This window comes from Pseudomonas sp. zfem004, from assembly GCF_032621715.1.
Classification (GTDB): domain Bacteria; phylum Pseudomonadota; class Gammaproteobacteria; order Pseudomonadales; family Pseudomonadaceae; genus Aquipseudomonas; species Aquipseudomonas sichuanensis.
This window is the reverse complement of the sequence record NZ_JAVYJF010000015.1, coordinates 112,876-168,104: the sequence shown is the minus strand read 5'-3', so window position 1 is coordinate 168,104 and position 55,229 is coordinate 112,876. Positions and strand designations below refer to the sequence as shown.

At 65.6% G+C, this 55,229-nt stretch carries 56 protein-coding genes and 2 tRNA genes (2 of these 58 only partly in view); 22 read left to right on the top strand and 36 right to left on the bottom strand.

What is annotated here, in order from left to right:
- The 20 genes from RTH46_RS17485 to RTH46_RS17390 form a co-directional block, all read right to left on the bottom strand.
- Positions 1 to 715: the start of a secretin N-terminal domain-containing protein gene (locus RTH46_RS17485; RefSeq protein WP_153788504.1), read on the bottom strand. The gene continues 1,154 nt to the left of window position 1, outside the view; the window shows 715 of its 1,869 coding nt (coding positions 1-715); it begins with the start codon at positions 713 to 715; its stop codon lies off the left edge, out of view.
- The gene (locus RTH46_RS17480) at positions 712 to 1,215 is read right to left on the bottom strand and encodes a hypothetical protein (RefSeq protein ID WP_316906220.1); all 504 of its coding nucleotides are present in this window, start codon (positions 1,213 to 1,215) and stop codon (positions 712 to 714) included. The genes RTH46_RS17485 and RTH46_RS17480 overlap by 4 nt, the downstream gene beginning before the upstream one ends.
- Positions 1,215 to 1,766 (bottom strand): type 4a pilus biogenesis protein PilO, encoded by a 552-nt coding sequence (gene pilO, locus RTH46_RS17475; protein WP_153788506.1) that lies wholly within the window; start codon positions 1,764 to 1,766, stop codon positions 1,215 to 1,217. Before pilO ends, RTH46_RS17480 begins: the two co-directional genes overlap by 1 nt.
- Positions 1,753 to 2,295, bottom strand: coding sequence for a PilN domain-containing protein (locus RTH46_RS17470; protein WP_316906219.1), 543 nt, complete (start codon positions 2,293 to 2,295; stop codon positions 1,753 to 1,755). The genes pilO and RTH46_RS17470 overlap by 14 nt, the downstream gene beginning before the upstream one ends.
- 1 nt (position 2,296) lies before the next feature.
- Positions 2,297 to 3,079, bottom strand: a complete 783-nt coding sequence (locus RTH46_RS17465; RefSeq protein WP_316906218.1) for a hypothetical protein — start codon at positions 3,077 to 3,079, stop codon at positions 2,297 to 2,299.
- Entirely contained in the window at positions 3,060 to 4,769 is a 1,710-nt protein-coding gene (locus RTH46_RS17460; protein WP_316906217.1) for a GspE/PulE family protein, read from the bottom strand. Before RTH46_RS17460 ends, RTH46_RS17465 begins: the two co-directional genes overlap by 20 nt.
- A gap of 54 nt (positions 4,770 to 4,823) precedes the next feature.
- Entirely contained in the window at positions 4,824 to 5,357 is a 534-nt protein-coding gene (locus tag RTH46_RS17455; protein ID WP_178125869.1) for a response regulator, read from the bottom strand.
- 238 nt (positions 5,358 to 5,595) lie between these two features.
- Complete coding sequence (locus RTH46_RS17450) at positions 5,596 to 6,237, bottom strand: SurA N-terminal domain-containing protein (RefSeq protein ID WP_316906216.1); 642 nt, start codon at positions 6,235 to 6,237, stop codon at positions 5,596 to 5,598.
- A gap of 12 nt (positions 6,238 to 6,249) precedes the next feature.
- Positions 6,250 to 7,731, bottom strand: coding sequence for an ABC transporter substrate-binding protein (locus RTH46_RS17445; protein ID WP_316906215.1), 1,482 nt, complete (start codon positions 7,729 to 7,731; stop codon positions 6,250 to 6,252).
- Positions 7,732 to 7,853: 122 nt separating this feature from the next.
- Positions 7,854 to 8,510: an SCO family protein gene (locus RTH46_RS17440; protein ID WP_316906214.1), complete on the bottom strand. Its 657-nt coding sequence runs from the start codon at positions 8,508 to 8,510 to the stop codon at positions 7,854 to 7,856.
- Positions 8,507 to 9,160: an SCO family protein gene (locus RTH46_RS17435; RefSeq protein WP_125464458.1), complete on the bottom strand. Its 654-nt coding sequence runs from the start codon at positions 9,158 to 9,160 to the stop codon at positions 8,507 to 8,509. Before RTH46_RS17435 ends, RTH46_RS17440 begins: the two co-directional genes overlap by 4 nt.
- Positions 9,157 to 11,136, bottom strand: coding sequence for a cytochrome D1 domain-containing protein (locus RTH46_RS17430; protein WP_316906213.1), 1,980 nt, complete (start codon positions 11,134 to 11,136; stop codon positions 9,157 to 9,159). Before RTH46_RS17430 ends, RTH46_RS17435 begins: the two co-directional genes overlap by 4 nt.
- A 236-nt stretch (positions 11,137 to 11,372) precedes the next feature.
- Positions 11,373 to 11,639 carry a DUF3077 domain-containing protein gene (locus RTH46_RS17425; RefSeq protein WP_316906212.1) on the bottom strand — a complete coding sequence of 89 codons (267 nt, stop codon included), beginning with the start codon at positions 11,637 to 11,639 and terminating at the stop codon, positions 11,373 to 11,375.
- Positions 11,640 to 11,668: 29 nt separating this feature from the next.
- Positions 11,669 to 11,911, bottom strand: a complete 243-nt coding sequence (locus RTH46_RS17420) for a hypothetical protein (RefSeq protein ID WP_153788515.1) — start codon at positions 11,909 to 11,911, stop codon at positions 11,669 to 11,671.
- Positions 11,912 to 12,471: 560 nt separating this feature from the next.
- The gene (gene mnxG / locus RTH46_RS17415; protein ID WP_316906211.1) at positions 12,472 to 18,321 is read right to left on the bottom strand and encodes a manganese-oxidizing multicopper oxidase MnxG; all 5,850 of its coding nucleotides are present in this window, start codon (positions 18,319 to 18,321) and stop codon (positions 12,472 to 12,474) included.
- Between the two features lie 147 nt (positions 18,322 to 18,468).
- The gene (locus RTH46_RS17410; protein WP_306109341.1) at positions 18,469 to 19,551 is read right to left on the bottom strand and encodes a DUF1615 domain-containing protein; all 1,083 of its coding nucleotides are present in this window, start codon (positions 19,549 to 19,551) and stop codon (positions 18,469 to 18,471) included.
- Positions 19,548 to 20,099, bottom strand: coding sequence for a hydrolase (locus RTH46_RS17405; protein ID WP_316906210.1), 552 nt, complete (start codon positions 20,097 to 20,099; stop codon positions 19,548 to 19,550). The genes RTH46_RS17410 and RTH46_RS17405 overlap by 4 nt, the downstream gene beginning before the upstream one ends.
- Before the next feature lie 79 nt (positions 20,100 to 20,178).
- Positions 20,179 to 20,898, bottom strand: a complete 720-nt coding sequence (locus RTH46_RS17400) for a thioesterase II family protein (protein ID WP_316906209.1) — start codon at positions 20,896 to 20,898, stop codon at positions 20,179 to 20,181.
- Positions 20,895 to 21,113: an MbtH family protein gene (locus tag RTH46_RS17395; protein WP_153788520.1), complete on the bottom strand. Its 219-nt coding sequence runs from the start codon at positions 21,111 to 21,113 to the stop codon at positions 20,895 to 20,897. Before RTH46_RS17395 ends, RTH46_RS17400 begins: the two co-directional genes overlap by 4 nt.
- Before the next feature lie 81 nt (positions 21,114 to 21,194).
- Positions 21,195 to 21,443, bottom strand: coding sequence for a helix-hairpin-helix domain-containing protein (locus RTH46_RS17390; RefSeq protein ID WP_153788521.1), 249 nt, complete (start codon positions 21,441 to 21,443; stop codon positions 21,195 to 21,197).
- 95 nt (positions 21,444 to 21,538) lie between these two features.
- On the opposite strand from RTH46_RS17390, the gene RTH46_RS17385 reads away from it, so the two are divergent.
- Positions 21,539 to 22,156, top strand: coding sequence for a LysE family transporter (locus tag RTH46_RS17385; protein ID WP_110994761.1), 618 nt, complete (start codon positions 21,539 to 21,541; stop codon positions 22,154 to 22,156).
- Here RTH46_RS17385 and RTH46_RS17380 read toward each other — a convergent pair.
- From RTH46_RS17380 to RTH46_RS17365, 4 genes are all read right to left on the bottom strand, one after another.
- Positions 22,153 to 22,554, bottom strand: a complete 402-nt coding sequence (locus RTH46_RS17380; protein ID WP_153788522.1) for a hypothetical protein — start codon at positions 22,552 to 22,554, stop codon at positions 22,153 to 22,155. The genes RTH46_RS17385 and RTH46_RS17380 overlap by 4 nt on opposite strands.
- A gap of 28 nt (positions 22,555 to 22,582) precedes the next feature.
- Entirely contained in the window at positions 22,583 to 24,238 is a 1,656-nt protein-coding gene (locus tag RTH46_RS17375) for a metallophosphoesterase family protein (RefSeq protein WP_316906208.1), read from the bottom strand.
- Between the two features lie 79 nt (positions 24,239 to 24,317).
- Positions 24,318 to 24,770 carry a bleomycin resistance protein gene (locus RTH46_RS17370; protein ID WP_153788524.1) on the bottom strand — a complete coding sequence of 151 codons (453 nt, stop codon included), beginning with the start codon at positions 24,768 to 24,770 and terminating at the stop codon, positions 24,318 to 24,320.
- A 36-nt stretch (positions 24,771 to 24,806) separates the two neighbouring features.
- Complete coding sequence (locus RTH46_RS17365) at positions 24,807 to 25,196, bottom strand: GFA family protein (protein ID WP_153788525.1); 390 nt, start codon at positions 25,194 to 25,196, stop codon at positions 24,807 to 24,809.
- 157 nt (positions 25,197 to 25,353) lie between these two features.
- Between RTH46_RS17365 and RTH46_RS17360 the strand changes: the two genes are divergently transcribed.
- Positions 25,354 to 25,509, top strand: a complete 156-nt coding sequence (locus RTH46_RS17360) for a hypothetical protein (protein WP_153788526.1) — start codon at positions 25,354 to 25,356, stop codon at positions 25,507 to 25,509.
- 11 nt (positions 25,510 to 25,520) lie between these two features.
- Complete coding sequence (locus tag RTH46_RS17355; protein WP_153788527.1) at positions 25,521 to 26,159, top strand: cupin domain-containing protein; 639 nt, start codon at positions 25,521 to 25,523, stop codon at positions 26,157 to 26,159.
- Here RTH46_RS17355 and RTH46_RS17350 read toward each other — a convergent pair.
- Positions 26,156 to 27,358, bottom strand: a complete 1,203-nt coding sequence (locus RTH46_RS17350) for a sugar transporter (RefSeq protein ID WP_316906207.1) — start codon at positions 27,356 to 27,358, stop codon at positions 26,156 to 26,158. The genes RTH46_RS17355 and RTH46_RS17350 overlap by 4 nt on opposite strands.
- Before the next feature lie 233 nt (positions 27,359 to 27,591).
- On the bottom strand, positions 27,592 to 28,644 hold the full coding sequence (locus RTH46_RS17345; protein ID WP_316906206.1) for an NAD(P)-dependent alcohol dehydrogenase: 1,053 nt from the start codon (positions 28,642 to 28,644) through the stop codon (positions 27,592 to 27,594).
- 177 nt (positions 28,645 to 28,821) lie between these two features.
- Here RTH46_RS17345 and RTH46_RS17340 point away from each other — a divergent pair, with 177 nt between their 5' ends.
- From RTH46_RS17340 to RTH46_RS17325, 4 genes are all read left to right on the top strand, one after another.
- Complete coding sequence (locus RTH46_RS17340; RefSeq protein ID WP_316906205.1) at positions 28,822 to 29,727, top strand: AraC family transcriptional regulator; 906 nt, start codon at positions 28,822 to 28,824, stop codon at positions 29,725 to 29,727.
- A 464-nt stretch (positions 29,728 to 30,191) separates the two neighbouring features.
- The gene (locus tag RTH46_RS17335; RefSeq protein WP_256671402.1) at positions 30,192 to 31,337 is read left to right on the top strand and encodes a HesA/MoeB/ThiF family protein; all 1,146 of its coding nucleotides are present in this window, start codon (positions 30,192 to 30,194) and stop codon (positions 31,335 to 31,337) included.
- On the top strand, positions 31,338 to 32,522 hold the full coding sequence (locus RTH46_RS17330; RefSeq protein ID WP_316906204.1) for an MFS transporter: 1,185 nt from the start codon (positions 31,338 to 31,340) through the stop codon (positions 32,520 to 32,522). It abuts the gene before it with no gap.
- A gap of 54 nt (positions 32,523 to 32,576) precedes the next feature.
- Entirely contained in the window at positions 32,577 to 33,341 is a 765-nt protein-coding gene (locus RTH46_RS17325) for a TenA family transcriptional regulator (protein WP_153788532.1), read from the top strand.
- 73 nt (positions 33,342 to 33,414) lie between these two features.
- Here RTH46_RS17325 and RTH46_RS17320 read toward each other — a convergent pair.
- Positions 33,415 to 33,491 (bottom strand) — tRNA-Val (locus RTH46_RS17320).
- Between the two features lie 216 nt (positions 33,492 to 33,707).
- Here RTH46_RS17320 and RTH46_RS17315 point away from each other — a divergent pair.
- The 3 genes from RTH46_RS17315 to RTH46_RS17305 are packed head-to-tail and all read left to right on the top strand — an operon-like array spanning position 33,708 to position 36,933.
- Positions 33,708 to 34,235 carry a winged helix-turn-helix transcriptional regulator gene (locus tag RTH46_RS17315; RefSeq protein WP_153789080.1) on the top strand — a complete coding sequence of 176 codons (528 nt, stop codon included), beginning with the start codon at positions 33,708 to 33,710 and terminating at the stop codon, positions 34,233 to 34,235.
- A gap of 5 nt (positions 34,236 to 34,240) precedes the next feature.
- Positions 34,241 to 35,371 carry an HlyD family secretion protein gene (locus tag RTH46_RS17310; protein WP_153789081.1) on the top strand — a complete coding sequence of 377 codons (1,131 nt, stop codon included), beginning with the start codon at positions 34,241 to 34,243 and terminating at the stop codon, positions 35,369 to 35,371.
- Between the two features lie 53 nt (positions 35,372 to 35,424).
- The gene (locus RTH46_RS17305) at positions 35,425 to 36,933 is read left to right on the top strand and encodes a DHA2 family efflux MFS transporter permease subunit (protein ID WP_316906225.1); all 1,509 of its coding nucleotides are present in this window, start codon (positions 35,425 to 35,427) and stop codon (positions 36,931 to 36,933) included.
- A 13-nt stretch (positions 36,934 to 36,946) separates the two neighbouring features.
- On the opposite strand, the gene RTH46_RS17300 is transcribed toward RTH46_RS17305, so the two are convergent.
- Positions 36,947 to 37,366, bottom strand: a complete 420-nt coding sequence (locus RTH46_RS17300; protein ID WP_153789083.1) for an organic hydroperoxide resistance protein — start codon at positions 37,364 to 37,366, stop codon at positions 36,947 to 36,949.
- Between the two features lie 79 nt (positions 37,367 to 37,445).
- Entirely contained in the window at positions 37,446 to 37,898 is a 453-nt protein-coding gene (locus RTH46_RS17295) for a hypothetical protein (RefSeq protein WP_153789084.1), read from the bottom strand.
- A 350-nt stretch (positions 37,899 to 38,248) separates the two neighbouring features.
- Between RTH46_RS17295 and RTH46_RS17290 the strand changes: the two genes are divergently transcribed.
- The 6 genes from RTH46_RS17290 (at position 38,249) to RTH46_RS17265 (ending at position 43,345) form a co-directional block, all read left to right on the top strand.
- Complete coding sequence (locus RTH46_RS17290) at positions 38,249 to 39,025, top strand: ABC transporter substrate-binding protein (protein WP_153789085.1); 777 nt, start codon at positions 38,249 to 38,251, stop codon at positions 39,023 to 39,025.
- Between the two features lie 24 nt (positions 39,026 to 39,049).
- On the top strand, positions 39,050 to 39,739 hold the full coding sequence (locus RTH46_RS17285) for an ABC transporter permease subunit (protein WP_316906203.1): 690 nt from the start codon (positions 39,050 to 39,052) through the stop codon (positions 39,737 to 39,739).
- A gap of 13 nt (positions 39,740 to 39,752) precedes the next feature.
- Positions 39,753 to 40,451, top strand: coding sequence for an ABC transporter permease (locus tag RTH46_RS17280; RefSeq protein WP_110994742.1), 699 nt, complete (start codon positions 39,753 to 39,755; stop codon positions 40,449 to 40,451).
- A gap of 9 nt (positions 40,452 to 40,460) precedes the next feature.
- On the top strand, positions 40,461 to 41,573 hold the full coding sequence (locus RTH46_RS17275) for a M14 family metallopeptidase (RefSeq protein ID WP_316906202.1): 1,113 nt from the start codon (positions 40,461 to 40,463) through the stop codon (positions 41,571 to 41,573).
- Positions 41,574 to 41,591: 18 nt separating this feature from the next.
- A complete protein-coding gene (locus RTH46_RS17270) occupies positions 41,592 to 42,356 on the top strand; it encodes an ABC transporter ATP-binding protein (RefSeq protein ID WP_316906201.1) in 765 nt (254 codons plus the stop codon).
- 83 nt (positions 42,357 to 42,439) lie between these two features.
- A complete protein-coding gene (locus RTH46_RS17265) occupies positions 42,440 to 43,345 on the top strand; it encodes a MurR/RpiR family transcriptional regulator (protein ID WP_153789089.1) in 906 nt (301 codons plus the stop codon).
- A 124-nt stretch (positions 43,346 to 43,469) separates the two neighbouring features.
- Here the strand turns inward: RTH46_RS17265 and RTH46_RS17260 are convergent.
- Positions 43,470 to 43,546: transfer RNA gene (locus tag RTH46_RS17260), tRNA-Val, on the bottom strand.
- A gap of 202 nt (positions 43,547 to 43,748) precedes the next feature.
- Between RTH46_RS17260 and RTH46_RS17255 the strand changes: the two genes are divergently transcribed.
- The gene (locus RTH46_RS17255; RefSeq protein WP_110994738.1) at positions 43,749 to 45,032 is read left to right on the top strand and encodes an NAD(P)/FAD-dependent oxidoreductase; all 1,284 of its coding nucleotides are present in this window, start codon (positions 43,749 to 43,751) and stop codon (positions 45,030 to 45,032) included.
- Between the two features lie 91 nt (positions 45,033 to 45,123).
- Here RTH46_RS17255 and RTH46_RS17250 read toward each other — a convergent pair whose 3' ends face one another.
- Complete coding sequence (locus RTH46_RS17250) at positions 45,124 to 45,867, bottom strand: peptidase C39 family protein (RefSeq protein WP_316906200.1); 744 nt, start codon at positions 45,865 to 45,867, stop codon at positions 45,124 to 45,126.
- Between the two features lie 154 nt (positions 45,868 to 46,021).
- Here RTH46_RS17250 and RTH46_RS17245 point away from each other — a divergent pair, with 154 nt between their 5' ends.
- Positions 46,022 to 46,201 carry a hypothetical protein gene (locus RTH46_RS17245; RefSeq protein WP_153788850.1) on the top strand — a complete coding sequence of 60 codons (180 nt, stop codon included), beginning with the start codon at positions 46,022 to 46,024 and terminating at the stop codon, positions 46,199 to 46,201.
- Between the two features lie 3 nt (positions 46,202 to 46,204).
- Here the strand turns inward: RTH46_RS17245 and RTH46_RS17240 are convergent, their stop codons facing one another.
- The 3 genes from RTH46_RS17240 to RTH46_RS17230 form a co-directional block, all read right to left on the bottom strand.
- Positions 46,205 to 47,296, bottom strand: coding sequence for an extracellular solute-binding protein (locus RTH46_RS17240; protein WP_153788851.1), 1,092 nt, complete (start codon positions 47,294 to 47,296; stop codon positions 46,205 to 46,207).
- The gene (aguA, locus tag RTH46_RS17235) at positions 47,296 to 48,405 is read right to left on the bottom strand and encodes an agmatine deiminase (RefSeq protein ID WP_316906199.1); all 1,110 of its coding nucleotides are present in this window, start codon (positions 48,403 to 48,405) and stop codon (positions 47,296 to 47,298) included. Before aguA ends, RTH46_RS17240 begins: the two co-directional genes overlap by 1 nt.
- A gap of 94 nt (positions 48,406 to 48,499) precedes the next feature.
- Positions 48,500 to 49,387, bottom strand: a complete 888-nt coding sequence (locus RTH46_RS17230) for a LysR substrate-binding domain-containing protein (RefSeq protein WP_153788853.1) — start codon at positions 49,385 to 49,387, stop codon at positions 48,500 to 48,502.
- Between the two features lie 186 nt (positions 49,388 to 49,573).
- Here RTH46_RS17230 and RTH46_RS17225 point away from each other — a divergent pair, with 186 nt between their 5' ends.
- The 4 genes from RTH46_RS17225 (at position 49,574) to RTH46_RS17210 (ending at position 53,727) form a co-directional block, all read left to right on the top strand.
- Entirely contained in the window at positions 49,574 to 50,863 is a 1,290-nt protein-coding gene (locus RTH46_RS17225) for an NAD(P)/FAD-dependent oxidoreductase (RefSeq protein ID WP_153788854.1), read from the top strand.
- Entirely contained in the window at positions 50,856 to 51,416 is a 561-nt protein-coding gene (locus tag RTH46_RS17220; protein WP_153788855.1) for a helix-turn-helix domain-containing protein, read from the top strand. Before RTH46_RS17225 ends, RTH46_RS17220 begins: the two co-directional genes overlap by 8 nt.
- Before the next feature lie 10 nt (positions 51,417 to 51,426).
- Positions 51,427 to 52,779, top strand: coding sequence for a glutamine synthetase family protein (locus RTH46_RS17215; protein ID WP_316906198.1), 1,353 nt, complete (start codon positions 51,427 to 51,429; stop codon positions 52,777 to 52,779).
- 168 nt (positions 52,780 to 52,947) lie between these two features.
- On the top strand, positions 52,948 to 53,727 hold the full coding sequence (locus RTH46_RS17210; RefSeq protein WP_110994729.1) for a TSUP family transporter: 780 nt from the start codon (positions 52,948 to 52,950) through the stop codon (positions 53,725 to 53,727).
- Here RTH46_RS17210 and nudC read toward each other — a convergent pair.
- Both nudC and RTH46_RS17200 read right to left on the bottom strand, forming a co-directional pair.
- On the bottom strand, positions 53,695 to 54,525 hold the full coding sequence (nudC, locus tag RTH46_RS17205; RefSeq protein ID WP_153788857.1) for an NAD(+) diphosphatase: 831 nt from the start codon (positions 54,523 to 54,525) through the stop codon (positions 53,695 to 53,697). The two genes, RTH46_RS17210 and nudC, sit on opposite strands and share 33 nt — an antisense overlap.
- A gap of 34 nt (positions 54,526 to 54,559) precedes the next feature.
- On the bottom strand, positions 54,560 to 55,229 hold the 3' portion of the coding sequence (locus RTH46_RS17200; protein WP_153788858.1) for a crotonase/enoyl-CoA hydratase family protein. It continues 143 nt past the right edge of the window; only the last 670 of its 813 coding nucleotides appear in the window; the start codon falls outside the window, past its right edge — the gene reads right to left on this strand; it ends in the stop codon at positions 54,560 to 54,562.

The following is a 55,229-nucleotide window of genomic DNA, read 5'->3' as shown; positions in this document are numbered from 1 at the left end:
GGGCCACGGCATCCTCGATGCGCACGTCGCGCACGAAGATGGTGGCCTTCATGCCCGGCGGCAGGTCCTTGTCGAAGATGAAGTTGATCCCGGCTACCTGGGCCAGCACCTCGAAGATGGTCTTCAGGTTGGCGTCGCGGAACTCCAGGGTGACCGGGCGCTCCAGCTTGCTGCGCAGCTGCGGGTAAGGCGTGGCGGTGCGCGCCTGGACGTTCTCGATGTCGCTGCGCAGGGTCATGCCCTTCTGGTTCTGCGGGTCCAGGCGCAGCACTTCGCGCATGTAGCGCTCGGCGCCGAACAGGTCGCCCTGGCGCAGCGCGGCCTGGCCCAGGGCCACGCGCTCGTCGAGGGTGCGGATCAGCTCCAGCTGGCGGATGCCTTCCTGGGCGCGGCGGTTGTTCGGCTCGATGGTCAGCACCCGGCCATAGCCCATGCGGGCACCGGCGAAGTCGTGGCGGATGCGGTCGCTGTCGGCCTGGGTCAGCAGTGCCTCGACCGCCGCCTGGCGGCCATGGGCCAGGGCGATGTTCAGCTCGGTGTCGCGCGGGTCATCGCGCAGGGCTTCTTCCAGGCGGGCGATGCCGGCCTCGTACTGGCCCTCTTTCATCAGCTCGGCGCTGTCCTTGCGTACACCGCTTGAGCCACATCCAGCGATGGCCACGCACAGGGCCAGCAACATGAACGGAGCAGGCTTGCACAACTTCGAAGGCTTCATGGTGCGCTCCCGACAGACAGGGTCTGTGACTGGTGCAGTGGCAGGTAGACAAGGCTCAGCTCGGTGGCCGAGACCCGGTCGAGGCGGTAGGTGTCTTCGATCACGTCGCCCTGGCGCACGACGTAGAGTTTCTCGCCGTTCTGCAGGAACACCTGCAGGTCGTCGCGGTCACCCAGCCGGCCGACGAACTCGAACGGCAGCTCCGGGGCGGTGGGGGCCACCACCACGGGGGCGGCGACCACGGGTTGTTCGGTGACGGTGGCCAGGGTTTGCGGGGCGGTCCATTGCTGGCTGGGGAACAGGTCGCGCGAGGGCTTGATGGCCTCATCGCGGGGCAAGCCCGCTCCCACGTCTACAACTGTGGGGGCTTCGTGGGAACGGGCTTGCCCCGCGATGGTCTGCACACCTTCTTCCTGGCCGAACCAATGCCCCGGCGCCCACGCCAGTGCCGCGCTCAAGCCCAGAAACCCAGCCCACATCAACGCACGCTGAATGTTCATCACGACCTCGACAGGTAAAGGGTCATGCGGACCCGGCCGTTGAGTTCACGGTCGCCGATACGCTTGCGTTGCAGCTCCAGGTCTTCCAGCACCACGGTCGGCAGCTGGGCCAGCAGCGCCTTGAGGAAGCCACGGATCTGCGGGTAGCTGCCGCGCACCGGCAGGACGATCTGGTAGCGCGCCAGCTGGGTTTTCGGGTCCACACCCAGGGCGTATTCACCGCGTGCCAGGCTGATGCGTTCGGCGCTGGCCAGGTGGTACAGGCGCTCGATCAGCTCACTGGCCTGGGGCTGGCCAGGCAGTTGCTGACGCAGGTCGTCGAGCACCTGTTGTTCGGGCTTGGCCTGCACTTTCAGCTCGCCACGCTCCAGGCGTTTGACCTGGACGCTGGCATCGGCCTCGCTGGCGCGCAGTTCACGCACCACCTGCCACTGTGGCAGCACACCCGCCAGGGCCACCGCCAACGCCAGCACGGCCACCAGTACCGCCGCGATGCCGACCCGGCCCAGGCGCAGCGCCGCTTCGTGAAGGATCAGGCTAGGGACGCGCATGGCCGGTCTCCCAGGTGGCAGTGAGGTTGAAACGCACCGGGTGCTCGGCCTGCCCCGCCACCACTTCGTGGTTGAGCAACGACACATCACTGAGCTCGGCGCTGCGCTCCAGGCGCTGGTGGTACTGCAGCATGGCTTCGAGGTTGCGGGCCTCGGCGCTGATGCGCACCTGGCCCTTGCGCGCGTCGGGGGTGAGAGTGAGCAGCGCCACGTCTTCCTGGGGCATGGCTTCGAGCATGGCGAACAGCTGCTGCCAGGGCCGTTGCAGTTGCTGCGAAACGCTGCGCATCTGCGCCAGGCGCTCGGCCTGTTCGCGGATCACCGCGCTGCTCTGCGGTGCGGCAGTGGCCGGGCGGCGGCCGAGCTTGAGCTCCAGCTGGTGCACGCGGGCCTCCAGGTCGGCCTGTTCGCCCACCAACTGCTGCTGGGCCAGTACCAGTACCGCCAGCACGGCGCCGGCCAGGGCCAGCAGCGACCAGGCCAGCGGGCCACTGTGGCGGGGTTGGAATTCCAGTTCGAGGCGGCGCATGTCAGGCCACCGCCCGCCACATGGCGCACAGCGGGTCGGCCTCGCCGGCCACCGTGCACAGCTGCACCGCGGCGAGGGTCGAGGCCACCTGGCGCCCCGGCGCATGCAGGTACACCCGCGGGGGTTGCGCGCCATACAGCTCGCAGGTGCGCTCGATCAGCGCCTGCAAGGCCTGGTCGGTGTCGGCGCAGCCTTGCGCCAGCACCTGTTGCCAGGCACCGTCGGCGGCCAGCAGCAGCACGCTGCGGCGCGGCTCGGCAAGGACGAACAGGAAGTCGCCCTGGGCCAGCTGCGCCGAGCAGCGGTTGTAGGCGGCCATCAGGTACGGCTGCACCGAGCGCAGGCTCAGGCGGTAGTCCCGGCCAAGGTCCTGCAGGCCTTGCAGCAGCGCCTCGGGCAGCGCCGTGGCAATCCGCGCGGCACCGGCAGGCTCCGGCGACAGCACGATGCGCCAGTCATCCAGCACCTGGCCGTAGAGGTTCTCGAAGCACGCCCGGGCGTAGGCGTCCAGCTCGCGCGGGCTGCCGATGGCGGCGCTCCAGGGCACCAGGCAGAAGCGGCTGAAACGGGCCGACAGCAACACCCGCAGCGGCGCACTGCGCACCTGGTGTTCGGCCAGCAGCTCGCCGAGCGCATGCAGCGCGGCGGCCCAGGCCGGCTGCGCGGCGTCACAGCTAAAACCACGGCTGCCCAGCCAGGGCTGTTGCTTACCGTGCCAGCAACCCAGGCCGACACCTTCAGCGCCGAGCACGGCGCAATACCGATCAGCTGATGAATGTGACACGGTTGATCTCCTCGAGGGTGGTGCGGCCGGTGCGGACCAGGTCCAGGGCCGAGGCGCGCAACAGGCGCAGGCCGCGCTGGCAGGCTAGCTGCTTGATCTGCGAGAGCGGGCGGCGTTCGACGATCAGCTGGCGCAGGTCGTCGTCCAGGTGCAGCAATTCAGCAATGGCGCTGCGCCCGCGGTAGCCACTGCCGCGGCACTGGCCACAGCCCTGGGCGCGCACGAACTGCCAGCCGGCCACGCCTTCACGGCTCAGCCCGGAGGCAGCGAGCAATTCGTCGTCGGCCTCGCAGGGCACCGCGCAGTGGGTGCAGGCCAGGCGCACCAGGCGCTGGGCCAGCACGGCGTTGAGCGCCGAGACGAAGCTGTAGGGGTCGACCTGCATCTGGCTGAAGCGGCCGATCACGTCGAACACGTTGTTGGCGTGGATGGTGGTGAACACCAGGTGGCCGGTGAGCGCCGACTGCACGGCGATCTGCGCGGTGTCCGGGTCGCGGATCTCGCCCACCAGGATCTTGTCCGGGTCGTGGCGCAGGATCGAGCGCAGGCCGCGGGCGAAGGTCAGGCCTTTCTTCTCGTTGACCGGGATCTGCAGCACCCCTGGCAGCTGGTACTCGACCGGGTCTTCGATGGTGATGATCTTGTCCACGCCATGGTTGATCTCGCTGAGCATGGCGTACAGCGTGGTGGTCTTGCCGCTGCCGGTGGGGCCGGTGACCAGGATCATCCCGTAGGGCTCGGCGGCCAGCCGGCGCAGGGCGCGCAGGGTGTGCTCCTCGAAGCCCAGGGCCTGCAACTGCACGCCGCTGACCTTGTCGGACAGGTCCTGTTTGTCGAGCACCCGCAGCACCGCGTCCTCACCGAAGATGCTCGGCATGATCGACACCCGGAAGTCGATCTGCCGCTCGCCGATGGCCACCTTGAAGCGGCCGTCCTGGGGCACGCGCTTCTCGCCGATGTCCAGCTCGGCCATCACCTTGATGCGCGAGATCACCTGCTCGGCGAAGGCATTGCCACTGGCCTTGCCGGCGCCGTTGAGCACGCCGTCGATGCGGTACTTGATGGTCAGCCCTTGGCCGGTCATGCCCAGGTGAATGTCGCTGGCATGCTGCTTGAGGGCATCGTAGAGGGTCGAGTTGACCAGCTTGACCACCCGGCTCTGGTCCTCGCTGATGCTGGTCAGCGACAGCCGCTGCAGGGTGTCGGCCTCGCTGCCGACCTCGACCTCGTGCTCGAGCGAATCGACGGCGTGGAAGCTCTCTTCGTGGCGGGCGAGGAAGGCGGCCAGGTCGGCGGCATGCACCAGGTACAGCGGCGCACCCTGCAGGCAGTCATCGATCCAGGCCAGGCGGGCACTGTCGAAGGGGTCGGCGAATACACCGATCGACTCGCCCTGGTGTTCGACCAGGGCGAATTCGCGTTTCAGGCACTGGGCCAGGCTGACCCGCTGGAAAGCCGGGGTGCAGGCGAACAGCGCCTGGGTGCCCAGCAGTGGGTAATGCAGGGTGGTGGCCAGGCGTTGGGTGAAGGTGGCGGGGGTATCGCCGGCCAGGCGCTCCAGGCAGGCCAGCAGGCGCTCTTCGCCGGACTGGGTGCGGGCCTGGGCCAGCAGCTCGCGTGGGTAAGCGCCCGTGGGAGCGGGCTTGCCCCGCGATTGCGCCAGCGAATCTGAATCGAATGCCTGGGACATGGCCTGCAACTCCGCTCAGGGGCGGCGCTGCAGGCGGGTGGGCCTTGGGCGCCGCTATTCCCCGGTCAGCAGTTGCTCGTCGTCAGGTTCAGGGGGCCTGACGCCATTACGTCGGCGATCGGCCAGCACCCAGCTGCCATCGTACAACTGCAGGGGGAACGCATCGTTCCTGTTCTGGCGTCGTTCGACGAACCCCTCGGCGGGAGAATCCGTGGCCCTGCGCTGGCGCTCGATGCCCATCAGGTCGAAGATCGCGCGGGCCAGTTCCATCAGTGGGAACGGCTTGAACAGCACATGGCTCACACCCAGTTCGGCGGCCCGCTCACGCACCTCGACGGTGGGGTGGGCGGTGATCAACACGAAGTGGCATTGCCTGTGGCTGCGCACGGTCTGCAGAACCTGAAACCCCTCCATGTCGGGCAAGCGGTAATCCAGCACAATCACATCCGGCGCCAGCTTCTCGGCCTGTTCGATACCACTGGTACCGTCATGGGCGAGGTGGACCTCCAGGCCTTGCGCCTGCAAATACGCCTGCAGGTTCTGCGCAAGGGTCTGTTCGTCATCGACTACCAATACTCTGTTCACCAAGGTCCACTCCCATGAACTGCCCGGTTTCCCGGTCTGCGAAGTGCGGCCTTGTAGAGGCTTGAGCAGGCTTCGTGCCAGGCATGAAGGGCTGTTGCGCGAATCTAGTAAAGCATTGATTTTGTTGAATATCTTTCACATCGTCCGGGCGTGCGTGCAGCCGCTTCCCCACAACCGGGGACGCTGATGGCACATTGCCTTGCGGGGTTCCCCCACTAGTGGGGAATTGCCCGTCACGGCCTCAGTCGGGGCGCTCCACTGTAGCGGATTCGCGCAAACGTTGGCGCACCGATTGCCGCGCCTGGGCCTGCAATTGCGCGACGAGCGCGTCCCTGGCCAGGCGTTGGCCCTGTTCGGGTAAGACAGACGTATTATCACTTTGGTTCTGCATTCCTTGCAGCATGTGCCGATTGGCCTGATGGAAGGCCGCGACTTCGGCTGCGGTGGGTTCCTCGACTGCGGTCAACTGGGCGAACGCCAGCTGCGCGGCCAGTTCATGTCGAGTGTAGTCAGCGAAGCCAGGGCGATCGAAGCCGGCCTCCTGCAGGCGCCGCTCGAACAGCGCCGGGCTGCCGAAGGCCGCCTCGAGCCCGGCAATGTGCGCGTCGACCTGCTGGTCGTCGATGACGATGCCCAGGCGCCCCGCTTCCTGCCACAGCAGTTCCTTGTCGATCAGCTCGTCCAGCGCCTGCTCGCGCAGGCGCTGGTACAGGTTGGGGTTGCGGATGCTGGCCACCGCCCGGCCCTGGGCAACCAGGTATTCGCTGAAGTAACGCTCCAGGCGCAGCACACCGATCTCCACGCCATTGACCCGCGCCGCCGGCGCATCGGCCTGGCTGGTCGAGGCCAGCAGCATGAGCAGCCACATCATCACAACGCGCATGGCAACCTCCGTTCAAGGGGTGTCTGGTACGGCGCGATACGCCGCCACTTCTTCGAAGCCTGGGCCCGGCAGGCTTACCGCCACCACATGGGCGCCGGCCAGGCCTTGGCGCCGCCCCGGGCCGAAGCCCAATGCCGGGGTCAGGCCGGTGGTCACGCCGTGCAGTTGCTCCAGGGCGTTCACCAGTTGCTCGCGGCTGGCATCGCGGCCCACCTGCCTGAGCGCTTCGACCAGCAGCCGCCAGGCGCACAGGGTGTTGACCTGCAGCGCGGTCTGGCGCGCATCCAGGCCCTGTCGTTGCTGCACGCCCGCCAAGGTCGCGCGGCCCTCGGCGGTCCAGTCGCCGGGGACGAAGGGATAGGCCAGCAACAGCCGTTGCGACCATTGCGCCGGCAGGCCCGGCAGGCTGCCGGCCACCTGGGCCGAGGCGGCCAGCAGATAGGGCTGGCGGCCTTGGGCCTGCAGCGCGGCGGCCAACTCGGTAAAGCCCTGGGCGCGACCGAGGTAGAGGATGCCCTCGCCCGCCACCGCCTGGCCGGCGAAGGCCTGTACCGGAGGTAGCTGCAAGCCCAGCTGGCTCAGGCGTTGCTGCAGGGCTGCAGCGGCAGCGGCCTGATCGTCGCCGGCATACACCACCTGCAGCGCATCGGGCGCCAGGCCCAGGGCCGCGTGGGCATGCAGCGCCACGCTGAGCAACTGCTCGGGCAGGCCGGGCAACGGGTCGAATACCTGCGCGCTGCCGCCATCGCGTGGCGTTGCGCCGATCAGCGGCACGCCGCCCTGCGCCAGCGCGCGGCTGTCGAGCCAGGGCGCCAGCGGTGCGATCAGGGCGAACACCCGCTCTTGTACCAGCAGTGTGTCCAGCGCCCTGGAAGTGCCGGCTGCGTCAAAGCCGGGATCGGCCGTGATCAATTGCAGGCGCCGGCCATGCAGGCCGCCCTGCTCGTTGAGCTGCGCGATGCCATCCTCCAGCACCGCCCGCACCACCCGCCCGGCCTCGGCCAGGGGCCCGCTCTGCGGCAGCAGGGTGCCCAGGCGCAGGACGCCCTCCTCCACGCCCGGGTCGCGTTCATCGCCCAGGCGCTTGAGGTAGGCGGTGAGGTTGCGCTGGTCGGCCAGGCTCAGTTCGAAGCGCGGCATGGCCGGGTCCAGGCGATTGCCGGCCGGGTCGATGCCGGTGCGGATCACCCGCGCCAGGCTGGCGTCGCTGTAGGCCGGGTAACGTCGGCTGTTGGTTTCGCGCTCGCCCTGCGCCAGGGCCAGGCGCTGCCAGTCCAGGCTGGGCGGGCGCACGCCGCCCTCGGCGCGGCCGCGACCATCGTTGCCGTGGCAACTGGCGCAGGGCAGCACGCTGGCCGGCACGCTGATGTCGCTGGCGCCGACTCGGGCCTGCAACTGGGCGTCGCTGCTGGAAATGCCTTCGCGGTACAGGCGTTTGCCGGCTTGTTCGTGTTCGCTGAGGTCCAGGGCCAGGGTTGGGGTGCACAGGGCCAAGGCAAGCCACAGGCAGGCGCTCGCCAGACGTCCCCCATCGCGGGGCAAGCCCGCTCCCACGCCCCACCTATCGTGGGAGCGGGCTTGCCCCGCGATGGGCGGCGTCTGGCGGCCCATGACGTTCACCGCCCCGCCAGCGGTTGCACCAGCAGCTGCATGCGCTGGGCGATGGCGGCGGGTGGTGCATCGGGGCGGATCTTGCTCCAGCGCTTGCCGGCCACGTCGCCGGCGATCAACTGCGTGGAGTGCTGCTCGGGGCTGGGCAGGAACTGCCCCAGGCGCCCCAGCACCAGGTCGACGCTGGCCTTGTCACCGGTGAGAAACAGCCAGTTCGGCCCGTCCACGCCCTGCTTCTCGGCAAAGGCCTTGAGCACTTGCGGGGTGTCGTTGAGCGGGTCGCTGCTGACCGAAACGAAGGTCACCTGCCCCGCCAGCTCAGGCCCCATGGCCTCGCGCACTTCGCGCAGCTTGCGGGTGATCAGCGGGCAGGCGTCGTTGCAGTGGGTGAAGATCACGTTGAGCATCACCACCTTGTCCTTCAATACATCGCTGTAGAAGCGCAGCTCGCGGCCGTTCTGGTCTTTGAGCAGGGTGTCGGTGAACCAGGTCTGCGCATCACGGGTGCCGCCACCGCTCGCCATGGCCTGCGGTGCCGGCTGCGGCGCCGGCGCATGGCCCTCGTGGGCGAACGCCACCGAGGCGAGGATCCACAGGCAGGCCCCCAGCACCACCCAGTCGAAGCCGCGCATGCTGGCGCGGCGCGTGCTCAGGCTGCTCATGGCTGCACCTCTTTGCCGGCGATTGCCGTGCTCTTGGCATGTACCCGCCGTGCGCTCAGGCGGTTGACCTCGGTGATCAGCACGTTGGGGTCGGTGAAGCCGTAGAAGCGCGTCCAGTGCCCGCTGCGCCCGTCACCCACCAGGATCAGTGGTGGGTGCTCACTGAGATTGGCGCTGAAACTGCCCAGCCCCTTGAGTGTCTCGGTGATGGCGTAGGGTGACCCGGTCAACCAGCTCCAGCCCGGGCCGCGCTGGAACGCCTTGGCGTAGTCGGCCAGGCGTTTGGCGTCGTCGCGCTGAGGGTCGACGCTGATCGACACCAGGCGGATCTCCTCGCCCACCCGCCCGCCCAGCTGCTGCTGGACCTTGCCCATGATCGACGAGACCACCGGGCATACCGTGGTGCAGCTGGTGTAGATGAAGCCCATCACCACCAGGTGGTCGCCCACCAGGTCCTTTTCCAGGCGCACCGGCATGCCGTTCTGGTCCAGCAGCGCGACATCGGCAAAGCGCACGCTGGCTTTTTCCTGGTGGGCGGCGGGCGGTGCCTGGGGTGCGCCGCCGTGATCATGGCCGGCGTGGGCCAGGGCCAGGTCGCTGGCCAGCAGCAGGCTCAGGGCAAAGAGTTTTCCGGCATCGACAGGGTTCATCGCAGACTCCTGGGTTCCCCTTGGGAAGCGGTAGGCGCCGTGGCGGCCGGCAGCACGCGCAGGCTGGTGTAGTTGTCTTCGGCAAACTTGCGCCCCAGGCTGGGCGACTGCACATGCAGGTACCAGGCGCCGGCTTCGGCCAGCTCCAGGGAGGCCTGGTAGACGCCCTCGCCCACTTCGGTCAGCGGCAGGCTGCGCGGCAGCGACGACGGCGCGAGGAAGTAGCGCAGGCTCAGGTCGCGCAGGCCCGGGCGTGGCTTGCCGTCCTCGCCGAGGATGCGCACCTGGGCCACGAACGGGCTGTTCTGCAGCAACGGCTGTTCGGTGCCTAGGAACTCGGCGTGCACCACCTTGCGCAAGCCGGCGTCCGGCAAGGCCGCCACCTCGGTGCTGAAGCAGTGGATGATCTGCGGCTGGTTGAGCAGGAAGGCCACATCGAAAGTGCCGGCCGCCGGCAACTTGACCGTGGAGCCGTATACCCCCGGCGCCACCTCGCGCAGGCTGCGGTCGATGACGATGGCCGCGCGGGCCTGGTGGCCGCGGTTGTTGTAGCCCGACATCGGCGCGTTCATGCCTTCGGCGTAGAAGTAGGTGGTGTTGTCCACCGGGTTGACCACGAACACCGAATTGTCGTCGCGCGACACGCTCACCCCCTGGGCCAGCGGCAGGTCGCCGGCCTGGCGCGGCGCGGCGGGGCCGGCCTCGAAGCCCTGGACGATCGGCGTGCGGCCCTGGCCGAGGCTGGCCAGGTTGATCATGCTGACTTTCGGCGAGGCCAGGCCGCGCACGTAGGCATAGCCCTTGGTGAAGGTCAGCTGGTAGGGCTCAGCGGCCACCGGGATGCGGTGGATCAACTGGTCGTTGCTGGCGTCGATCACCAGCGCCTGGTTCTCCAGGGTATTGAGCACCACGCCGAAACGCCCGTCGCTGCTGAAGCGCATCGGCCCCAGCCCCGGTTCGGCCTGGACCGTGTGGCGCACATGGTGGCTGCGTGCGTCGATCACCCGCACCGTGCCCTCCTGGCCATCGACCACGTACACCGCCTGGGACAGCGCCGAGTAGGCCACCGACAGCGGGTGCGGGCCCACCTTGAGGGTTTGCACCAGGCGCATGGCGGCGGTATCGATCACGCTCAGGGTGCCGCCGTCGCGGTTGCTGACGAAGGCGTAGCGCGAGTCGGCGCTGAAGGCGATCTCGTGGTGGCCGGAGCCGGTGATGAAGGTCTTGAGCATGGTGCGGCTGGGCACGTCGATCACCGTCACGCCGCCCTTGTCCGGATCGCTGCTGTTGTTGCCCACCCACAGCAGGCGCTGGTCGGGCTGCAGGGCCACGCGCAGGGGCTGTTCGCCGGCATCGAGGGTGGCCACGCGGCGGAAGGTTTCGGTGTCGATCAAGGCCACCTGGTTGCGTTCGGGCATGGACACGAACACCTGGCGGTCATCGCGGGTGGCGACCCAGTCCATGGGCCGGCCCGGCAGGTCGATGCGCGCCAGGGTGCTGGTCACCCCGCCCACCGACACCGTCGGGTCGATCACCGTGAGGCTGGCGTCCTTGTTCAGCACCAGCAGGAAGTAGCTGTTGAGGTCCAGCAATGGCCGGGCGCCGATGCTGCTCTTGAGGAACAACGCCACCCGCGCCTTGCAGCTGCTGTCGCGGTCGCCCACCGGCGCCGACTGCGCCGGGTCCAGCCAGGCCCCCGGGGCCATCCCCGACAGCGGTTGGCCGCTGGCCTGGTCACTGACCTTGAAGCGGATACTGGCGAAGTCGCCTTCGCGCAACTCGGCGCCGGCCAATGGCCGCGCCTCGAACTCCACTGTCACCCCGTCGCGGCTGAGGCGGTGCAGGGCTTGCGGGTCGGTGGGCTGCTGCAGCAGCTCGCGCGGGTCGCACCAGAGTTTTTCGTAGGCGACGCCCAGACCGATCAGTGCCCAGCCCAGCACAAGCCCCATGTAGGCGGGGCGCAGTTTGCGGTTCATGGGCAGGTACCCTTGTCGACCAAGAGGCAGGCGTGCACGCACGGGGCTATGACGGAAAGCGGGGTAACCATGCTGCACCTCCAGGTAAGACAAGGGTCTGCGGAGGCTTTAGCAAGCGCTATGCCAGGAATAATTTTGTTATTTATCAGCTAGTTGGGATGACAACCCGAGAGGATTGGGGAGGTTGCCCCAAGCTGATTCCCCGAAGCCGGGGCCGGGTGCCGGCCCCGGAGTGGTCAGTGGGCAAGGCCCAGTTCGGCGTCATCGAGCAGCGCCTTGGCCAGGGCGCTCAGGTAATGCGCCGCCCAGACCATACGCGGGTCTTGATCCATCACCCCGACCAGGGTCAGGTGGCGGACGCAGTCCAGCAGTTCGCTGGCTTGATCGCGGGCGTGTTGACAAGGGATGCCGGGCTCGATGCGGAACAGGGGTTGGCGGTTGCTGCCTTCGCCCTGGGTGAAGGTGGTTTTGGCGACGGTGGTATGGGAGGTGTCTGTAGGCATGGGGATCTCCTTGAAACGCGACACAACCGTCAGTGCAGGGTTTGCGGGTGCACCGTCAGCTGGATCTGGGCCAGTGCGGATTCCAGCTGGGTACGCACGGTTTCGATTTCGTGCAGTACTGCCAGTACCAGCATCGAGCCTGGGGATTTGAAGATCAGCGGGATGGCGTGTTGGACGATGGCCTGGGCGCAGAGCACGTGTTCGTGGGTCTGGACCAGGGTGTCTTCGAGGAAGGGATGGAAATGGGGTGGGTCGGGGACGATCTTTAACATTTTTAGATCCTTTCTTTCGGGTTGGACTGCCACAGACCTGCTGTCAAACAGAAAGGTGGCAGCTGTGCGTGGGTTGACAGACCGGATGAAAGAAAGGAAACACCGGCGCACGCGAGCGTGCCCACACGCACAGCCGCCATCGAGCGCGAAGCTAGTGCGCATTCTTTCAATTGCGGCCTGTCAAAGCCGAGTCGCTGATGTGCAGCGACCTGGCGAGACTAGAGGGCGGAAATTGCCGCCGCAATGGAAAAAAGGCGCGGGGAGTATGTTTGGGAAATGGACTACAGGGAAGCCGCTAAATCTGATTAAACAGGGTCAGCGGTTTGCCTTGGAGGCGCCTGTCTTGGGATCGCATGTGGGCCACCAGGTGAAGGGCGACAGCTCTGCAGCGTTCTCAAGATCGAGCGCCGCCCGCGCGGCGCTCGATCTCATAGGCGCTGCAAAAACACCGGCAGGCACTTGGTGGCCCTCACCCAATCTCCCGCCCTACACCTGGAGGCCCACCCCAAAACAAAAGGGCCGCCGCGATCCCCCGCGGCAGCCCTCCAACACCCCTCCCCCTACTGCGCCGGCGCCGTCGCCGGCGGCGGCTCATTGGTCACCCGCAAGATCCCCCACAACCCCGACATGTTCCCGTACGCCGCATAGTCGCGGAACAAGTAATCCCCCGGCACCGCATTCCCGCCCCCGGCGCTGGACAGCATGAAGCTGAAGTGCGCCGCCGGCAGCACGCTCTCCTGCGCGCCGATGTACATCGCCATGGGGTTGTAGCCAAAGCGCACCGAACCAATCCCCGGCAAGCCCATGGGGTATCCGTCGATATCGCTCTTCTCGGCCTGGTAGTTGTGCAGCGGCCACAGGTGCCCATCGAGCTGGTAGGTGATACCGCGGCTGCCACCGCTGGGCATCAGCACGTGCTTGCGCATCGGCTGCCCGGGCTTGGCGTACAGCACCGGGGTCTGCGGGTCGCCCCCAATCAGGGCATTGCTGTAGGCCATGTGCGCATTGGGCACGTCGGCGAAGCCCAGGCCGTCGGCATGGCCGAACGGCGCGTCCGGCGCCAGGCCGAAGCGCAACCACAGCGGCTCGGTCTTGTAGTTCATGGCCATGTTGCCGTTGTCCTTCGGATCGCCCGGCACGCCATTACCCTCGGTGGCGATGCCCTCCACCGGGCGGCCATCGGCCCAGCGCATGTTCAGCGAGCGCTGCCACACCGTGACGAAGTCGCGGTAGTCCGGCTGGCCGCTGACCTTGACCGTGGCCTGGGCGCGGCTGGCCGCGTCCTCGGTCCAGGTGGCGGTTTGCGGCAGGATGCTCATGGCACCGACCAGGCCCTTCTGCGGCTGCTTGATGAAGTCCGCCGGAGCCAGGTTGAGGCCGCCGAACTCGATGGCGGTGGTGTTGATGTTGTCCACCGTGCGCCCCAGTTGCAGGGTGGGTTTGCCTTCGCGCTCCAGGTGCCCGGCGTAGTACTGGTACACCCGGCTCGGGTAGGCACCACTGTTGCCGGCCCGGGGTGGTACGGTCTGCACCGGGTTGGCGCCGACGTTGGCACCGTCGGACTTGGTGATGTCGTAGGCCAGCAATTGCGCGTGCAGGCCCACGTGGCTGGAGGGGCGCATCAGGTTGTTGTTGAAGGCGGTGGAGCCTTCACCGTCGAAGCGGTCGCGCTTGACCACGTTCTGCATCACGGCGGTGCTCGGCAGGTCGGGCATCACCAGTGGCAGGCGGTTCTCCAGGGTGATGCTGATGCAGTCGCCGGCGTTGGCCCGCAGTACCAGCGGCTCCACCGGCACCCCGGCCTTGAGCTTGCCGGTGCTTGGGTCGAGGTCGGCTTTGCGCACGTACAGCACCGCGGTCGGGTCGTGCAGCGGCGCGCTGTGGCCGCCGATGGTGAAGGGTTCGCCATCCTCAGGGTCGACCCCACTGACCAGCGGGATGCTGGTACGGCGGCTGTTGAACACCAGGGTACCGCCGTTGGCCTTGAGCGCGCCGCCGACATGCTGGCCGATGCCGGCCGGATCGTTGATGCTCACGCCGTTGCGGTTCTCGAGGATGTCGTTGGCCAGGGCCGCGACGATCTCGTAGCTGCGCTTGACCGTCGGCCGGGTGCCCACGCCATTGGCGTTGGCCGTGGTTTTCGGGCAGATGCCGTCGAAGTTGACGGTGTTGCGCATGGCCACTGGCTGCGGGTTGTTGGGGAGCGCGAACAGGTCGGCGCGCTGGGCGGTGTAGTTGCGCATCACGCCCCAGATACCGTTCCAGTAGCCTTCCAGGGCGGCGTCCATGGAGTACAGGTAGTCGCCGTTGGTGGCGGCGGAACTGGAAATCATCGACACCGGCGCCAGGAAGCCCATCTGCTCGGAGATGCCGATCATCTGCGACGACTTCCACCCGGAGTTGGAGCTGTTACCGAAGCCCGAGCCGTTCTGCAGCCACTTCACGCCGTGCAGGGTGACGTTGTGCTCCTCTTCATGGCCACCGGCATGCAGGCGCAGGCGCACGTTGTCGCCGCTGTAGGTGCGCAGCATCGGCGTGAACGGGTCGCCCGGCTCGCTGCCGGCCTTGTTGATGTGCGGCGGGAACTGCGTGGTGCCGCCGGTAGGGCCGACCGCCTGGGTGATCGCCGAGGGCGCCAGGTTCATCGCCGGGATGGCGCGGTCGGTGCGCGACTGCAGGGCGTAGGCCAGGTCGCCGCCGAGGCCGTCGGCCTGCATGCCGCGCTTGCCGTCCGGGCCGACCTTGTTCGGGTCGTACACGCGCAGGGCCAGGGGCTCGTTGCGGTAGTTGACGACGAACATGCCGGGGTCATCCACCGAGATCGCCTGCGGGCATGGCCGGCTTGGGCAACCGGGGTTCAGCCCGCCACGGGACTCGACCACCGATTCCAGCAGGTTGGAAGCGGCCTGGCGCACCGGCGGGTTGATGGCGTAGCGGAAGCTGTCGGCGGTGGCCGGGTAGCTCTGGCCGTCGGGGATGCCGTTGGGGCCGGCGCCCACGTACACACCGGCTTCATAGGCGTGCTGGAAGTCGCTGTATTCGAGGAAGAACTCGCGGTAGCTGTCGTTCTTGCCGTCGCCGTCGTGGTCGCCGGTCTGGATCACCGCCTGCCACGAGGTCGGCCCGCCGTCCTGGCGGGTCGCCGGGTTGTACAACTGCTCACCGGTTTCGGCGTGGTACCAGGTGGACCCGGCAGGTTCGGCCAGCACGGTGGCGTACAGCCCAAGCTGCTGGTGGGTCGATGGGCCGAGGTGGTCGTGGGTGAAGATGGTGCCCAGGCCACGGTCGACGTTATGCACGTTGACCAGCGGGTCGGCGAACCAGCGTTGCATGGCGGTGCGCGCACCGAGCCAGTCGGCCCGGCCGAAGCGGCCGAAGTACGGATGCTGCTTGGCTTTCGGGCAGGCGGCGGTGCCTTCGCGGGCATCGCCCTCGGTGCAGTTGTTGAAGCTGCGGATGGCGTGCACGCGCTCGACCACGCTGCCGGGCGAGAGGATGCCGTCCTCGTAGTTCCAGCCGTTGGCCGAGCCGTCGGCGGCGGTCAGGTCCCACTTGGGCAGGTGGATGTGCTGGCCGATCACGTCGGTGGGGGTGCGCACCTGGTAGTCGTCCATCTCATAGAACGACGGGATCAGGTTGGTGTGCACGTACTGGGTGCAGTCGAAGGTGTTCATGCGCATCACCAGCGGCTCCGGCGGGCGCTGCTTGGTGATCACCGGCCAGGCGTCCTCCCACAGGGCGAGGATGCGCGCCTGCGGGAAGTGGTAGCCGACCTTGTTGTACACCGCGTCGAACTGGATGTTGGCGGCCTTGTAGATGCGCGGCCGGTCGGCGGTGAAGGCGGACGAGCCGCGGAAACTCATGCCGGTCAGTGTCTCGCCACTGTTGAACTCGCCCACCCCGGAGGACTGGGTCAGGCGCTTGCCACGGTCATCCATGCAAGGCTCGTAGAACGGCGCGCCGGCGGTGGGCAAGGCGCCGTTGGTGCGGAACGCCTTGGCCACCGGCGCGCCGCCAGGGACCAGGGCGAAACTTGGGTGTTCGGCCTTGGCATGGAACTGCATGGCCGCCTGTTCCACCTCGGTGCCCTCTTCGGGCAGGTAGATCGGCTTGGCCTTGTGCAGCACCTTGGAGAAGTCCAGCCGGGTGGTGGTGGTGACCGCCTCGCCACCGGCAGACACGCCGTCCAGGGCGTGGCGACCGAGGCCACCGTCCCAGCCATCGACCTGGTTGGCGTCGAGGTTGGCCCACAGTGCCTTGCCGCTGTCCTTGAGTTGGCGTGCCAGGGCCGGGTCGAGCATGTCCAGCGGCGGGGTTGGCGGGCGCTGGCCGACGCTGCTTTCCATGCCGCCGATCCAGAACGGATAGCCGGGGTTTTTCAGGCTGCCGTCGGCGTTGCGGTTGCTTTCGCTGCGATCGACCAGGGCCAGGGAGCCCACGGCGCGCGGGGTGGCAGGCTGGTCAGAATGATCGTCGTCGCCCTCCCCTTCGTCATCGTCGTCATGCTGGGCCACCAGCGCCTCGCCGAGCTTGGGCACCACGGTGACCTTGCCCGGCATCGGCGCCATGGCCTTGCCCGGCAGCGGCACGATGGCCGGGATCGGCGTGCCGGCGATGATCTCGCCGTCGGGCAAGGCCCGCGCGCCATTGGCCGGCTTGCCGCTGCGCAGGGCGAACGGTGTGCTGTGGAAACCGTTCTCGCCCTCGCCGCTGACCTCGAGCCGGGTGCCGGGCTCGAACACATCGTGCACCCGCCACATGGCCCACATGCCTTGGGCGAAGTGCGGGTAGAAGTGGCAGTGGTAGATGGCATCGCCCGCTACCCGGTTGCGGTTGCCCGAACCACCGTTGGCGATTTCGTAGGTGTAGCCCACGCCCGGGCCGATGCCCTGGGCGTCGATGTAGTCGGAGTTGTCGTCGTTGGGGTTGAACAACCACTGGTGGCCGTGCAGGTGGAAGATGTGCTGCTCGTGACCATTGTGGGTGTTGCGGAACTTGGTGAAGTCACCGATGTAGCTGTGGTGCACGTTGGCAGGCTCGGCCGGGTACAGGGCCATGGTGGCCTTGACCCCAGTGGCGCTGGCCGGCGGCACTTCGCCCGGGCGGATGCGCTCCAGGCCGACGTTGGCCGGGATATCCACCAGGGTGCCGATATCGCCGACCGTGTGGGCACTGAGGAAGAACTCCTCGTAGGCGCATGACAGGCAGTCGTGCATCGGCCCTACGCCGAGCCGGTTGGCCACCACCTCGGCGCCCATGCCGCCGGAGCCGTAGTTGATCATGAACGAGTCGCGGGTCGGCTCCAGCACATGGCCCATTACCGGGTCCGCCCAGTAGCCGGGGAAGGCCTGGGTGCCGGCCACTTCGTCGGCGAACTGCGCGGCGAAGTCGCGGAACGCTTCCAGGCGGTTGGGCAGCGCCGGGTTGCGCTTGCCGACGCTTTCCAGCGGGTAGGTGTTCTTGGGGAAGCTGCCGTCGGGGTTGGGGCCCATGACGATGGCGTCGGTCTCGCTGTTGAGGATTTCGTTGCCGTCGACCATGGCGATGATCGGCTTGCCGGCCTTGCCTTCGGCGATCCAGGGTTCCAGCTGCGGATAGCGCGCTTCGTAGTTGATCACCGGCTGGCCGGTGGCGGTACGGCTGATAGTCGCCAGGCGCATTTCTTCTTCGGTGAGGGTGTTGCGGTAGGTGCGCCCACCTTTGGGCACTACCGCCACTTGGCCAAACAAACCATTGGCGACGTTGCCCGCACCGCCCTGGCCGCCGAAGGTGGCGCCCTGGCTGGTCACGGCGAAGGCGCCTTCGCGCTCGGCGTACAGGGTGTAGCTGCGGGTGCCGCCGGGGGCGACCAGGAAGTTGCCGTTGCGCCCGGTGTTGGCGGCGATGTCGGCGATGCTGGTGACCGCCTGCATGCCGTTGACCTGGAAGCCGACGTGGCGGTCGGTGACCTGCTCGTCGGCGATGAAGTGCTCGCCGCCTTCGGCGTCCGGCAACTCGACCTCTTCGCCCTCCTCGCCTTCGGGCTCCTCGGGTTCGATGCCGTGCTTGTTGGGGTTGGCCTGGTACGCCAGCAGGTTGGTCAGGTTGACCGTCAGGCAGTCACCGGCGGCCACCCGCAGCACGATCGGCCGCGGGCGCTTGTCCGGGCGCAGGGTGACCTTGCCGGGGACGGCCGCGCCACCTTTGCTCAGCGGCACCAGGTGCTCGTCCACCACATCCTGGCGCAGGGCGAACAGCATGCCGTTGGCATTCTGCGCACCGAGGCGGTTGTACATCAGCGGCTGGTCGAGGGCCACCACGTTGGCGGTCAGGGTGCGCTGGCATTGCACGGCCGCTTCGCCGCTTTCCTGCCAGCCCAGCAGGGCCAGCACCAAGGTGGTCAGGGCGGGGCCTTTGCGAGGGGTCGTCATGGGTCACCTCCGAGGGGCGCAAGGACTCTGCGGGGAGGTGAGCAAGGCTCATGCCATTAAAATTTTCTTTTTATTTCAATAGCTTGGATCTAGCCGTAGTTACCAATCGGGGAAGATCACCCAATTGAGGCCCTTAATCGGGGGGCATCAGCGCTGCATGCAGCGCTGGTAGCGTTCGTCCACTCGTCCGGCGAACCAGGCCGTGGTCAGCTTGCGGGTGATCTTCGGGCTTTTCAGCTCGATCCCCGGCAGCACCGCGCGCGGCAGCGGCTTGCCTACTTTGCCTTCGGCCAGCCGGAACACGCCCTGGTACAGCTCGGTTTCTTCAAGGTCCAGGCTACCCTCCTGCTCCAGCTGCGAGCGAATCTGCGGGTTGCGCAACCCGAGCTTCGGCCCCAGCTTGCGCGCCGCCTGCTCGGTCTTGCCGGGCAGGATCGCACCGGGGGCAATCAGGTCGCCGTCCAGTGCCAGCGTGGTCACACTGGCGCGGCCCAACGCCGCCTGGAACGCCGCGTTGCGGCTGGCGTACCAGCCGGCGTTGAAGTCGGCGAAGCGGTACAGCGGGCGCTCGTAGTGGGTGGAGTAACCCAGCAGGTGGGCGATGCCGAAATACATGCCACCGCGCCTGCTGAATACTTCCTGGCGAATCGTGCCTTGATAGGCGTAGGGGTAGCCTTTGGCATGCTGCTCGGCAAAGTCGATGCTGACCTGCATCGGCCCACCGGTGTGCACCGGGTTGAGACCGTCGAGCAAAGTCCGGCCGAGGGGCAGGCGGCCGATCACTTCGTCATACAGAGCGCTGAGCTGTTTTTCGCTGCGCACCGCGAGCAGCCGCTGCTGGTAGGTCTTGCCGTTGCTGGAAGTTGTTTGCAGTGCGCCGTCGACCAGCAGCTTGGGGATATGCAGGCGCGCGGCGCGGCGGTCGATCTCCTCACGGGCGATACGGCCCAGGTTGGGCACCTGCGGGTCGGCGTTGAAGGTCGACTCCTGCTCGGTCACCGCCAGCACGGCGCACAGGTTGGCCTTGCTCGGCGCGATACCCTGGGCCTGGAACGCCACCTGGATGTCCTCGGCCCAGCCCTGGCGATCCTTGACCTGCGCCGGCAACAGACGCAGCAGCTGGGCGCGGACCTTGGCCGGGTCGGCCTCGGCGGCCTCCTCGCGGCGCCCGGCGCAGCCCTGCAGCAGCCCCAGGCACAGCAGGCCGACGGCCAGCAGGCGCCCGTTCAGGGCTGTTCACCCACCAGGTAGGTCTTGCTGATATGGCGGAACAGCGGGTGGCTGGCGCTGCCCATCAGTTCGAACAGCACCATCTCGCGGGTGACGATCTGTGCCCCGGCGGCGCGCATGCGTGCCAGGCCGGCGGCCTTGCTGGCGGCGGTGCGGCTGTCGCAGGCGTCCTCGACCACGAACACCTGCTTGCCCAAGGCGAGCAGGCCGAGCACGGTCTGCAGCACGCAGACGTGGGTTTCCATGCCGCACACGATCACCTGCTCGCGGTCCAGCAGGCTGGCCGGCAGGCAGTCGGCGGCGACGCAGGAAAAGTGGCTTTTCTCGACGAACTCAGCGCCCGGCGCAGCGGCCTTGAGGGATTCGAGGGTGTGGCCAAGGCCTTTGGGGTACTGCTCGGAAATCACCGTAGGCAGCTCCAGGTCGGCGGTCGCTGCCAGCAACCAGCGCGCCCGGGATTCCGTGCCTGCGGGGTCGCTCATGGCGCCGATGAGTTTTTCCTGGATGTCGACCACCAGCAGCGTGGCGCGTGTTGAATCGATCAGCATTGTCAGCCCCTTGCCTGGAAAACCGTGGCCGTGACGCCACACAGGCGACAAGCCTCGCCCAGGCAAGGGGTGACGTCAATCAGGCGGTGAGCCGCAACGGCTCGAGTGCCCCGGTCAGCGCGCCCAGCACACGGTCTTCATGTTCGTGGATGAAGAAGTGCCCGCCGGGGAACATCTGGAGGCTGAACTCGCCCTGGGACTCGCGGCGCCAGGCCTGCAGCTGCTCGGCGTTGGCACGGTCGGTGTCGCCGCCGAGCACATGCAGCGGGCAGTGCAACGGCGCCCGCTGGCGGTAGGCATAGCGGCCGCACAGCAGGAAGTCGGCGCGCACCACCGGCAGCGTCAGGCTCATCAGCTCTTGGTTGGCCAGCACTTCCTCGGGCGTGCCGCCCAGCTTGCGCAGTTCGGCCAGCAGCGCTTCGTCGCTCTTCGGCTCGCGCCAGTTCGCACCGTCATAGTCCTCGCGTCGGGTCGGCGCCGCGGTGCCGCAGGCGAACAGCGCCAACGGTGGCGCGCAGCCCAGTGCCTGCAGCTCGTGGGCCAGTTCGAAGGCCACCAGCGCCCCCAGGCTGTGCCCGAGCAAGGCGTAGGGGGCGTTGGCCGCCAGGCGCTGCTCGCTGGCCAGTTGCCGGGCCAGGGCCTGCATGTCGGTGTGCAACGCCTCGCCCAGCCGCGCGCCGCGGCCCGGCAGCTCCACCGGGCGCACCTGCAGCCAGGCTGGCAGCTTGCGCCGCCAGCGGCTGTAGACCATGGCGCTGGCCCCGGAGTACGGCAGGCACAGCAGGTTCACCGTGCTCACTGCGCGGCTGCGGCCATCTGTTGGCGCAGGCTCAGCGGGCGCATGTCGGTCCAGACTTCATCGATCCAGGCCAGGCAGTCCTGCTTCAGGCCGCTTTTGCCGGCCGCGCGCCAGCCATTGGGGATGGCCTTGTAGTCGGGCCAGATGGAATATTGCTCTTCGTGGTTGATCACTACCTGGAACACGATGTCGTCGCGATCGAAAACGGAAGTCATTGCCTGTCTCCTTGGATGATGAGGGCCGAATGCGCGGGGCGCAGCGTGGCTCTCAAGGAAACGAAAAACGGTTGGAGAAAATTAGCCGGTGGCACCGGTCGATGACCTGGCCTGGGCAATGGCGGCCTGAATCGCGCTGCGGGCCTGGGGGCTGTTCTTCCAGCAACTGGAGCCGACCAGGCTGGCGGCGGCTTCGACGATGTGCCGGGCGTCGGCCTGGGCCAACTGTGCCAGCGAGCTGTAGCCCAGCTGTTCCAGGCGCTGCAGCACGGTCGGGCCGACGCCCTTGACCGCCAGCAGTTGCTCACGTTCATCGGCTGAAAACGCCATCCTCACCTCCTTGTGATGTTGCGGCTTTGCAAGCGCTGCGGATGATGGCATATATCGTCTTCTGCCCGCCAACCCCGCACCTGGAGAACTCCCCCATGCTCGGCGTTACCGACTACGGCGCTTTCGTGATTGCGTTCCTTATCCTCCTGGCGATCCCCGGCCCCGGCAACTTCGCCCTGATCACCGCCACCGGCAAAGGCGGCATCAAGGGCGGGCTGGCCGCCACCTTCGGGGTGATCCTCGGTGATCAGGTGCTGATGTGGCTGGCGGTGGCGGGTGTGGCCACCTTGCTGGCCGCCTACCCGGCAGCCTTCCACGTGGTGCAGTGGGCCGGCGCCGCCTACCTGGCCTGGCTCGGTTTGCGCATGGTGCTGAGCAAGCCCGGCGCGGCGCCGCGCGACAGTGGCATGGCCGGCGGGCGCTACCTGCGCCAGACCATGATGATCACCCTGCTCAACCCCAAGGCGATCATGTTCTACATGGCGTTCTTCCCACTGTTCATCGACCCGGTGAAGCACCAGGGCATGTTGACCTTCGGCTTCATGGCGGTGACCGTGGCAGCGCTGACCCTGCTCTACGGCCTGGTGGCCGTGCTGCTCACCCACCACCTGGCCGAGCGCATGCGTGCCAGCCCACGGGTGAGCAACCTGCTGGAGCGATTGGCGGGGGCTTGCCTGGTTGGGTTCGGGATCAAGCTGGCGGCAATGCGCTAGGCGCCACCCAGCAAATCGTGGGCATCCAGCAGGCGATACGCCACCTGCGGATTGCGCTCCAGGCCACGGCGGATGGCGGCGGGGATCGCCTGGCGGGTCTTGCGGCACAGGCCGGGCAACGCCTCCAGTTCGATGACGATGCCGCGCATGGTGCGCACCTCGTTGTAGCCGGGGGCGATGTGCACGCGAATGCCGAGGTTCTGGTACAGGCGCCCTTGAAGATGATGGAGGTCGTCGAGGTCCCTGAGGTTTTCCAGGCGTTCGACCAGGCGCTTTTCTTCCTCGCGGGTAAGCAGCAGGATGCGCCGACCTTCGGCCGGGCCATCGAGCAGTTGCTCGCGGCCGCAGTCGCAGGCGCCCGGGGGGCATGGGTGGCGTAGTGGAGGTTGGTTGGTCATGGGGCAAGGATAGCCTGCCCCCAGGCCTCTAGTGGCAAACCATGATAGGCAGCAGATCCAGCGGGTACTTCCTGGGCGGTGCCGAATCAGAGGGGCTGCTCATGTTGAATGCCCTGACGCCAATCTGGTGACTCTTGCCGCGGTAGTCATGCCAGACGGAGGCAGCGATAAAGCCGTCCATGTCCGGTGTGAGGGCAAGCTGCTTCACGACTGCACCGTTCTCGCCATATACGTTCAGCTCGTACATCATCCTCAGGGCGCCCCAGTTTTCTCCACGCTCCCAGCTAGCCCTCCAGCCAGACTCGGTACCGTCGCCCGCGTAGGGATGCGCACACCAATCTTTTACCGGGTCCAGCCTGGGGGTCGTCTTGAACGGTTTGCTACCGGAAATGGACGTGCCCTTTTCGGAGTGGGCTGTGTACGACAGCGTGTACTCGGTGTTCGGGCTCAAGTTTTCAATTCGCCATTTGACCGTGCCATCTTCTTTGTCAGCCGGGAAATCGAGGGTCCTTGGCGGTTGGCCTGCTACTTGTAGCGTCACCGACGTCCACAGTAAATAAGGTATAGGGGGTTGTTTGACCGTGAGGTCGGCCATGTCTGGAATGATGTATATCTCTGTTGAAAGATCGCTTGCCGTTTGCGCATCCTTGACCTTGAACGTGCCATAGGGATTCGTTTGAACCACGTTATCAGTGGCTTGCTTGACGGTCACTTCGCCATGGCGAATATTGTACTGGGCGACCAGGAAGTTCTTATTATGGGCGGCGCCACTGTTGAAGGTGGGCACACTGCCGAAGCTGCCTTTTTCGATGAGATGGGTATGCCCATAGAAAATGGCCTTGACGCCATAGTCTTCGACCAATTTCTTGAATCGCTCGATATCCGCTAAGGAGTAACCATCTGTGGGATCTAACGGAGGACGATGCATATTAATGATCGGTATTTTACCTGCATCTTTCGCAGCGCGCAGCCGTGCTTCAAGCCAGTCAAGCGATTGTTTTATATCGAAAGTGAATGATTTATTGGGGTCTTCATCGGCCTTGAAGTTCCGTTGGTAAGCCGGATGATTGTGCAACTGAATGAACATGAAGTCGCTGAGCGTCTTTGCATACGCCAGGCTTCCTCTCCAGAGTTGGTGGTTCGTCCAGCTGTCATAGGTGACCGTCATGTCCAGGGCTTCCGCACTTATGGCCTGGCCATGCGCGTAGGCATCCCTTACAGCATCCCGTGCACATCCATTGTACTGACAGTCATCCACATTGTTGTCGTAGTCATGATTGCCCAGGCCATAATAAACAGCAGGGCCGAGCATAGCCATCAGACCTTTTATTTCGCGAGCCTGATTGCCATGATAAAACTCAGTCAGATCGCCATTGATGAAAACAGGAACGTTCGCTGCACCGCCATTGGCGTTTCTGAAGGCATTGATATTGTTGTATTGCGCCGATATCAACTGGCGAGACAGGCTCTCGTCAAATGCGGGGCCGTCGCCACCCATATTTATTCGCGGGAATTGTGGATCGGAGGATATCACCCAGTTGAAGTGAAAAATCGGCGCAACACGTTGTGGTTCGGTTGGAGGGGGAGTTGCAAGGTTTGAGTTGCCAGCGGTCACTGCGCAGGCTGATATTGCCAGCGCGGCCGAAAGACTTATCGCTGCTCGGGTTAAGTATTTATTGTTCATTTTTAGCGTCTCGGCTGGGTATCTCCCTGCAGACTCTATTGAACAAATCTTGTACGAGGCACTGACAATTTTACTAGGTCTAGGCTTCTAGCAGACGTGTTTGACTGCGCTCAGAAACTGGCCTCTCCCCCAGCGACTGCGCCAAGCGCAGCAGGTAGCCGTCGGGGTCTTGCACCAGGAACTGGCGCAGCCCCACTTCAGCCTCTCCCACCCGGTACCACACCTCCTCGCAGGGCCTGAACAGCGGCCAGCGTTGCTGCTCGAGACGCTCGATCAGTGGCTCGACCGCCACCACGTCGATCTGCAGGTGCATGCCCCGCCCCAGGGGTTTTTCCAACGGGCCGGTAAGCCAATTGTCATCGGGGTCGAGCTGTTCGAGCATGACCTGCGACCCGTTCAGGTCCAGGTAGGCGAAACGCTGTTCCGGGCGTTGATAGGCGATGTCGAAACCCAGCAGTGAAACCCAAAAACCGAGGCTGGCCTCGAGGTCGCTGACGATCAGTTCGGGGACCAGACTGTTGCGCTTGAACATTGCGATCTTCCATGACGTGTTGGTTGGGCTGGCCGCTCACAGGGTGTCAGTGCGAACGTCGGGCGTCCACCAAGTTGGTCGCGAGGTGCTGAACGAATGCGCGGTCGGCCGCAAGGCCTCGGCCCCTTTCGCGTCAAAACACCCCAGCAGCAAAGCTACCGTAGGCGCATCGTCGATGGCGCCGAGGGAGCTGCCGCAGGTCGGGCAGAAGGCGCGGCTGGAGCCTTCGGAAGAGCGATACAGGCTCGGCACCCCGCCCTCCCCGGTCCACGACACGTCGGCCTTGTCGAACTCCACCCAGCACAGGGTCAAGCTGCCGGAGTGGCGCTGGCACATATGGCAGGAGCAGGTATGGGGAAACCGCGGCGTACCGCGAGCACTGAAGCGGATACGGCCGCACAGGCAGCCGCCGTAGTGAGTAGGCATGGGGGCGCGTCCTTGGCTGATGAAACTGGCAGGACGGTAGCTGGGCACGCTCAACTGTAAAGCGTGAAAATGTTACGGCGAAATGCAACGGCGCTATGCTGGCCTGCCAACTGGTAAAGTGCGCGCCCTCCTTTGCGCCAATGATGGAAAGCAACCGATGCACAAGATGATCGAGTTCCTCGCGGTGGTGGTGGTGTGCACCGTCATCGGCGTGGCCTGCGAACAGTACGACGTGAACCGCTACCTCAAATGGTTGCTGATGGCCCTGCCGGCGATTGTCTGGGTGCGCCTGCGCAACCCCTTCCTGCGCTGACTGGAGCCCGCATGCACGACCTGCAGCTGAACGCTGACCTGTCCCGCCCCGTGACCGTGCACGGCGCCGCATTGCCGTGGTTGCCCAGCCCACTGCCCGGCGTCGAGCGGCGCATGCTGTACCGGGTCGGCGGCGAGAAGGCGCGGGCCACCTCGCTGGTGCGTTATGCGCCGGGCAGCCGTTTCAGTGCCCATGTGCATGGTGCCGGCGAGGAGTTCGTGGTGCTGGAAGGGGTGTTCGAGGATGAGCACGGCCGTTACCCGGTCGGCAGCTACGTGCGCAACCCACCGGGCAGCGCCCATGCCCCGGGCGCCAGCGAGGGCTGCGTGATCTTCGTGCGCCTGCGTCAGTTCCATGCGCAGGATCGCCAGGCGCTGGTCATGCAGTTACCCGCGCAGGGCGGAAGGCTGTTCGAAAATGACCATGAACGGGTCTGGTTGGAAGTGCTGCAACCCGGTGAAACCTGCTGCTGGGACAATGGCCGTGGGCTGGAGCTGCTGGTACTGGCCGGCCAGTTGCACGGCACGGCGGGCAGCCTGCCGACCTGGAGCTGGATGCGCCTGCCGGCGGGGCAGGCCGTCGAATTCAAGGCCGGCAGCGAGGGCGCGCGGGTCTGGCTTAAAGAGGCCGCGCTGAACCTGGGGGACTAAGCCCCGCCCAGCGCCTCACGGAATCGGCGGGTGCTGGCCGCTGCCAGCAGCAGCCCGACCACCGCCACGCCCCCGCCGACCATGCCGATATTCGCCACACCCGCCTGGCTGCTGACGATACTGCCCAGTAGCGCGCCACCGCCGATGCCGATGTTGTAGATGCCCGAGAACAGCGCCATGGCCACGTCGGTGGCGTCCGAGGCGAGCTTGAGGGTCTTGGACTGCAGCGACAGGCTAAAGCTCAAGATCGCGATGCCCCAGACCATGCTCAAGCCAGCGAACAGGTAGAAGTTGCCCGACAGCGGCAACAGCAACAGCAGGCAGGTCGCCAGCGCACCGATCGAACCGACCAGGAAGCCATGGGGGAAGCGATCGCTGTAGCGACTGAACAGCAGCGAACCGAACACGCCCGCGCCACCGAACAGCAACAGCAGCAGCGTGGTGCGCTCGCCGCCGATCTGCGCCACGTGCAGGGCGAAGGGCTCGATGTAGCTGTAAGCCGTGAACTGCGCGGTGATCACCAGCGTCACCAACACATAGGTGATCACCAGCGCCGGGCGCTTGAACAGGATCGGCAGGCTGCGCAGCGAGCCCGAGTTCTGGCTGGGCAGCAGCGGCAGCGATTTCGTCAGGCAGAGCATGGTCCCCAGCGCCACCCCGGCAATGCCCAGGAAAGTCACCCGCCAGCCCAGCGCCTCACCCACCACCCGCCCCAGCGGAATACCCATGACCATCGCCAGGGTGGTGCCGGTGGCCAGCAGCCCGAGGGCCTTGGCCTGCTGCCCCGGCGGCGCCACACGCACCGCCAGCGACGCGGTGATGGCCCAGAACACCGCGTGGGCCAGGGCGATGCCGATGCGGCTGACCAGCAGCATGGCGAAGCTTTGCGCCTGCCACGACAGCACATGGCTGACGATGAACACCAGGAACACCAGCAACAGCAGGCGGCGGCGCTCGATGTTGCGGGTCATCAGCATCATCGGCAGCGAGGCCAGCGCCACCACCCAGGCGTAGATGGTCAGCATCAGGCCGACCTGCGCGGTGGTCATGTCGAAGCTGCGGCCGATGTCGCTGAGCAGCGCCACCGGGACGAACTCGGTGGTGTTGAAGATGAACGCCGCCAGCGCCAGGGCGATGACGCTCAGCCAACTGCCGGTGCCGGCGGTGGGCGGCATTGAGGTGGGTACGGGGCCATTCATGTGAAGGGGTGTTTCTCCGCGGGCAAGGCAACAGGGCGCGCGTCTGCGGCCGGGGATCAGGGCCGTTGACGCACGTGTTGTTATTGGAAGGATGCCGGGCATGGTACGCATCAAGGGCGGGCGTCACAACCACAGGGCGCGGCCATGGCAAGACGCCACAACGCAATCGCGGGGCAAGCCCGCTCCCACGACCATCAGTGCCGTCGTGGGAGCGGGCTTGCCCCGCGATAAGATCAGGCCTGCAACGTCGCCATGTCGATCACGAACCGATACTTCACATCCCCGACGATCATCCGCTCATAGGCCTGGTTGATATTGCGGATATCGAGCATCTCGATATCACAGCTGATCCCGTGCTCGGCACAGAAATCCAGCACCTCCTGGGTTTCGGCGATACCGCCGATCAACGAACCGGCCAGCACCCGGCGCTTCATCACCAGGTTGGCAGCATGTACCGGCGGATCAACCGGCTCGATCAGCCCGACCAGAATGTGCACGCCACCAAACGCCAGGGTTTCCAGGTAGGGGTTGAGGTCATGCTGCACCGGAATGGTGTCGAGCAGGAAGTCAAAGCGCCCGGCAGCGCCACGCATCTGTTCGGCATCGGTGGACACGATCACATGGTCAGCGCCCTGGCGGCGCGCTTCTTCGGCCTTGCTCGCAGAGCGGGTGAACAGGGTCACTTCGGCGCCCAGCGCCTTGGCGAACTTGATGCCCATGTGGCCCAGGCCGCCCATGCCCAGCACGCCGACCTTGTGGCCGGGGCCGACGCCGTGGTGCTTGAGTGGCGAATAGGTGGTAATGCCGGCGCACAGAATCGGCGCTGCGCTGGCCAGGTCCAGGCCCTGGGGGATGCGCAGCACGAAGTGTTCGCTGACCACGATGCTGTTGGAGTAGCCGCCCATGGTGTTGCTACCGTCCACACGATCGGGGGTGGCGTAGGTCATGGTCGGGCCTTGCAGGCAGTACTGCTCGACGTCCTGGCGGCAAGCCTCGCACTGGCGGCAGGAGTCGACCATGCAGCCCACGCCGACCAGGTCACCGACCTGATAGCGGCTGACTTTTTCGCCCACCGCAGTAACGCGGCCAACAATCTCGTGGCCCGGCATCAGCGGGTATACGGCAATGCCCCACTCGTTGCGCGCTTGGTGAATGTCGGAGTGGCACACGCCGCAGTAGAGGATCTCGATGGCGACATCATCGGCGCGCGGGCTGCGGCGCTGGAAGGTCATGGGAGCCAGGGGGCTGCTGGGGGTCTGGGCGGCATAGCCGATGGCCTTGTACATGGGAAACCTCGAAGAGTGAAACGATTCAGGCGGCGCATTTTGGGCGCCCAAACCGCCCTCGCCCATCGCCGATTCTCCGGCATGCATGCCTGATTCTCCGGAATCGCCAGGCCACCTCTGGCGCTGAACTGCGATTCTGCGAAGATTCCACTGTCCGATTCTCTGCCCAGGTTGACCATGCACCTCACCCGCCACGTGGATGCCAACGCCACGCTCTGCTCATTGATCCGCGGCCTCGCCACGCGCCCAGGCTTCGTGCCAACCGCCCTGCCCCAGGTGCAGGTGCTGACCTGGGACCACTACGTGGCCAGCAGCCCGCAGATCTACGAGCCGAGCCTGATCATCCTGGCCCAGGGCAGCAAACTGGCGCGCCTGGGGCCGCGCACCCTGGAGTACGGCGCCGGGCATTACCTGATCCAGGCGCTGTCGGTGCCGTTCATGTGCGAGACCTTCGCCACCCCGGACGCGCCGCTGCTAGGTGTATCGGTGGATATCGACCGGGCGCAGCTGGGGGAGCTGGTGCAAAGCATGAACCTGGCACCGGATGCCGCGGTGCAGGTGCAAACCCCGCAGTCGATGAGCTCGGCGGCGTTGGACGCAGCCATGCGCGGCAGCGTCGAACGCCTGCTGCAGTGCCTGCAAGACCCGCTGGACGCCAAGGTGCTGGGCCCGGCACGGGTGCGCGAGGTGCTCTACTGCGCCTTGCGCGGACCACAGGCCGGGGTTTTGCGGGCGCTGGTCGAACAGCAGGGACACTTCGCTCGCATCGGCGCCGCCCTGGCCTTCTTGCGCGAGCATTACGCCCAAGCCCTGAGCGTGGAAGAGCTGGCCAGCCGAGCCAACATGAGCGTGTCGACCTTCCACGAGCACTTCAAGCGCAGCACCGACCTGGCGCCGATGCAGTACCTCAAGCGCCTGCGCCTGCTCAAGGCCCAGCAGATGCTGATCGGCGAAGGCCTGGGCGTGGCCCAGGCGGCGCACCGGGTGGGTTATCAGAGCACTTCGCAGTTCAGCCGCGAGTACAAGCGCGAATTCGCCCGCAGCCCAGGGGAAGAACAGCCGTACCAGAGCTTGCCGGTGTGAGGCCTCGCCTTTGTTGGCAAGCAATCGCCAAAGTGTGCATTGCCCACCAAGACAGTCGATGGATTGATCAATCGGGAGTTTGATACTCCCTACATTACTGCTACATGTTTATTTATTTGCGCCACCCCAGGAAATTACCTACATAAAACCCATAAACACCTCACAAATAAAAAATAAATATCTCGCTAGCGAGTTTAAACATCAATCAGCAATACACATCCAGAAACACCAACACTTCGCACGCCACTCAAACCTGTTCTAAGTTTCATCTGCGCGCACTCTCACCCAGCAGAAAACTTAACGACAACTGCTGGCCCAAAAACGTCATTGAGGACATCACGATGACTTTTGAAAAAGCCTCCTCGGCCGGCGATTCGCAAATCGGCTGAGCCTTCTGCAGAACCGGGGTTATCTAAACCCCCGGTTCTGCACCACCTGCATTCATTCTTCTGAGGCGCATGCACATGACCATGCACATGACGTTATGCCTTAAGCCAACTATCATTCCTTACCAACTTGACGGCCAAGTAGTCCTTCGTTTCAACGGCCAATATGCCAAGATTCCAGACCCGCACGGTGCGGTGTGGGACTTCATCAACACACTGGACGGCAACACGCCTGTCGATGAGCTGGCCAGGGCGGTCGCCCGCCGCCACCCTTGCACCACTGAAGCAGCCATCCAGCAGGTAGCAAAGGACCTTATCCAGCACCGACTGCTTGAAGTACCTACGGCATTGCAGTCCACTTCCCTGTCAACTCATGACCGTTCACGGTTTTCGCGGAACATTGATTTCTTCGGTTCCATGATGGCTGCTGACGAAAACAAGTTCACTTATCAGGAGGCCCTGCGCTGCGCGAGGATATGCGTGCTTGGCTGCGGCGGCCTGGGCACTCACGTGCTGTTCGACCTGGTTGCCCTGGGCATTCATGACCTGACCATCCTGGACTTTGACAGCATTGAACTCAGCAACTTGAATCGCCAAATACTTTATAAAGAATCTGACATTGGAAGTGCCAAGGTCGATACAGCCAAGCAGCGACTGCTCGAATTCAACAGCCACCTTCATATCCGCACACATGCGACCCGCATCGCCTCATCTCAGCAGTTGGCCGATATCGTCGCGGGCCATGACCTGGTGATCTGTGTTGCCGACAAGCCCGCAAACTACATGGCCGACTGGCTAAATGAAGGCTGCGTCCAACAGCAAGTACCCTTTATATCGGGTGGCCTGGATGTCCGCCGCTCAGTCTTCTACTCCGTTGTTCCTGGTGTTTCGGGTTGCGGCGCGTGCTGGCTGACGTCAGCACGAAGCAAGAGCGCCACGGTCAATTGCATTTCGACCATGGCCAAACAGTACGACATCACCTACCAACACCCCGGGCCGGCACTGGTGCCTCTGGTCGCAGTGACAGCGGGCATGATGGTCAGTGAATGCGTCAAGATCATCACGGGTTGTCAGCCCCCTCAGCTGACCAACAAGCTCAAGGAGTTCACCTTCGATGACCTTGGTGTCGGCATTGCCGAAACGTGGGAAAGAAGACCGGACTGTGCGGTGTGCGGTCACCTGGTGCATACGCCGATGCCATCGGCACGCACGGGGACTCAATGAATGCTCAAACTGTTGGCGTCCTATTTCACCACCGCCACCTGCTCCTGGGTGATTGCCTTTCTCATACCGCTGTACATTTATGAGCAAACTGGCTCTCCGGTCTGGACGTCCTCGGCCTACCTTGTCGCAATAGCACCCTATATCCTGGTCACACCCTTTGCCGGCGCATGGAGTGATCGCTTTAGCAAGCGCCTGCTTCTGGTCGGTGGCGACCTGCTAAGCCTGGTGACAGGGCTTGTGCTGTATGCCGCGCTACAGCTGTTATCAGGGTTGCTACTGTGCAGCGTGCTGCTGCTGCTCACCTTCCTTTTGACCAGCGTACGCGCTACCCATCACCCAGCGTTCCAGAGCATCGCGCCCTCGATCATCGAGAAAGGGAGGCTGCATACCTTCAATGCGGTCGTTAACGCCAGCGACAACATGATCCGCATTGCAGCCCCCCTCGGTGTTGCGGCAGCCCTGACCTTGACCAGCAAGGACCAGCTTCTCATCCTTGCCGTCCTGGGTTTCGCGATCTCCTTGCCGCTTTGCTATCAGCTCGAGGAGCGACACAAACCACAACCGACCAGCCGCCCTATCCTTCGCGAAATCAGTACCGGTTTTTCCTATGTCATCGAGAACAAGCAGCTGCGTGCACTGGTAACGCTGTTCTTTTTCTGCAACTTCGGTTTCGCGCTGATCGGCGCCAGCCTGGTCTATCTCTACACCAGCATCCTGGCAGTCCCCTCGACGCAGTTGGGCTATTACTACGGACTCATCGGTTGCGGCGCAGTTGCAGGTTCCCTACTGGGGGCGATGCTTGCAAAACGCTGTCAGGCTGGCGCTCTGATCAGGCACAGTTGCCTGCTCGCCGGACTGTTCACGCTCGCCGGAGCCTTCACGCAAACGCCTTGGTCACTGTCGGCATTCTGGGCGCTCTCCACTTGCTGCCAGTCGGTAGTGGTCATTGCCTTCTTCACCTACCGGCAGCAGACCGTACCGCAGGCGATCCTGGGGCGCACGGTTGGCGTGACGCGACTGATCGCCTATCTCGCCATCCCGCCTGCAAGCCTGCTGAGTGGGTGGTTGCTTCTGCACTTCTCCAGCAGTGCGCTGGTTCTGGCCTCAGGTGGCATCTGCATCACCCTGGCCTCGTTGCTCGCCTACTCGGGCTCCGTCGCGACGCAACCGTCCCTGGAACCCTGATCATCACCCGTACACATCACCGCACCACTGCCAAGGAACTTCAAAGGCCTCAGTATGACCAGAACCAATCCCTTGATCCGCAACAGCCCCCAGAATGCAACCGTCACGATCCTGCCAGCGTGGGGTGAATGGTTGAGCGACGAAACGCTGCACACCCTGATCGATCACCCATTGCTCAAAGCCATGCGCTCAGGATGCGTTTCCCTGGAGGGCATGCGCCAAGTGCTGACGCAGCATCACTTTTACGCTCGCCACTTCACCCGCTTCCTTTGCGCGATCATCAGCCGCCTCGACTCACTCGACGACATCAAGCTGCTGATGGCAAACCTTCTGGAAGAAATGGGCGTCGAGGGTGACCACGACGCCACCCACGCGGAACTGTTTCAAAAGACGCTTCGAAGCGTGGGTGCCACGCCGCTGACAGAGGAACCTTTACCTCAGACCGCCGACCTGGCACGCACCATCCTGGGCTTGTGCCGCCAAGATGATCCTGCTGAAGGTCTTGCTGCCCTGTGCCTGGGGGCAGAGGCTATCGTGCCGCTGATCTATCCGCCCATGCTGATGGCGCTGGAGCACCTGGGCGTCAGCGAAGCGGGCCAGGAGTTCTTCCGTTTGCACATCGACGAAGACGAAGACCATGCCCTGAAAATGCTGGGCATCCTCAAGCGCATGACGGATCAATCACCCGCAAGGAAAACGCAGGCAATCGCGGCCGGGCACCTGGCGATCGCCAAGCGATGCGACATGTTCGACGCCATCTTGCAAAAACTGATCGACGATCAATGCTCTGGGGCACCCATGCCAATGCAGGGCAGGTAATACGGCGCGCAAACGCAAGAAGGGCGACCCTTGCGGGTCGCCCTTCTTGATGCCCGGATACCGGGACTTTGTTTGGTAGGCACAATTGGACTCGAACCAACGACCCCCACCATGTCAAGGTGGTGCTCTAACCAACTGAGCTATGTGCCTGTCGTGTGGGGCGCATATTAGTGATCGAAGACCTACCTGTAAAGCGTTTTTTTCAAAAAAATCAAAAACTTTGCGGAACAAGCCAGATCGGCCGAAAACATCTGCCGGTAGCGTCCGGCCAGGCGAAAGGTACAAAGGCCGACGCAGTAACTTGCATAATGAAAGTTACTGGAGGATAGTCACTCCATCCAAGGCATGACATCCAAGGTCAAGACCATGAAGAAAGCCAGCTTCCAACCCATGCCCTGCCCGGTGGCTCGCGCCCTCGAACACATCGGCGACGGCTGGAGCCTGCTGATCCTGCGCGATGCGTTCTACGGCCTGCGCCGCTTCGATGAGTTCCAGCACAGCCTGGGCATCGCCAGCAACACCCTCACCCGCCGGCTCAACGACCTGATCGCATCAAACCTGCTCGTGCGCCAGCCCTACCAGCACAACCCACCCCGTTTCGAGTACCTCCTCACCGAGGCCGGTCGCGACCTGCGCCCAGTGATCCTGACCCTGATGGCCTGGGGGGCAAAGCATGCCGAAGGCTCGAAGAAGGTCTACCTCGCCGACGAACACACCGGCGAGCCGGTTGCCCTGGCGCTGGTGGATACCAACACCGGCCGCCCCATCACCGTGGACGACCACCGGCTGCGCATTTCGCCCGATGCCGACCCGCTGACCCACTGGCGCGCCGAAACCGGGCGGGCCTACCGCCAGGGCGATGCCCTCCCCAGCCAAGCCTCTGCAGAGGACTGAACGCCATGAACGCTCACGTTGCCCCCACCCCCGAGCAGTCCGCCCCGCCCACGACAAACAAACCGGGCAGGAAAAAAGCGGCCTTGCGCCTGGCCGCGCTGGCACTCGCGGTGGTCGGCGCCGTGGGCTATGCCAGCCATTGGTGGGCTAGCGCGCGCTTCGTCGAAGATACCGACGATGCCTACGTGGGCGCAGATGTCACAGTGATCAGCGCCAAGGTGCCGGGGTATATCAGCGAAGTCGCGGTGCTGGACAACCAGTTCGTCAAAGCCGGTGACCTGCTGGCGCGCATCGATGTGCGCGATTACCAGGCAGCACTGGCCAAGGCCGACGGCGCCGTGGCCGCGCAACGGGCACGGCTGGCCAACCTGGATGCCGTCGAGCTGCTGCAGCAGGCCATCATCAGCCAGGCAAAGGCCCAGATCGACGCACGCAGCGCCGAAGCGCAACGGGCCCAGCACGACCGCGCCCGTTACCAGACCCTCGTAAACAGCCAAGCGGTGTCGGTGCAAAGCGCCCAGCAAGTCGAGGCCACCTGGAAAACCGCGCTGGCCGACCGCGCCCACGCCGATGCCGGCCTACAGGCGGCGCGTCAACAACTGGCGGTGATCGGCACCCAGCGTGAGCAGGCCCTGGCGGCCCTGGCCCAGACCGAAGCGGACCGCCAGCAGGCGCAACTGAACATCGGCTACACCGAACTGCGCGCGCCGGTGGACGGTTATGTGGGCAACCGCCGGGCCAAGGTGGGGGCTTATGCCGCTGCCGGCAGCCAGTTGATTACGGTGGTACCCGCTCACGGCCTGTGGGTGGACGCCAACTTCAAGGAAGATCAGCTCGCCCGCATGCAGGTGGGCCAGGCCGTCAGGGTGACCGCCGACATCCTGCCGGGCCGTACCTTCCAGGGCCACGTCGAGAGCATCGCGCCGGCCACGGGCGCACAGTTCAGCGTGCTGCCCGCCGAGAACGCCACGGGCAACTTCACCAAGATCGTGCAGCGGGTGCCGGTACGTGTGCGCCTGTCGGGCAGCGATGCCGAATTCGGCGCGTTGCGCCCGGGCCTGTCGGTGGTCGCCGAAGTCGATACCAGGCCCCAGCCCCTGCCGCAGCCTGAGGTTGCGTCGGCAGGCCGGCCGTGACCAGCGAACTGCCCGCCCTCAGCCCCGCACAAAAGGTCACGGCCTTTGCCTGCATGTGCGTCGGGATGTTCATTGCCCTGATCGATATCCAGATCGTCTCGGCGTCACTCAAGGACATCGGCGGCGGGCTCTCTGCCGGCGCCGACGACACCGCCTGGGTGCAGACGGCCTACCTGATCGCGGAAATCATCGTCATCCCGTTGTCGGGCTGGCTGTCGCGGGTGATGAGCACGCGCTGGCTGTTCGCCGCCTCGGCCGCCGGCTTCACCCTGACCAGCCTGCTGTGCGCATTGGCCTGGAACATCCAGAGCATGATCGCCTTTCGCGCACTGCAAGGGTTTCTCGGCGGGTCGATGATCCCGCTGGTGTTCACCACAGCGTTCATCTACTTCAGCGGCAAGCAACGGGTGATCGCCGCCTCGGTGATCGGCGCCATCGCTTCGCTTGCCCCCACCCTGGGCCCGGCGGTGGGTGGCTTGATCACCGATGTGTCGTCCTGGCACTGGTTGTTCTACATCAACCTGGTGCCCGGCCTGTTCGTCACCGTCGCCGTGCCGCTCCTGGTCAAGGTCGACCGCCCCAACCTGGCCCTGCTCAAGGGCGCCGACTATCTGGGCATGGCCTTGATGGCGCTGTTTCTGGGTTGCCTGGAATACACCCTGGAAGAAGGCCCGCGCTGGAACTGGTTCAGCGACCGCACCATCGCCACCACGGCCTGGGTGGCTGCCATTTGCGGTGTGTTGTTCGTCTGGCGCAGCCTCAGGATCGACGACCCCATTGTTGACCTGCGCGCCCTGCGCGAGCGCAACTTTGCCTTGGGCTGCCTGTTTTCCTTCATTACCGGGATCGGGATTTTCGCCACGATCTACCTCACACCGCTGTTCCTCGGTCGGGTTCGCGGCTACGGCGCACTGGACATCGGCCTGGCGGTGTTCTCCACCGGGGTGTTCCAGTTGCTGGCCATCCCGGTCTACGCCTTTCTGGCCAACCGCGTGGACCTGCGCTGGATCCTGATGCTGGGGCTGGCGCTGTTCGGTATTTCGATGTGGGACTTCTCATCGATCACCCACGACTGGGGCGCCAAGGAACTGCTGCTGCCCCAGGCCATACGCGGGTTCGCCCAGCAGATGGCGGTGCCGCCGACCGTGACCCTGACCCTGGGCGCACTGTCACCGGCGCGCCTGAAACTGGCTTCGGGCCTGTTCAACCTGATGCGAAACCTCGGTGGCGCGATCGGCATTGCGGCCTGTGCGACCGTGCTCAACGATCGCACCAACCTGCACTTCCTGCGCCTGGCCGAACACCTGAACGCCAGCAACGAGGGCATGAATCGCTGGCTCGAGCAATGGCGCGACAACGCCCAGGCACTGGGCCAGAACAGCCTCGACGCCGGCCAGGCGGCGTTGCACCAGCTGTGGGGCCTGACCTGGCGTGAAGCGCAGACCATGACCTTTGCCGATGCGTTCCTGGTGATCATGCTGTGCTTTGCCATCGCCACCCTGCTGGTGCCCCTGATGCGCAAGGTCCAGCCGCCGCCACAACCATCGGCCGACGCCCATTGATACCCCGCGTCATTCAAGGGATGACGAAGTTCACCTCGATGTTGCCACGCGTCGCCTTGGAGTACGGGCAGATCTGATGGGCCTCGGCCACCAGGTTCTTTTTGTCCGCTTGCACAAGGCCAGGCAAGTGCACGGTCAACTGGGCGGCCAGGATGAAACCGCCGTCGGCGCTGTTGCCTAGGGAGACTTCGGCATCCACCGCCACACCTTCCGGTACGCGTACATCAAGCTTCTGCCCGGCCCGGCGCAGGGCGCCGATGAAGCAGGCCGACCAGCCAATGGCCAACAGCTGTTCGGGGTTGGTGCCAGGGCGGCCGGAACCGGGCGGGCTCAATGCCAGGTCGAGCTCGCCGCCGATGGCCTGGCCGCGCCCGTCGCGGCCACCGCTGGTGTGGGTGCGGGCGGTGTAGAGGATGGTGGTCTGCTGGGTCATGCTGCTGCTCCTTCACAAAGGTCGGGGAAGGCGTGGCCGGGCCTGTTGCCCGGCGTTGTGCCTTGGGCAGTGCCTAGTTTCAGTTCCTGGCCTGGCTCAGCTTGCTGTACAGGTCGGCCGGGAAAGGCTTGCCATTGGCATCGAACTGGCCCTTGCGGAACTGGTACACCTCGCTTTCCGACAGATAGCCGTCGTGATTGGCGTCGATGGCGTCGAACTCGGCATTGGCCTTGGGCGCCACCGCCAGCAGTTCGGCGCGCGAGACACGGCCATCGTGGTCGGTGTCGGTACGGGCGAAGGAGGCATCGCCGCACTTGCCTTCACCGCACTTGCCTTCCGTCTGGGCGCCCTTGGCCTGGGCTGCGCCGGCGCCGCATTTACCCTCGCCACACTTGCCTTCCGCGGCCTTGCCGGCGGCGGCGAGCTGGTAGCCCTGGGGCAGCGCCTCCACGGCAAAGGCGGAAGCGGTGAGATTGATACCGCCCACCAGGGCGATGGTGAGCAGGCCGATACGAGTCTTGGTGTTGGACATGTGTTGCTCCGATAGCGGTTGGGTTGTGCCATGAGGTCCCGGAGCATCGCCGGCAGGCTTTGCGTTCGGGCTGACGCATTTGGCCCCAGGCGTGTATCCGGGGCGTATCCATCGGTAGCGGTATTTGTAAGCAAGGTTGCAAAGGCCGGGGGCAGATACAAAGAGATACATCCTCGGGACGGGATGGGCACCGCTGCCAGCTCGACCGTCAGGGTGAACCGAGCATCGCCTTTTTGATATGTTTATTTTCACCGTGTTGATTTGTGAAATTATTTGTGTCACTTTCAATTCCGCCGACCCCTCGCCCGTGCAGCGCGGGGCGGCATTGCCTACCCACCGGAGTCGATAAAATGAACAAGACCGGACTTCTCGGCGCACTGGCCTTCTGTGCCTGCAGCGCCCTCGCCCACGCCGATCAAGCAAGCCTGCGGATCGGCATCGAGGCGGCCTACCCGCCCTTCTCCTACCGCACGCCCGAAGGCGAACTTGCCGGCTTCGACTACGACATCGGCAATGCCCTGTGCGAGCAGATGCAGGTCAAGTGCCAGTGGGTGATCCAGGAGTTCGACGGGATGATTCCGTCGCTGAAGGTGCGCAAGATCGACGCCGTGCTGTCGTCCATGTCGATCACCGAAGACCGCCTCAAGTCGGTCGATTTCACCGACCGCTACTACCACACGCCAGGCAAGTTCGCGATGAAGGCCGGCAGCCGTCTCGACGTACCTGCCGTGGACCTCAAGGGCCGCAAGGTGGGTGTGCAGCGTGCCTCCACCTATGACCGTTTCGCCACCGAGCAACTGGAGCCTGCGGGCGTCGAAGTGGTGCGCTACGCCTCGCAGAACGAAGCCTTTCTCGACCTGGTGTCCGGGCGCCTGGATGCCACCCTCGCCGACATCGTCAACACCGAGGAGAGTTTCATCAAGACCCCCGCCGGCCAAGGCTTTGCCCTGGTCGGGCCGGACATCAGCGACCCCCAGTACTTCGGCCGTGGCGCCGGTATCGCCGTGCGCAAAGGTGACACCGCCAACCTGGCGCGCCTCAACGCCGCCATCGCCGCGATCCGCGCCAACGGCACCTACCAGCAGGTGCAGAGCAAGTACTTCCCGTTCGATATCTACGGCCAGTAACGCTGGCTCGCGAGGGTTTTCATCATGCTTCACGGCTATGGATCGAGCATTCTCGAGGGTGCCTGGCTGAGCATCGAACTGGCCCTGCTGGCCATGGCACTGGCCATCGGCCTGGGCCTGTTCGGCGCCGCCTGCCGGCTGTCACCCTTCAAGTGGCTGGCGGCGCTGGGCGAGGTCTACACCACGGTGGTACGCGGCATCCCTGACCTGGTGCTGATCCTGCTGGTGTTCTACGGCGGCCAGGACCTGGTCAACCGCCTGGCGCTGGCCTTGGGTTACTCGCAGTACATCGACATCAACCCCTTCATCGCCGGGGTCAGCACCATGGGCTTCATTTTCGGTGCGTACCTGTCGGAAACCTTCCGTGGTGCCTTCCTGGGCATACCCAAGGGCCAGGCCGAGGCCGGCGCGGCCTATGGCATGAGTGGCCTGCAGGTGTTCTGGCGGATAAGCCTGCCGCAGATGGTGCGCCTGGCGCTGCCGGGGTTCACCAACAACTGGCTGGTGCTGACCAAGTCCACCGCGCTGATCTCGGTGATCGGCCTGCAGGACATGATGTTCAAGGCCAAGAACGCGGCCGACGCCACCCACCAGCCATTCACCTTTTTCCTCGCCGTCGCGGCGCTGTACCTGCTGCTGACCAGTGTGTCGCTGGTGCTGCTGCGCGGTGTGGGACAACGTTACTCGGTCGGCTACAAAGCCGCCGAGCTGTAAGGGAGCCGCTGCGATGATGCTCGACTACCAGCTGATCTGGCAGAACCTGCCGCTGTACCTGAACGGCATCGCCCTGACCCTCAAGGTGCTGCTGATTTCATTGGCCTGTGGCCTGGCGCTGGCAATCCCCCTGGGGCTCATGCGGGTTTCGCGCCGGTGCCTGCTGCGCTACCCCGCCTGGCTTTACACCTACGTGATCCGCGGCACGCCGATGCTGGTGCAGCTGTTCCTGATCTACTACGGCCTGGCCCAGTTCGAAGCCGTGCGCCAAAGCCCGCTGTGGCCGTACCTGTCCAGTGCGACCTTCTGCACCTGCCTGGCCTTCGCCCTCAACACCAGTGCCTACAGCGCCGAGCTGTTGGCCGGCAGCCTGCGGGCAACCCCGCGCGGCGAGCTGGAAGCGGCCCGCGCCATGGGCATGTCACCCCTGACCCTGTACCGGCGCATCCTGCTGCCCTCGGCCTTGCGCCGGGCCCTGCCGCAGTACAGCAACGAGGTGCTGATGATGCTGCAGACCACCAGCCTGGCCTCGATCGTCACCCTGGTGGACATCACCGGCGCTGCAAAAACCTTCAACGCACGCTACTACCTGCCCTTCGAGGCGTTCATCACCGCCGGGCTGATCTACCTGGCCCTGACCTTCCTGCTGGTGCGCCTGTTCAAACTGGCCGAGCGCCACTGGCTGGCCTACCTGGCCCCACGCAAGCACTAAGGAGCCTGCATGCAGCACATTGACCACACCTTGCCCTGGAGCGCCTGCGGCACCCAGCGGACCCTGCGCGTGTTGCGTTTTGGCAGCGGGCCGCGCAAGGCCTACATCCAGGCTGCGCTGCACGCCGACGAACTGCCGGGCATGCGCGTTGCCGTCGAGCTCAAGCGACGCCTGCTCGAGCTCGAGGCCCAAGGCCGGCTGATCGGGACCGTCGAACTGGTGCCCCTGGCCAACCCGATCGGCATCGGCCAGATGTTCCAGGCCACTCATCAGGGCCGTTTCGAATTCAACAGCGGCAAGAATTTCAACCGCGACTTCCCGGCACTGACCCAGGCACTGGCCACGCGCCTGGAAGGCCGCCTGGGCGACGACGAGGCCAGCAACGTGGCCACGGTTCGCCAGGCCATGGTCGAGCTCATCGACGCCCTGCCGCCGGCGCAGTCTGAGCTGGACGGTTTGCGCCGCCTGCTGCTGCGCCACGCCTGCGACGCCGACCTGGTGCTGGACCTGCACTGCGATTTCGAATCAGTGATGCTGCTTTACGCCATGCCACAGCACTGGCCGCAGCTGCGCTCGTTGGCCGCGCGCCTGGGCGCCGAAGCGGTGCTGCTGGCCGAGGGCGCCGGTGGCGATGCGTTCGATGAAGCCTGCGCGGCGCCGTGGTTGCAACTGCGCGCGCACTTCCCCCAGGCCGAGATCCCCCTGGCCTGCGTGGCCACCACCATCGAGTTGCGCGGCATGGCCGACACCGGTCGCGAGCAGTGCCAGGCCAGCGCCGAGCAGATCCTCGGCTACCTGGCCGAGCAAGGCCTGATCAGCGGCCACTGGCCGAGCGCACCGGCGCTTGGCTGCCAGGCCACGCCCTTCGCTGGCGCCCAGTACGCCTACGCCGAGCACCCCGGTGTGGTCAGCTATCTGCAACCCCTCGGGGCCCGAGTGCGGGTCGGCGACCCGCTGTTCGAGGTCATCGACCCGCTCAGTGATCGCCACAGCGTGGTGCGGGCCACCACCGACGGCATTCTCTACGCCCGCGAACGCCTGCGCTTTGCCCAACCGGGCCTGTGGCTGGCCAAGGTCGCCGGCAATACCCCCATCCGCCAGGGTCGCTTGCTCAGCGACTGATACCTACGAGTACCGACGATGAACAAACTGCACATCCAGGACCTGCATAAAAGCTATGGCAGCCACCAGGTGCTCAAGGGCGTGTCGCTTGCGGCCAACGCCGGCGACGTGATCAGCATCATTGGCTCCAGCGGCTCGGGCAAGAGCACCTTCCTGCGCTGCATCAACCTGCTCGAACAACCCAATGCCGGGCAGATCGTGGTCAACGGCGAGCAACTCAAGCTGCGCGAATGCCCGCGTGGCGGGTTGAGGGCGGCCGATCCGCGGCAATTGCAGCGCCTGCGTTCGCGGCTCTGCATGGTCTTCCAGCATTTCAACCTGTGGTCGCACATGAGCGCGCTGGACAACGTGATGGAGGCGCCGGTACAGGTGCTGGGCATCAACCGCAAGGAGGCACGGGAAAAGGCCGAGCATTACCTGAACAAGGTGGGCGTCAGTCACCGACGCAACGCTTACCCGGCGCACATGTCCGGTGGCGAACAACAACGGGTGGCCATCGCCCGGGCACTGGCCATGGAGCCGGAGGTGATGCTGTTCGACGAGCCCACGTCAGCGCTCGATCCGGAACTGGTCGGCGAAGTGCTCAAGGTGATGCAGGACCTGGCCCAGGAAGGCCGCACCATGGTCGTGGTCACCCACGAGATGGGCTTTGCCCGGGAGGTGTCGAACCAGTTGCTGTTCCTCCACCAGGGCGTTGCCGAAGAGCGCGGCGCGCCGCGCGAAGTGCTGGCACGGCCGCAATCCGAGCGCTTGCGGCAATTCCTTGCCGGCAGCCTCAAGTAAGCCCCTTCGGCGCTCTGCGGCCGTCCGCCGCGGGGCGCCTTGGGATACACTACGGCCCAACTTTTCAGGGAGCTTCGCGCTGGATGCCGAGCCATTCGAAGAACACCACCGTGTATGCCTCGCCGGTCATGCGCAAACTGTCGGAAAGCCTGGCCGAGCTGCCGCCTTCGCTGCGCAAGGTCGCCGACTATATCCTGCGTCATCCCTTGAAGGCCGCGACCCTGACCATCGAAGAGATGGCCCAGGCCACCGCGACCTCGCCGGCGGCGGTCAATCGCCTGGCCAAGGCCCTGGACCTGGGCGGCTACAGCGGCATGAAAGCAGAGCTGGTGACGACCCTGCAGCAGATGGTCTCGCCGGTGGACAAGCTGCGCAACGAGCTGGCCCAACGCCCCGACGGCGACTTTGGCCTGCACGAGCAGATCCAGAGCGCCAGCAGCAACCTGGCGACGACCGCCAGCAACAACCAGGCCGACACTTTCGAAACCTTCGTCAAACGCCTGCTCGCGGCCCGCAAGGTCTATGTGCTGGGGTTTGGCAACAGCGCCTACCTGGCCAGCCTGGCAGCCTCGACGCTGGTACCGTTCTGCAACGACGCCCTGGCCATCAGCATGGAAGGTGGCAACGAGAACGCCGCCTACAGGCTGGCGGTGATCGACGAACAGGACGTGCTGCTGGCGATCGCCCTGCCGCGCTACTCCCAGGACACGCTGCAACTGTCACGCTATGCCCGCGAGCGCAACGCCACGGTACTGGCGATCACCGACTCACCGGCCTCGCCGCTGACCGCCATTGCCCACCATGTGCTGTTCGCGCCCGCCGACCATCCGGTGCTGACCAGCTCCAACATCGCCGTGCTGGCGTTGATCGAAGGGTTGGTGGCCGGCGTCATGGCACGCAACAAGGAGGCGGTGAAGCTCGCGACCGAGCTGACCGAAAGCGTGATGGCCTATCTGCATGTGCCTGGCGGTAAAAGCAGCAGGGGCTAGCGGCGGAGTTGGCGCGGGAGCCATCGCTCCCGCACCGAAGTGTCGAGACTAGAATCTAGCGCAAACAAAAAGGGCGACCCTTGCGGATCGCCCTTTTCGATGCCCGGTAAGCCGGGACTTTGTTTGGTAGGCACAATTGGACTCGAACCAACGACCCCCACCATGTCAAGGTGGTGCTCTAACCAACTGAGCTATGTGCCTGTCGTGTGGGGCGCATTCTACGCGTTACAAAATCGCTGTCAACGCTTTTTTTCACGCTAAGCTACTGAATCTTAAAAATATTTGAAAATGGGTAGCGAGAGGGTCGGCGTAAAGGATTTTCACCGGACGACTAGCGGGTGTTTATTATTATTGATAGCATCGGTACATTCGTTAAAAATATAAAACACGAGGTTACTCGAGCATGGCCACTACCCCCTACCCCCAGTCCTACTACGCCGCCTCGGCCAACCCGGTGCCGCCACGTCCGGCGCTGCAGGGTGAGGTGGAAACCGATGTGTGCATCATCGGTGCCGGCTACACCGGCCTGTCCAGCGCCCTGTTCCTGCTGGAGAACGGCTTCAAGGTGAGCATCGTCGAGGCCGCCAAGGTCGGCTTCGGCGCTTCGGGCCGCAACGGCGGCCAGATCGTCAACAGCTACAGCCGCGACATCGACGTGATCGAACGCACCGTCGGCCCTAAAGAAGCACAACTGCTGGGCAAGATGGCCTTCGAGGGCGGGCGCATCATCCGTGAGCGCGTGGCCAAGTACAACATCCAGTGCGACCTGAAGGACGGCGGCGTGTTCGCCGCGCTGACCAGCAAGCAGATGGGCCACCTGGAATCGCAAAAACGCCTGTGGGAACGCTTCGGCCACACCCAGCTGGAGCTGATGGACCAGAAGCGCATCCGTGAAGTGGTTGCCTGCGACAGCTATGTCGGCGGCATGCTCGACATGAGCGGCGGCCATATCCACCCGCTGAACCTGGCCCTGGGCGAAGCCGCGGCGGTCGAGTCGCTGGGCGGCATCATCTATGAGCAGACCCCGGCCATCCGCATCGAGCGTGGCGCCAACCCAGTGGTGCACACCCCGCAGGGCAAGGTCCGCGCCAAGTTCATCATCGTCGCCGGCAACGCCTACCTGGGCAACCTGGTGCCGGAACTGGCCGCCAAGTCCATGCCATGCGGCACCCAGGTGATCACCACCGAGCCGCTGGGCGAGGAACTGGCCCGCACCCTGCTGCCGCAGGACTACTGCGTCGAGGACTGCAACTACCTGCTCGACTACTACCGCCTGACCGGCGACAAGCGCCTGATCTTCGGCGGTGGCGTTGTATACGGCGCGCGCGACCCGGCCAACATCGAGGCGATCATCCGCCCGAAAATGCTCAAGGCCTTCCCGCAGCTCAAGGACGTGAAGATCGACTTCGCCTGGACCGGCAACTTCCTGCTGACCCTGTCGCGCCTGCCGCAGGTGGGTCGCATCGGCGACAACATCTATTACTCGCAAGGCTGCTCGGGCCACGGTGTGACCTACACCCACCTGGCGGGCAAGGTACTGGCCGAGGCCCTGCGCGGCCAGGCCGAGCGCTTCGACGCGTTCGCCGGCCTGCCGCACTACCCGTTCCCGGGTGGCCAGATGCTGCGCGTGCCGTTCAGCGCCTTGGGCGCCTGGTACTACAGCCTGCGTGACCGTCTGGGCTTCTGACAAACCAAGCGCAACAACAGTCGCGGGGCAAGCCCGCTCCCACGCCTATCAATACCTGGCGTGGGAGCGGGCTTGCCCCGCGATTTTTTACTCAATGCCCCAGGCTATTGACCGCCTGCTTCGCCGCAATCTCCTGCCCCGAACGCGCCAGCTCATCCGCCGCCTGCAACCAGCGCTGGCGATCCACCTGGGCCGGCAACTGCCGAGGCGACTGCACCAGCACCGCCCAACTGCCCTCCTTGGCCCACGCCGACTCGAAACTGTCGAAGCTCATCAACTGCCGCCGGTGCATGCCTGCGCGCAGCAGTACCCGCTGCTTGTAGCGGTCATACCCGATCAGCACGGCGTAGCGTGGCTCGCTCCACCAGGCCGAACCTTCCTGAAAACGCAGCAGCACCGGGTAACCGGCGGCCACTTGCGCCAGCAACGCATCAAGCCGCTTGTCCAACGGGTACACGACCATGCCGTATTCACGCGCTACCTTGGGGATCGTGCTGTCCAGCGACTCGGCGGCCCCAGGCAGGCCCAGCGGCTTGTCCAGCAAGCCCGGGGTGATCGGCGCGCCCTTGGCCGACAGCAGCGCCGCCAGCGCCATCGCGCCACTGTGGTTGGCATTGCCGCGGTAGAACGGCACGCTGCTGATCTCGACCCGCTGCGGCAGGCTCTTGAGCGCCGCCGGGGGGGGGCTGGCGCAGCCGGTCAAGGCAGCGGCCACCAGGCAAGCGGCAAGCAGGCGACGGGGGCTCGAACCCCGGGACTTGGGAAGGTCTTGCAACATGGGCACTCGCTTGTTCCGACGCCAGGCGGATGCCGCCCGGCCATGGCCACCGATCATAGGCCGCCGCCGCGCCCGGGTATAGCCCGGGCCGTGCTTGGAACCAAACGGCCCAAGCACTCGACCTTCGGTCAATGGAACGTCACAGGCGCCGGGCTAGACTATCAACTGTGTCCGGGATGACGCGTTGCCCGTCACGCAGAAGGAGGCATTCATGACCCTGTCCATGGCAATCCTCATGTTGTTCGGCATGTGGCTCAGCGTTGCGGCCGCCATGCTCTGGGGCGTGCTGCGCATCGTGCGGCGGCATTCCCATCCCCACCAACTGCCCACGCAGCCCCTGGCCAAAGCGCAGCAAGCGCGCCGTGCACGGCGCCATGCCGGTGCGCACTGAGGTTCAGGTGCCGCTCTTCAAACGGCTGAACGCCCGGGTCAGCTCCCGGTTGAACGCCTTGTTGTTGTCGTTCTTGCTGTACAACCGCGCCCGCACCGCTGCCGGCGGGTAGGTACCCGGGGCATTGCGGATCTGCGCATCCACCAGGTTGTCGGCCGCCGTGATGGCGTTTGCGTAGTGGATGCTGTCGGTGATCGGCGCAATCACCTCCGGGCGCATCAGGTAGTCCATCAAGGCCCAGGCCGCTTGCGGATGCGGTGCGTCCTTGGGCACCACCAAGGCATCGAGCCAGATCAACGTGCCCTCGCGGGGGATGCTGTAGTCCAGGCCGAACGGCTTGCCGGCCTGCTGCGCCTGGGCCTGGGCGATGGCCACGTTGCCGTTCCACGACATCGCCACGCAGGTCTCGCCATTGGCCAGGTCATTGATGTTGCGGTCGTTGTCGAAATAGCGGATGTACGGGCGCACCTTGCGCAGCTGCGCCTCGGCGGCCCTGAGGTCCTCCAGCCGCTGCTGGTTGATGTCCAGGCCCATGTAGCGCATCACCGCCGCGAACACTTCGTTGGGGTCGTTGAGCAGGCTGACCCCGCAATCGGCGAATTTCGCCACCACCTGCGGGTCGAACAGCATCGCCCAGCTGTCCTTGGGTGCGTCGGCCAGCCGCGCGGCCACCGCCTGCTGCTGGAAGCCCACGCCGGTGGTGCCCCAGGCGTAGGTGCCGGCATAGCGGTTGCCAGGGTCGAACACCGCCATGTGCTCGAGAAACGCCTCCCCTACCCCTTGCAGGTGCGGCAAGCGTGACTTGTCCAGCGGCTGCAGCGCACCGCTGGCGATGGCGCGGCTCAGGTGCTGGCCGGCGCTGAGCACCAGGTCGTAGCCGCTGCCGCCGGTGAGCAGCTTGGTCTCGGCGGTTTCCAGCGAATCGAAATGGTCGGCCACCACGCGGATGCCGGTTTCCTTCTCGAAGTTGGCCAAGGTGTCCGGGGCCAGGTACTCGCCCCAGATGTACAGGTTGACCGTGGGCTTGTCGGCATCGGCGGCCGTGGCCGCCGACACCATGCAGCCCAAGGCGAATGCGAGGGCCAGGCGTTTCATCAGCGGCGGCCTCCAGCGTATTGCGGCATGGTGATGCATGCGACGTTGCCGCCACCGAGCAGGATCTCGCGGCTGTTTTCGATGCCGATAATCCGGTGGCCGGGGAACAGCTCGGCCAGGGTGGCCTGGGCGATGCTGTCGTTACGGTCGCCGAACAGCGGCACGACGATCGCCGAGTTGCCGGCGTAGTAGTTGATGTAGGACGCGCAGATCTGCGTACCCGCCTGGCGCACATGGGTGCCATCGACATGGTCCAGGCCCGCCGCTTCTTCAGCCGTCCAGCGCAGCACTTCGGGCTGCGGCAGCTTGTGCACCTTGAGCGCGCGGCCACGGCTGTCGCGGGTGCTGCGCAGGATGTCATAGGCCTCCTGGTAGATCTCCCACTGCGGGTCGTCGCGGTTATCGGTCCATTGCAGCACCACCTCGCCGGGGCGCACGAAGCAGGCCAGGTCGTCGACATGGCCGTCGGTTTCGTCGAACTTGCACCCGCGCGGCAGCCAGATCACCTGCTCGGCGCCTAGGTAGTCCTGCAGCCGGCGGGTCACCTCGTCCTTGCCCAGGTGGGCGTTGCGGTTGCGGTTGAGCAGGCACTGCTCGGTGGTCAGCAGGCTGCCTTCACCGTCGCTCTGGATACCGCCCAGCTCGGCGATCAAGGGCGCGCGGTAGCGGTCGAGGTTTTCGATCTCGAGGATCTTGCGGGCGATCTGGTCGTCCTTGTCCCAAGGGTAATAGAGGCCGCCGTCCAGGCCGCCGTAGGCATTGAACTCGAAGTCCACGCCGCGCACCTCGCCGCTTTGATCGTTGACCACGAAACACGGCCCGCTGTCGCGGAACCAGGTGTCGTTGCAGGTCATCTCCACCACCCGCACATGGGCCGGCAGCAGGTTACGGGCGTTGGCGTACTGGGCGGCGGAGGCACAGACGGTCACCGGCTCGCTGCTGGCGATGGCCGTGACGATCTCGACCCAGACCTTCTGCGCCGGCTTGCCGCCATTACGCCACACATCCGGGCGCTCCGGCCAACCGAGCCAGCAGCCGGCCTTGGTTTCGAATTCGCCGGGCAAGCGGAAACCATCGGCCTTGGGGGTAGTGGTGAGCGAACGTGCCATGGGTCAACCTCGGGGTCGGTGAGTGATGACTGCACGCTACGCCGCGGCGCTTTTGCCTTCCAACGATGAAAACTCAGCGATAGCTGAGTTCAATTCAACTATCGCCCAGCTGTTCGATGAACCATTCGATGAATTGCGCCACTGCGCCGCGTTCCAGGCGCAGGCGCTCGCACACCAGCGCGTACTGCCCCTGGGCGGTGACGCTGGCGCTGAACGGGCGCACCAGGCGACCACTTTGCAGGTCGGCCTGGCAGGTGAGGTTATCGCCCATGGCCACGCCCTGCCCCAGCAACGCCGCCTCCAGCGCCAGGGCGGCGTGGGGGAAATACAGTTGCCGGGTGGGCAAGGCGTCTTCGGCGTGGGTGGCCAGCCAGGTGGTCCAGGTGCGGCCATCCTGATCGTCGTGCAACAGGCAATGGCGCACCAGGTCGCGCGGGCGCTTGAGGCCGCCCTGGTTGAACAGCCCCGGGCTGCACACCGGGAAGAACTGCAGCAGCGGCAGGGGCCGCACGAAGTGGGTGCTGGCATCCAGGTTGCTGGTGCCGTAGGTGATGGCCAGGTCGACGTCCAGCGCCGGGGCGCCGGCGTCGATCGGCTGGTCGTGCAGGTGCAGGGTGATGTGCGGGTAGCGGCTGCCGAAGTCGGCCAGCCTTGCCACCAGCCATTTCTGCGCCAGCTCCGCCGTTACCGCCACCCGCAGCACGGCCTGGGAAGCCGGGTCGCGCAGCTCGTCGCAGGCCTTGCCGATCAGTTCGAAGGCCTGCTGCAGGTGGTGCAGCAGGCGCTCGGCCTCGGCGCTCGGGCGCACCTGACGGCCGACCCGCTCGAACAGGGCGACGCCGAGTTGTTCCTCCAACTGGCGGATCTGGTGGCTGACGGCGCTGTCGGTGACACACAGCTCGGCGGCGGCGCGGCCGAAGTGGCCATGGCGGGCGGCGCATTCGAAGGTGCGCAGGGCGGTTAGCGATGGTAGGCGGCGCATGGGCAGGGTCTTTTAGTGATTGTCGAGGGGGCGCAACGCATCGCGGGGCAAGCCCGCTCCCACGTCAAGTAAGCAGGCCGAACGCGGTCCCCGGATCATATCGCCAACTTCTTCCCACTGGCGCAATGAAATTTATCTGCTATTTTTTCATGAAAATAATCAAAACAAATTTCACGAGGCACCGGCATGTTCAAGCAATCCGCCCAGCACGTCGCCAGCTACTACGCCCAGACCTACCCCAGCGCCATCCCCCTGCGCCCTACCCTGCACGGCCAGCACGACACCGACATCCTCATCATCGGCGCCGGTTTCAGCGGCCTGCACACTGCCCTGCGCCTGGCCCTGGCCGGTAAACGCGTAACCCTGCTCGAAGCCAGCCGCGTCGCCTGGGCCGCCTCCGGGCGCAATGGTGGCCAGGCCCTGCCGGGTTGGTCCTGCGACATGCCGCCACTGGAAAAGGCCCTGGGCCTGGAGCGCAGCCGGCGCCTGTGGGACAGCATGTGCTGGGCCGCCCGCGAGATGGGCGAGTTGCCGGCGCGCCACGGCTTCGACATCGACTACCGCCTCGGCAGCCTGTGGACTGCCGTGCTGCCCCGGCGGGTAAAGCTGCTGGAGGAAGCGCAACGCGACGCGGCAGAGAAATTCGGCTACGACTGCCTGCGCCTGATCGGCCGCGACGAGCTGCCCGAGTGGATCGACAGCCCACGCTACCAGGCCGCCCTGCTGGACCCCAACGGCGCCCACCTCAACCCGCTGAAACTGGCCCAGGGCCTGGCCGCCACGATCGAACAGGCCGGCGGGCGCATCTTCGAACAGAGCCAGGTGCTCGACTACCACGAAACGGCCGAAGGCTTCGTCGCCCGCACCGACAAGGGCGAAGTGCGCAGCAGCGTGCTGGTGCTGGCCTGCAACGCCTACATCGACCGGCTCGACCGCAACCTGGCGCGGCGCCTGCTGCCGGTCGGCTCCTACCAGGTGGCCACCGCGCCGCTGGACGCCGACTTCGCCGCCTCGCTGCTGCCACGCAACAGTTGCGTGATCGACAACCAGTTCGTCCCCGACTACTTCCGCCTCACCCCCGACCACCGCCTGCTGTTCGGCGGTGGCTGCACCTACCTGGGCGGCATCCCCAAGGATGTCGCCGCCGCCACCCGCCCCTACCTGGAACGGGTGTTCCCGCAACTGCGCGGGGTAGCCATCGAACATGCCTGGGGCGGCCATATCGACTGCAGCATCCAGCGCACCCCGGACATCGGCCGCCAAGGCCAGCGCTACTGGCTGCAAGGCTTCTCCGGGCACGGCGTGCTGCCGACCCTGGCCGGGGCGCGGGCGGTCAGCGACGCGATCCTCGGCGACGACGACTTGCTGGCGCTGTACCAGGGCATCGACAACGGCCGCTTCCCCGGCGGCGACCTGCTGGCTGCCCCCCTGGAGGCGGCGGCCAAGGCCTGGTACAGGATGCGCGACCATGTCTGAGTTGACCGACGACAGCCAAGCCCTGGCGCGGCTGGTGCGCGACCTGCGCAAGCACCGTGGCCTGACGCTTGACGAGCTGGCCGGGCGGGTCAACCGCTCGCTGGGCTTCCTCTCGCAGGTAGAGCGCGGCCTGTCGCGCCCGACCGTGGCCGACCTCACCGCCATCAGCGAAGCCCTGCAGGTACCGACCACCTACTTCTACCAGGCCGTGCCGCCACGGGAGATCGACTGGGTCACCCGCCCCGGCGAACGGCGCACCCTGTACTACGCCGCCGGCGTCACCGACGTGCTGGCCTCGCCCACCCTCAATGGCCGCTTCGCCATGCTCGAAAGCCACCTGGCACCGGGTGCCAGCAGTGGCGACGGGCACCTGGACGACAGCTCGGAACAGGGCGGCTTCGTCCTCGAAGGCGAGCTGACGCTGTGGCTCGAAGGCCGTGACGAGGCCGTCACCCTGTACCCCAACGACAGCTTCCAGCTGCCGCCACACAGCCAGTTTCGCTACGCCAACCTCACCACCGAGCCGACCCGGGTCCTCTGGGTCTTCCGTTAAGAGCATGACCATGACAACTACAAAAACAATGCCCGACCTGCTCAGCGAAGTCCGCGCCTTCCGCGCCCAGCACCCGCAGGTGCGCTACGTCGACCTGATCAGCCTGGACATCCCCGGGCACTTCTACGGCAAGCGCTACCCCATCGACATGCTGGAAAAGGTCGCCGCTGGCAGCCCGCTGAAGCTGCCACAGAACTGCGTACTGCTGGGCGTGCAAGGCGGGCTGTTCCCGATTGGCGACTACTGCTTCAACGACGGCGACCCCGACGCCCCGCGGCGCCTGGTGCCCGGCACGCTCAAGCCGGTGAGCTGGGAGCGCGAGCCGCTGGGGCAGATGCTGATCAGCTCCGACGGCACCGCCGCCCCCATCGAATTCGAACCGCGCGAAGTGCTCGCCCGCGTGCTGCAGCGCCTGGAACGTCGCGGTATCCGCCCGGTGGTGGCGTTCGAGTTGGAGTTCTACCTGTTCGACCGGGCGCTCAAGGAAGGCCTGCCGCAGTTCCCCCACGACCCGTTCAGTGACGACGCCGACGACCAGCCGAACATGCATATCGAGCGCCTGTCACGCTTCTCCGACGTGCTGCGCGACATGGTCGAGACCGCCAACGCGCAAGGGGTGGACGCCAACGTCATCACCGCCGAGCTGGGCCCGGGCCAGTTCGAGATCAACTTCGGCCACTGCGACGACGGCCTGCGCGCCGCCGACTGGGCGGCGCTGTTCTGCCGCAGCACCCGCGGCGTGGCGCTCAAGCACGGGCTGCGCGCCTCGTTCATGAGCAAGCCGTACCTGCAGGCGCCGGGCAGTGGCATGCATGTGCACGTCAGCCTGTACGACAAGCAAGGCAACAACCTGCTCGCGGCCAACGACCAACGCCCCTTGCGCCACGCCGTGGCCGGCTGCCTGGAGTTGCTGCCGCACTGCATGCCGATCTTTGCCGCCAACCACAACGCGTTCCGCCGCTACGGCGCCATGGTCAATGCCGCCAGCCGCGCCAGCTGGGGCTTCGAAGACCGCGACGCGTGCATCCGCATTCCCGAGTCGGACCCGCGCAACCTGCGTATCGAGCACCGCCTGGCGGGGGCGGATGCCAACCCGTACCTGGTGCTGGCGGCGATCCTGTGCGGTATGGAGCACGGGCTCGATGCCGGGCAGGAGCCGATTGCGCCGCTGAACGAGGACCGTGGCAGCGGCATCGACTTCCCCAAGGACATGCTCGGCGCGGTGGCGGCCATGCGCGGGCATCCGGCGGTGAATGAAGGGCTGGGGGCGGAGTTCGTGATGGTGTATTGCGAGAACAAGCGCCAGGACCATCTGGCGTTCATGCAGGAGGTGAGTGCGCGGGAGTATCGCTGGTTCCTTTAAAGTCCATCGCGGGGCAAGCCCGCTCCCACGCGGCGCTCAGGCTGAGGCGTGGGAGCGGGCTTGCCCCGCGATGGCGTCGGTGCTGACAACACACACTTGGCGGCTTACCATGTCACCCCTCTAGCGCGGCAGTTTGCCGCACCCCTGCCTTCCAGCCTGCCGACCCCCATGCCCTTCGAACTCACCGTAGAACCGCTCACCCTGCTGATCCTCGCCCTGGTCGCCTTCGTCGCCGGTTTCATCGATGCCATCGCCGGTGGCGGCGGCCTGCTGACCACCCCGGCGCTGCTCACCGCCGGCATGCCGCCGCACCTGGTGCTGGGCACCAACAAGCTCAGCTCCACCTTCGGCGCGGCCACGGCCAGCATCACCTACTACCGTCGCAAGCTGTTCCACCCGGCGCAGTGGCGCCAGGCGATTGCAGGCACCCTGGCGGGCGCGCTGCTGGGTGCGGTGGTGGCCCATTACATGCCGGCCGAATGGCTGAACAAGATGCTGCCGGTGATCGTCTTCGCCTGCGGCGTCTACCTGCTGTTCGGCGGCACGCCCAAGGCGCCGCTGGACGCCGATGCGCCGATCAAGAAGAAATGGCAGTTCCCCCAAGGCTTCACCCTGGGTTTCTACGACGGCGTCGCCGGCCCCGGCACCGGCGCGTTCTGGACCGTCAGCACGCTGCTGCTCTACCCCATCGACCTGGTCCGCGCCAGCGGCGTGGCGCGCAGCATGAACTTCGTCAGCAACATCGCGGCGCTGACGGTGTTCATCATTTCCGGGCAGGTGGACTACATCGTCGGCCTGTGCATGGGCCTGTCGGTGATGGTCGGCGCGTTCTTCGGCGCACGCACGGCGATCAGCGGCGGCAGCAAGTTCATCCGCCCGGTGTTCATCGCCGTGGTGCTGGCGTTGACCGTCCGCCTAGCGTGGCAGCACTGGTTCGGCCAGGCCTAAGCGCCGCGCCACATACAAGTCGATCAGGTAGCGGGCGATGGAGCGCCCGGCCGGCAGCGGCGGCAGCTCGTGCACGCTGAACCACTGCGCATCCTCGATCTCGTCCGGCTGCATGACGATCTCGCCACCGGCGTACTCGGCATGGAAACCGAGCATCATCGAGTGCGGGAACGGCCAGCACTGGCTGCCGACGTACTGGATGTTCTTCACCTCCACCGCCACCTCTTCGCGCACCTCGCGCACCAGGCAGTCCTCGGCCGACTCGCCTGGCTCGGCAAAACCGGCCAGGGTGCTGTAGACGCCCGTCACGAAACGCGGCGAGCGCGCCAGCAGCACCTCGTCGCCACGGGTAACCAGCACGATCATGCTCGGTGAAATGCGCGGGTAGCTGCGCAGGTCGCAGGGCTGGCAGTACATCGCCCGCTCCCAGTGGATCTGCGTCATCGCCTGGCCACAGCTGCCGCAGAAGCGGTGCTCGCGGGCCCAGGTGCCGATCTGCGCGGCGTAACCCAGCACCTTGTAGGTGTCGAAGTCGCCTTCGAGCATGAACCGGCGCAAGCCCTGCCAGGCGCAGCCCGGCACCTCGCCGGCGCTGCGCAGTTCGAGCAGGAACACCGGCTGGCCGTCGAAGTGGCCGATGCCGTGCTCGCACAGCACGTCCAGTGCCTGACGCTTGAGCCAGTCGCGGGGGAACAGCGCGCCATTGGCGTCCACCAGGAACCCTTCCGGGCTGCGGGCGACGGCCAGCCCCCCGGTGATCTGCGGGTCGAGTACTGCGGTTGTCCAGCGTGCTGACATCGTTGCGGTCCCTTGAAGGCGCCCGCCAACGGGGTCAGTCGGCGAACGTCGGTTGCTGTTTGCTCATGTGGGCGGCCACCGCCACGCGCAGGTCTTCGGACTGCAACATGGCGGCGTTCCAGGTGGCAATGTACTCCAGGCCATCGTCGACGCGATGGTCACGCATGTAGCTGATCAGCTCCTTGGTGCCGGCCACCGCGATCGGTGATTTTGCGGCAATCTCGCGGGCAATGGCAAAGACTCCATCGAGCAATGCGGCGTGGTCGGCATAAACCCGGTTGACCAGGCCGATGCGCAGCGCCTCTTCGGCATCGACCATGCGCCCGGTAAAGGCCAGCTCGCGCATGATGCCGTCGCCGATGATACGCGGCAAACGTTGCAGGGTGCCGACATCGGCGGCCATGCCCATGTCGATTTCCTTGATCGAAAACTGTGCGTCGCTGGCGCAGTAGCGCATGTCGCAGGCCGAGACCAGGTCGATGGCGCCACCGATGCAGTAACCCTGGATCGCCGCCAGCACCGGCTTGCGGCAGTTGTCCACGGCGTTGAACGAGCTTTGCATGCGCAGGATGGTGCGGCGCAGCAGGCGGGCGTTGCGGCCGACGTCCTTGCCCAGCTGGCCGGCCAGCGAGGCCAGCATCATCAGGTCGATGCCCGAGGAGAAATGCTTGCCGGCGCCACTGATCACCACGGCGCGCACCGCG

Coding starts and splice junctions, on each gene's coding strand:
- RTH46_RS17480 (WP_316906220.1), bottom strand. CDS start 1,215: ATGAACATTCAGCGTGCGTTGATGTGGGCTGGGTTTCTGGGCTTGAGC.
- pilO (WP_153788506.1), bottom strand. CDS start 1,766: ATGCGCGTCCCTAGCCTGATCCTTCACGAAGCGGCGCTGCGCCTGGGC.
- RTH46_RS17470 (WP_316906219.1), bottom strand. CDS start 2,295: ATGCGCCGCCTCGAACTGGAATTCCAACCCCGCCACAGTGGCCCGCTG.
- RTH46_RS17460 (WP_316906217.1), bottom strand. CDS start 4,769: ATGTCCCAGGCATTCGATTCAGATTCGCTGGCGCAATCGCGGGGCAAG.
- RTH46_RS17450 (WP_316906216.1), bottom strand. CDS start 6,237: ATGCGCGTTGTGATGATGTGGCTGCTCATGCTGCTGGCCTCGACCAGC.
- RTH46_RS17440 (WP_316906214.1), bottom strand. CDS start 8,510: ATGAGCAGCCTGAGCACGCGCCGCGCCAGCATGCGCGGCTTCGACTGG.
- RTH46_RS17435 (WP_125464458.1), bottom strand. CDS start 9,160: ATGAACCCTGTCGATGCCGGAAAACTCTTTGCCCTGAGCCTGCTGCTG.
- RTH46_RS17430 (WP_316906213.1), bottom strand. CDS start 11,136: ATGAACCGCAAACTGCGCCCCGCCTACATGGGGCTTGTGCTGGGCTGG.
- RTH46_RS17425 (WP_316906212.1), bottom strand. CDS start 11,639: ATGCCTACAGACACCTCCCATACCACCGTCGCCAAAACCACCTTCACC.
- RTH46_RS17420 (WP_153788515.1), bottom strand. CDS start 11,911: ATGTTAAAGATCGTCCCCGACCCACCCCATTTCCATCCCTTCCTCGAA.
- mnxG (WP_316906211.1), bottom strand. CDS start 18,321: ATGACGACCCCTCGCAAAGGCCCCGCCCTGACCACCTTGGTGCTGGCC.
- RTH46_RS17405 (WP_316906210.1), bottom strand. CDS start 20,099: ATGCTGATCGATTCAACACGCGCCACGCTGCTGGTGGTCGACATCCAG.
- RTH46_RS17395 (WP_153788520.1), bottom strand. CDS start 21,113: ATGACTTCCGTTTTCGATCGCGACGACATCGTGTTCCAGGTAGTGATC.
- RTH46_RS17390 (WP_153788521.1), bottom strand. CDS start 21,443: ATGGCGTTTTCAGCCGATGAACGTGAGCAACTGCTGGCGGTCAAGGGC.
- RTH46_RS17385 (WP_110994761.1), top strand. CDS start 21,539: ATGCTCGGCGTTACCGACTACGGCGCTTTCGTGATTGCGTTCCTTATC.
- RTH46_RS17380 (WP_153788522.1), bottom strand. CDS start 22,554: ATGACCAACCAACCTCCACTACGCCACCCATGCCCCCCGGGCGCCTGC.
- RTH46_RS17375 (WP_316906208.1), bottom strand. CDS start 24,238: ATGAACAATAAATACTTAACCCGAGCAGCGATAAGTCTTTCGGCCGCG.
- RTH46_RS17370 (WP_153788524.1), bottom strand. CDS start 24,770: ATGTTCAAGCGCAACAGTCTGGTCCCCGAACTGATCGTCAGCGACCTC.
- RTH46_RS17365 (WP_153788525.1), bottom strand. CDS start 25,196: ATGCCTACTCACTACGGCGGCTGCCTGTGCGGCCGTATCCGCTTCAGT.
- RTH46_RS17360 (WP_153788526.1), top strand. CDS start 25,354: ATGCACAAGATGATCGAGTTCCTCGCGGTGGTGGTGGTGTGCACCGTC.
- RTH46_RS17355 (WP_153788527.1), top strand. CDS start 25,521: ATGCACGACCTGCAGCTGAACGCTGACCTGTCCCGCCCCGTGACCGTG.
- RTH46_RS17350 (WP_316906207.1), bottom strand. CDS start 27,358: ATGAATGGCCCCGTACCCACCTCAATGCCGCCCACCGCCGGCACCGGC.
- RTH46_RS17345 (WP_316906206.1), bottom strand. CDS start 28,644: ATGTACAAGGCCATCGGCTATGCCGCCCAGACCCCCAGCAGCCCCCTG.
- RTH46_RS17340 (WP_316906205.1), top strand. CDS start 28,822: ATGCACCTCACCCGCCACGTGGATGCCAACGCCACGCTCTGCTCATTG.
- RTH46_RS17335 (WP_256671402.1), top strand. CDS start 30,192: ATGACCATGCACATGACGTTATGCCTTAAGCCAACTATCATTCCTTAC.
- RTH46_RS17330 (WP_316906204.1), top strand. CDS start 31,338: ATGCTCAAACTGTTGGCGTCCTATTTCACCACCGCCACCTGCTCCTGG.
- RTH46_RS17325 (WP_153788532.1), top strand. CDS start 32,577: ATGACCAGAACCAATCCCTTGATCCGCAACAGCCCCCAGAATGCAACC.
- RTH46_RS17315 (WP_153789080.1), top strand. CDS start 33,708: ATGAAGAAAGCCAGCTTCCAACCCATGCCCTGCCCGGTGGCTCGCGCC.
- RTH46_RS17310 (WP_153789081.1), top strand. CDS start 34,241: ATGAACGCTCACGTTGCCCCCACCCCCGAGCAGTCCGCCCCGCCCACG.
- RTH46_RS17305 (WP_316906225.1), top strand. CDS start 35,425: ATGTGCGTCGGGATGTTCATTGCCCTGATCGATATCCAGATCGTCTCG.
- RTH46_RS17300 (WP_153789083.1), bottom strand. CDS start 37,366: ATGACCCAGCAGACCACCATCCTCTACACCGCCCGCACCCACACCAGC.
- RTH46_RS17295 (WP_153789084.1), bottom strand. CDS start 37,898: ATGTCCAACACCAAGACTCGTATCGGCCTGCTCACCATCGCCCTGGTG.
- RTH46_RS17290 (WP_153789085.1), top strand. CDS start 38,249: ATGAACAAGACCGGACTTCTCGGCGCACTGGCCTTCTGTGCCTGCAGC.
- RTH46_RS17285 (WP_316906203.1), top strand. CDS start 39,050: ATGCTTCACGGCTATGGATCGAGCATTCTCGAGGGTGCCTGGCTGAGC.
- RTH46_RS17280 (WP_110994742.1), top strand. CDS start 39,753: ATGATGCTCGACTACCAGCTGATCTGGCAGAACCTGCCGCTGTACCTG.
- RTH46_RS17275 (WP_316906202.1), top strand. CDS start 40,461: ATGCAGCACATTGACCACACCTTGCCCTGGAGCGCCTGCGGCACCCAG.
- RTH46_RS17270 (WP_316906201.1), top strand. CDS start 41,592: ATGAACAAACTGCACATCCAGGACCTGCATAAAAGCTATGGCAGCCAC.
- RTH46_RS17265 (WP_153789089.1), top strand. CDS start 42,440: ATGCCGAGCCATTCGAAGAACACCACCGTGTATGCCTCGCCGGTCATG.
- RTH46_RS17255 (WP_110994738.1), top strand. CDS start 43,749: ATGGCCACTACCCCCTACCCCCAGTCCTACTACGCCGCCTCGGCCAAC.
- RTH46_RS17250 (WP_316906200.1), bottom strand. CDS start 45,867: ATGATCGGTGGCCATGGCCGGGCGGCATCCGCCTGGCGTCGGAACAAG.
- RTH46_RS17245 (WP_153788850.1), top strand. CDS start 46,022: ATGACCCTGTCCATGGCAATCCTCATGTTGTTCGGCATGTGGCTCAGC.
- RTH46_RS17240 (WP_153788851.1), bottom strand. CDS start 47,296: ATGAAACGCCTGGCCCTCGCATTCGCCTTGGGCTGCATGGTGTCGGCG.
- aguA (WP_316906199.1), bottom strand. CDS start 48,405: ATGGCACGTTCGCTCACCACTACCCCCAAGGCCGATGGTTTCCGCTTG.
- RTH46_RS17230 (WP_153788853.1), bottom strand. CDS start 49,387: ATGCGCCGCCTACCATCGCTAACCGCCCTGCGCACCTTCGAATGCGCC.
- RTH46_RS17225 (WP_153788854.1), top strand. CDS start 49,574: ATGTTCAAGCAATCCGCCCAGCACGTCGCCAGCTACTACGCCCAGACC.
- RTH46_RS17220 (WP_153788855.1), top strand. CDS start 50,856: ATGTCTGAGTTGACCGACGACAGCCAAGCCCTGGCGCGGCTGGTGCGC.
- RTH46_RS17215 (WP_316906198.1), top strand. CDS start 51,427: ATGACAACTACAAAAACAATGCCCGACCTGCTCAGCGAAGTCCGCGCC.
- RTH46_RS17210 (WP_110994729.1), top strand. CDS start 52,948: ATGCCCTTCGAACTCACCGTAGAACCGCTCACCCTGCTGATCCTCGCC.
- nudC (WP_153788857.1), bottom strand. CDS start 54,525: ATGTCAGCACGCTGGACAACCGCAGTACTCGACCCGCAGATCACCGGG.